The 44836-nt window shown below is 59.7% G+C and carries 34 protein-coding genes and 4 pseudogenes; 19 read left to right on the top strand and 19 right to left on the bottom strand.

Annotated elements, in window-relative coordinates; genetic code table 11:
• A pseudogene (locus CUN63_RS01460) lies at positions 1-360 on the top strand (AAA family ATPase); the annotation flags it as partial.
• A gap of 304 nt (positions 361-664) precedes the next feature.
• Here the strand turns inward: CUN63_RS01460 and CUN63_RS01465 are convergent.
• The 4 genes and pseudogenes from CUN63_RS01465 to CUN63_RS01485 form a co-directional block, all read right to left on the bottom strand.
• Positions 665-889: pseudogene (locus tag CUN63_RS01465) on the bottom strand (TetR/AcrR family transcriptional regulator); the annotation flags it as partial.
• A gap of 704 nt (positions 890-1593) precedes the next feature.
• On the bottom strand, positions 1594-2289 hold the full coding sequence (locus CUN63_RS01475) for a tRNA (adenine(22)-N(1))-methyltransferase TrmK (RefSeq protein ID WP_306108958.1): 696 nt from the start codon (positions 2287-2289) through the stop codon (positions 1594-1596).
• A gap of 806 nt (positions 2290-3095) precedes the next feature.
• Positions 3096-3896, bottom strand: a complete 801-nt coding sequence (locus CUN63_RS01480) for a glycosyltransferase family 39 protein (RefSeq protein ID WP_256657652.1) — start codon at positions 3894-3896, stop codon at positions 3096-3098.
• A 345-nt stretch (positions 3897-4241) separates the two neighbouring features.
• Positions 4242-15281 carry a peroxidase family protein gene (locus tag CUN63_RS01485; protein WP_129436875.1) on the bottom strand — a complete coding sequence of 3680 codons (11040 nt, stop codon included), beginning with the start codon at positions 15279-15281 and terminating at the stop codon, positions 4242-4244.
• Positions 15282-15962: 681 nt separating this feature from the next.
• Here CUN63_RS01485 and CUN63_RS01490 point away from each other — a divergent pair.
• From CUN63_RS01490 to CUN63_RS01500, 3 genes are read left to right on the top strand one after another with little or no spacing between them, the layout of a single operon-like run.
• Entirely contained in the window at positions 15963-17699 is a 1737-nt protein-coding gene (locus CUN63_RS01490) for a type I secretion system permease/ATPase (RefSeq protein WP_129436876.1), read from the top strand.
• Positions 17700-17705: 6 nt separating this feature from the next.
• The gene (locus CUN63_RS01495) at positions 17706-19046 is read left to right on the top strand and encodes an HlyD family type I secretion periplasmic adaptor subunit (RefSeq protein ID WP_129436877.1); all 1341 of its coding nucleotides are present in this window, start codon (positions 17706-17708) and stop codon (positions 19044-19046) included.
• Position 19047: 1 nt separating this feature from the next.
• The gene (locus CUN63_RS01500) at positions 19048-20376 is read left to right on the top strand and encodes a TolC family outer membrane protein (RefSeq protein ID WP_129436878.1); all 1329 of its coding nucleotides are present in this window, start codon (positions 19048-19050) and stop codon (positions 20374-20376) included.
• Positions 20377-20450: 74 nt separating this feature from the next.
• Here CUN63_RS01500 and CUN63_RS32605 read toward each other — a convergent pair.
• The 3 genes and pseudogenes from CUN63_RS32605 to ggt form a co-directional block, all read right to left on the bottom strand.
• Positions 20451-20641, bottom strand: a pseudogene (locus CUN63_RS32605) (cytochrome c family protein); the annotation flags it as partial.
• A 72-nt stretch (positions 20642-20713) separates the two neighbouring features.
• Positions 20714-21247, bottom strand: coding sequence for a cysteine hydrolase family protein (locus CUN63_RS01510; RefSeq protein WP_129436879.1), 534 nt, complete (start codon positions 21245-21247; stop codon positions 20714-20716).
• Positions 21248-21501: 254 nt separating this feature from the next.
• Positions 21502-23229 carry a gamma-glutamyltransferase gene (gene ggt / locus CUN63_RS01515; protein ID WP_129436880.1) on the bottom strand — a complete coding sequence of 576 codons (1728 nt, stop codon included), beginning with the start codon at positions 23227-23229 and terminating at the stop codon, positions 21502-21504.
• Positions 23230-23379: 150 nt separating this feature from the next.
• Here ggt and CUN63_RS01520 point away from each other — a divergent pair, with 150 nt between their 5' ends.
• Complete coding sequence (locus CUN63_RS01520) at positions 23380-23895, top strand: methylated-DNA--[protein]-cysteine S-methyltransferase (RefSeq protein ID WP_129436881.1); 516 nt, start codon at positions 23380-23382, stop codon at positions 23893-23895.
• Positions 23896-23908: 13 nt separating this feature from the next.
• Here the strand turns inward: CUN63_RS01520 and CUN63_RS01525 are convergent, their stop codons facing one another.
• The 4 genes from CUN63_RS01525 to CUN63_RS01540 form a co-directional block, all read right to left on the bottom strand.
• The gene (locus tag CUN63_RS01525) at positions 23909-24727 is read right to left on the bottom strand and encodes a helix-turn-helix transcriptional regulator (protein ID WP_129445049.1); all 819 of its coding nucleotides are present in this window, start codon (positions 24725-24727) and stop codon (positions 23909-23911) included.
• Between the two features lie 5 nt (positions 24728-24732).
• On the bottom strand, positions 24733-25272 hold the full coding sequence (locus CUN63_RS01530) for a YbhB/YbcL family Raf kinase inhibitor-like protein (RefSeq protein ID WP_129436882.1): 540 nt from the start codon (positions 25270-25272) through the stop codon (positions 24733-24735).
• Positions 25273-25396: 124 nt separating this feature from the next.
• On the bottom strand, positions 25397-25990 hold the full coding sequence (locus CUN63_RS01535; protein WP_129436883.1) for an NUDIX domain-containing protein: 594 nt from the start codon (positions 25988-25990) through the stop codon (positions 25397-25399).
• 61 nt (positions 25991-26051) lie between these two features.
• Positions 26052-26489, bottom strand: coding sequence for a hemerythrin domain-containing protein (locus CUN63_RS01540; protein WP_129436884.1), 438 nt, complete (start codon positions 26487-26489; stop codon positions 26052-26054).
• Between the two features lie 153 nt (positions 26490-26642).
• On the opposite strand from CUN63_RS01540, the gene CUN63_RS01545 reads away from it, so the two are divergent.
• Positions 26643-27071 (top strand): GNAT family N-acetyltransferase, encoded by a 429-nt coding sequence (locus CUN63_RS01545; RefSeq protein WP_129436885.1) that lies wholly within the window; start codon positions 26643-26645, stop codon positions 27069-27071.
• 102 nt (positions 27072-27173) lie between these two features.
• Here the strand turns inward: CUN63_RS01545 and CUN63_RS01550 are convergent, their stop codons facing one another.
• Entirely contained in the window at positions 27174-27524 is a 351-nt protein-coding gene (locus CUN63_RS01550; RefSeq protein ID WP_129436886.1) for a hypothetical protein, read from the bottom strand.
• Positions 27525-27685: 161 nt separating this feature from the next.
• Here CUN63_RS01550 and CUN63_RS01560 point away from each other — a divergent pair, with 161 nt between their 5' ends.
• From CUN63_RS01560 to CUN63_RS01600, 9 genes are all read left to right on the top strand, one after another.
• Positions 27686-27934 carry a hypothetical protein gene (locus CUN63_RS01560; RefSeq protein ID WP_008154823.1) on the top strand — a complete coding sequence of 83 codons (249 nt, stop codon included), beginning with the start codon at positions 27686-27688 and terminating at the stop codon, positions 27932-27934.
• A 20-nt stretch (positions 27935-27954) separates the two neighbouring features.
• Complete coding sequence (locus CUN63_RS01565; RefSeq protein ID WP_129436888.1) at positions 27955-28284, top strand: DUF6388 family protein; 330 nt, start codon at positions 27955-27957, stop codon at positions 28282-28284.
• 35 nt (positions 28285-28319) lie between these two features.
• Positions 28320-29024: a YoaK family protein gene (locus CUN63_RS01570; protein WP_129436889.1), complete on the top strand. Its 705-nt coding sequence runs from the start codon at positions 28320-28322 to the stop codon at positions 29022-29024.
• A 228-nt stretch (positions 29025-29252) separates the two neighbouring features.
• Positions 29253-29645, top strand: a complete 393-nt coding sequence (gene tusD / locus CUN63_RS01575; RefSeq protein WP_129436890.1) for a sulfurtransferase complex subunit TusD — start codon at positions 29253-29255, stop codon at positions 29643-29645.
• A gap of 1 nt (position 29646) precedes the next feature.
• Positions 29647-30009, top strand: coding sequence for a sulfurtransferase complex subunit TusC (gene tusC, locus CUN63_RS01580; protein ID WP_129436891.1), 363 nt, complete (start codon positions 29647-29649; stop codon positions 30007-30009).
• A complete protein-coding gene (tusB, locus tag CUN63_RS01585; RefSeq protein WP_129436892.1) occupies positions 30009-30302 on the top strand; it encodes a sulfurtransferase complex subunit TusB in 294 nt (97 codons plus the stop codon). Before tusC ends, tusB begins: the two co-directional genes overlap by 1 nt.
• Entirely contained in the window at positions 30299-30634 is a 336-nt protein-coding gene (locus CUN63_RS01590) for a TusE/DsrC/DsvC family sulfur relay protein (protein WP_129436893.1), read from the top strand. Before tusB ends, CUN63_RS01590 begins: the two co-directional genes overlap by 4 nt.
• Entirely contained in the window at positions 30631-31632 is a 1002-nt protein-coding gene (locus CUN63_RS01595) for a glycosyl transferase family protein (protein WP_129436894.1), read from the top strand. Before CUN63_RS01590 ends, CUN63_RS01595 begins: the two co-directional genes overlap by 4 nt.
• Before the next feature lie 90 nt (positions 31633-31722).
• Complete coding sequence (locus CUN63_RS01600; protein ID WP_129436895.1) at positions 31723-32724, top strand: glutathione S-transferase family protein; 1002 nt, start codon at positions 31723-31725, stop codon at positions 32722-32724.
• A 100-nt stretch (positions 32725-32824) separates the two neighbouring features.
• On the opposite strand, the gene cysG is transcribed toward CUN63_RS01600, so the two are convergent.
• The 6 genes from cysG to CUN63_RS01635 all read right to left on the bottom strand — a co-directional run bounded on the left by cysG (position 32825) and on the right by CUN63_RS01635 (position 40475).
• A complete protein-coding gene (gene cysG, locus CUN63_RS01605) occupies positions 32825-34219 on the bottom strand; it encodes a siroheme synthase CysG (RefSeq protein WP_076027904.1) in 1395 nt (464 codons plus the stop codon).
• On the bottom strand, positions 34220-35500 hold the full coding sequence (serS, locus tag CUN63_RS01610; RefSeq protein ID WP_129436896.1) for a serine--tRNA ligase: 1281 nt from the start codon (positions 35498-35500) through the stop codon (positions 34220-34222).
• 15 nt (positions 35501-35515) lie between these two features.
• Positions 35516-35890: a fluoride efflux transporter CrcB gene (gene crcB, locus CUN63_RS01615; protein ID WP_008154847.1), complete on the bottom strand. Its 375-nt coding sequence runs from the start codon at positions 35888-35890 to the stop codon at positions 35516-35518.
• Positions 35890-37212 carry a replication-associated recombination protein A gene (locus tag CUN63_RS01620; RefSeq protein ID WP_129436897.1) on the bottom strand — a complete coding sequence of 441 codons (1323 nt, stop codon included), beginning with the start codon at positions 37210-37212 and terminating at the stop codon, positions 35890-35892. The genes crcB and CUN63_RS01620 overlap by 1 nt, the downstream gene beginning before the upstream one ends.
• A 171-nt stretch (positions 37213-37383) precedes the next feature.
• A complete protein-coding gene (lolA, locus tag CUN63_RS01630; RefSeq protein WP_129436898.1) occupies positions 37384-38007 on the bottom strand; it encodes an outer membrane lipoprotein chaperone LolA in 624 nt (207 codons plus the stop codon).
• Positions 38008-38072: 65 nt separating this feature from the next.
• Positions 38073-40475, bottom strand: a complete 2403-nt coding sequence (locus tag CUN63_RS01635) for a DNA translocase FtsK (protein WP_129436899.1) — start codon at positions 40473-40475, stop codon at positions 38073-38075.
• Between the two features lie 295 nt (positions 40476-40770).
• Here CUN63_RS01635 and trxB point away from each other — a divergent pair, with 295 nt between their 5' ends.
• The 4 genes from trxB (at position 40771) to infA (ending at position 43836) form a co-directional block, all read left to right on the top strand.
• Positions 40771-41730, top strand: coding sequence for a thioredoxin-disulfide reductase (trxB, locus tag CUN63_RS01640; RefSeq protein ID WP_129436900.1), 960 nt, complete (start codon positions 40771-40773; stop codon positions 41728-41730).
• Positions 41731-41794: 64 nt separating this feature from the next.
• Complete coding sequence (gene aat, locus CUN63_RS01645; protein WP_129436901.1) at positions 41795-42475, top strand: leucyl/phenylalanyl-tRNA--protein transferase; 681 nt, start codon at positions 41795-41797, stop codon at positions 42473-42475.
• 323 nt (positions 42476-42798) lie between these two features.
• Positions 42799-43506: an arginyltransferase gene (locus CUN63_RS01650; RefSeq protein ID WP_129436902.1), complete on the top strand. Its 708-nt coding sequence runs from the start codon at positions 42799-42801 to the stop codon at positions 43504-43506.
• 111 nt (positions 43507-43617) lie between these two features.
• Entirely contained in the window at positions 43618-43836 is a 219-nt protein-coding gene (gene infA / locus CUN63_RS01655) for a translation initiation factor IF-1 (RefSeq protein ID WP_002553999.1), read from the top strand.
• A gap of 769 nt (positions 43837-44605) precedes the next feature.
• Here infA and CUN63_RS32010 read toward each other — a convergent pair.
• Positions 44606-44836, bottom strand: a pseudogene (locus CUN63_RS32010) (group II intron reverse transcriptase/maturase); the annotation flags it as partial.

Here is a 44836-nt window from a genome sequence, read left to right on the forward strand (position 1 = left end):
GATGCCTGGATTTGTGAAGGCAATTATGCGCGGCGAACCTTCGACCTTCGCCTGCCCCGTACCGACCTGATCATCTGGCTCGATACTTCGCGGCTCACCTGTTTCACCCGGGTGATCATGCGCAGCGTCATGAACCGCCCTCGCCCTGACCTTGCAGCAGGCTGTACAGAGAAACTCGACCGGGCGTTCCTGACCTTTCTGAACTTCGTGTGAAATTTCGATCGAGGCTATCGCCCAGGAATCGAGGCAGTGCGCCTGGCCATCGGCTCGCACATTCCTGTGGTGCACTTGCGCAGTACCCGGCAGATTGCCGCCTTTCTCGATAACTTGGCCGCAACGCCTGGAATCTGTTTTGAATAGGGGGAGGGTCACGGTCCCGGCAGTCGATCCACGCAAGCCCAGCAAGGTTTATGAGAGAAAACCCTCGGCGACGAACGACTGGCTGTTACCGGCCCAGGCCGTGTAAAAACGCATTCGTCACTTTGAAGTCAGCGTTACTACGTGAAATCTGGCGTCGACCGTTTGGTAAGTAGACCTGAAATTTGCGTAGGGACGCGATTTTTGGGCTGTTTTCGTCTACCTCCGCAGATCGAAAACGTTTTTACACAGCCTCGGCCAAAAGGAGCCATTCACAACGGCCTGAAGAAACGTGAGCTATTCGGTGTTATGGAGGAGAAGACCGCGAGTTCGTCTGCAAAGTGTCGCGCTTTCGTCGCGCTTGTTCTTCCTCCGTCAGTGCCTGACGAACGAGCGCCCGAGCCGCCCAGGCGGCAGTGTCGAGTGATTTTTCGATGCTCGCGCGACTGATATCGCGCACGGCGATCAAAGCCTCGGTGCCCATGACGATGGACAGGGCCTGCTTCAGTCGTTTGCGCGACCGAGGTGAGATCTGCTTCGGATCGATTGCTGCCCTTCGCAACCGGTTGCTATCGGCCAGAAGGGACATCGAGACAGCAAACCTCAAAGGGAGCCGAACACTGAGGCCGTTGGCTATTCTAGCCGTTCAGGCTCCTGTCCAGGCCGCCGGCAACCCTTGGCCGACCTTGGCCAGTCTGGCCGGCAAGCAGCCAGGGCCGTTGCTTGCCCATGACGACCGATACTGGCATGACGGCCGTTGGCACGACCGTAGAGACGATTGGCGTATAGATAAGTGGCGTAGAGAGCAAGCCCGCCGAGAAGCTGAACGCCATCGTGATTGGGAGCGCCAACAAGATCGGGCCATGCGGCACCGCTACGAGGACGATCACCGCTACTATCGTCGCTAGTGCGAAGCCACGGGATCAATCCACCTGCAACACTCCTTCTGCTTACACAGAATTTAGTTGCGTTGCATCGACCGGTTGAATCCACAATCAAAAGCTGTCATTCAGCTGGGTCTGCGAATTTGAGGACGATTCAAATGGGCCCTCGCTTCGGCTTGGGCTTTGTACGAAAAGTGCCTACGCCTCGATCATGCTGCGTTGAAAACAGGCTCGTGCACGAGTCCGATCGGAATACTCATTTACAACCAGTAAAGTCGGGCGCGACCCCGGCCGTTCCTCGCCTGTTTTCGGCTTGCCTGATCACCGCTCGGCGATTTTTTCGTACAAGTGCTCAAGCCAGCAACTCGGTGATCCACCGGGCCTGCCGGGCGATGTCTTGCACCTTCTCCTCGGGCACGGCCTGCCGCGCACGGGCGAAGTGGGTCAGGGTCTTCTGCTTCTCGCGCAGCATGCGCTGCCACTTGATCAGGAACGCCGGGCTGCGTGCCTGCATCTGCAGCGGGCCGAAGTAAAGCTCCTCGGCGGTGTACATCACCGGCCCGACGCGCTCGGCGACGATGATTTCGTAGTCGAAGCGATTTTCCCGCAGCAGCTCCTCGCAGAGGATGCAGTAGCCATTTTCCATCAGCCATTGGCGCAGTGGCTGCTCGCCGCCGTTGGGCTGCAGAATCAGGCGCTCCTGGCCGCTCAGGCGCGCCTTGCCGCTGTCGAGAATGTCGCGGATCGTCTCGCCGCCCATGCCGCAGATGCTGATCGCCGTGATCCCGTCTCCCGGCTCGATCGCCGCCAGGCCATTGGCCAGGCGCACGGTGATCCGCTGGTCCAGGCCGTTCTCGCGCACGGTGCGTTCGGCCGAGCGGAACGGCGTCAATGCCACCTCGCCGGCCACCGCCGCCGCGATGGCGCCACGACGCATCAACGCCACCGGCAGGTAGCCGTGATCCGAGCCGATATCGGCCAGGCGCGCACCTGCTGGCACATGCGCCGCCACGCGCTCCAGGCGCATGGACAATGTCTGTTCGTTCAACCGCAGTTCCTTTTTCAGTGTCCGCATCAGGTCGATATCAGCAGGTCGCGAATGGCTCAAGCACCTGTGGTATTGCCGTACCCACATTGAGAGAAATCCCCCATAAATGGGCTGTATTACCCGCATCCTGTTTCAACTTTTTTGATGGAGAACTGGCCACAGAATCAGGCAGCCCCGCTGGCGGGGAATTATAAGCTGTTAAATTTTTAGGCATAGAGAATGCTGTGAGTTCACTAGCGCATTAATTGAGAGTTTGAAGCTGTTACCACTGGAAAAACAGTTTTTCTGGGGCACTCCCTATACAGGCAACCGTTGCCTTGAAAAACACCTGCGCCGCAGATCAGGCGCGCATTGCTAGCCCTTCTAAGGAGTCACTTTCATGCGCATCGAGCCGCTAATCCTCACGCTGGTACTCATTCTCTTCATTTTTGCGATAGGGGCAGCCTGGAGTCTTATCAGCTTGTTCAGCAGTTAAGAGTCAGTGGGAAGCATTCATCATGTTTGGGTTACGGGTGGTGCAAGGTGATCTTGTTCGCAGGCAGTGCTATTGAGTTGCGCGACAGTCATTCGCTAATAATCCATCGAAGACCGCATTTGGCCAATTTGGATCGCTGCCTGCTGCTCTAGATCCGTAAGCGTCCGGCAAACACGTCTAGGCAAAGCAAAACTGGCCGCAAGCGTACTTTGTGTCTGGCGAGACTGGTGCATGGATGGACAGGCGGGGGACAGAAACGACAAGCCCCGCAATTTGCAGGGCCTGTCTGGGCACAAGATCACGCCGGGCCAACATCCAGTCATGCAGAGCTTCAATGACGCAGTTTCAAGGCTTGATCTGGCCCTGATTGGCGCACAAAGAGCCCAGCCCGAGCAGCAGGGCCGAACGCTTGGGTTTCAGGTACGAATCGATCCGCGTGAGGGAGCACTGCAAGCATCCAACCCCAGCTGTCACACAGAAAAGCTCGGGCCAGACGATCGCGGCTGATCAAGGCATAGACCAGTATCGGTGCGGTCACCCACAACAGGCAGACCGACCCCTTGGTCAACAAGGCACAGCCGAGCAGCCCGTAACTGAGCCAGACCCAGCTGCGACCGCCTTGCGCGAACAGAAAGCGCCATGCACAAAACAGCGCCAGCAGACACAGGCCGGTCAAAGGCATTTCAATTTCTGCCCGGCGGGCAAACAGGCTGAACCCGGCATTCGCCGCCAGGAACACCACAGCCAGCAGCGCCACTTGTCGCCCGGCGAATGCACATGCCTGGCGATACAAGGTCAGACAACACAGCGTCGCAAACAGCGCCGAAGGCAGGCGCACGCTCCATTCGGAGAGGCTGCCCAGCAGTGACGTGCTGACCAGGGCCAGCCAATAGAACAGCGGCGGTTTGGACAAGTACAGCTCGCCGTTCATGTACGGCAACAGCCATTGGCCAGCCTCGTGCATTTCCCGTGTCGTAACGGCGCGCCGGGCTTCATTGACGCTCAGGAATGGCAAACTCCCCAGTCCCCAGTAAAACAACAACAGGAGCAACACCGCCACGCCCAGGGTTGGCCAGTCCAGCGCGCGCCGCGCGGTTTGCATCGGTAGGAATGCCTCGCCTTCTTTACTCATACACGCCTTACTCCTTCCCCAAGATGCACGAGAATGCGTGAGTCTGCCCAACGGGTCAGCTCATCGTATTTTCGTGAACTAATAACAACGTATTGCGCCTTCACGTAAGTTCCCGCTGGTTTCCAACGGAACACGAAGTGTAGCCAAGGCTGTAAAAAAGTTAGCGTGCGCTAATCACACTTTTCAGCCCGGGAATATCAATTCTCCTTGTTCTACCCGGCTATGGCTGAGCGCGATGCTGGCAATCGAAGTAAAAAACAGCCGGTTTTTTTAAAGAAAAAAAGGGAGGGCATCCATGCCCTCCCCTCCTCTTTTCACGCGTCTGCGACAGTACTGATCAGGACCTCAAGTGGCGAGAATGAAGTCTGCGGCAGTGATGGTTGTTGCATCGGCCACACCGACCAGGCGGATGGAGTCAGCTATTCCTGCGGAGCTGATCAAGGTATCCGCACCGACATCGGTGATGATGACGCTGCCGGCAAAGGTCGCAGCAGTGACGCCGAACGCGGAAATATCGAGCAGGTCCTGGCCGCCCACTGCGTTAGCATCGAAGCCGATGATCTGATCGGTCCCGAAGCCCGCTGCGAACATGAAGATATCGTTGCCACTGCTGGCAACCATTATGTCGTTGCCAGCACCGCCAGTGACCGTATCGTCGCCGGCACCGCCATCGATAAAGTCATTGCCGCTACCACCCAACAATGTGTCGTTACCGTCACCACCGAGCAGCGTGTCGTTGCCTGTTCCACCATTCAAGACATCCGCCCCATCACCGCCGTCGAGGCTGTCATCGCCAGTGCCGCCGTTGAGGGTATCCGTACCAATGCCACCGAACAGTTGGTCGTTACCGGCGTCGCCATTCAGTGTGTCGTTGCCGCCGTTGCCGGTGAGGATGTCGTTGCCGCCGCCACCATTGAGGGTGTCATTACCCACCCCGCCGGTGATGACGTTACTCAACCCATTACCGTTGCCGACGAAGTTGCCGACTCCGGTGTAGGTCAGATTCTCGACATCAATGCCCAGCGTGTAGCTGGCCAGCGAGGTCTGCACGGTGTCCGTACCGCCACCCACCACCTCGACCACCACGTCCAAGGCTGCATCGACGACGTAGGTATCGTTGCCGGCTCCCCCCAACATCCGGTCAGCACCTGCACCGCCATTGAGGAAGTCGTTACCCACCCCGCCGGTGATGGTGTTGGCCAGTGCATTACCGGTACCGGTGAAGTTACCGGCTCCCGTATAGGTCAGGTTCTCGACGTTGGCACCGAGCAGGTAGTTCGTCAGGCTGGTTTGCACCAGATCGGTACCACCACCCAGCGCCTCGGTGACAACGTCACCGACGTTGTCGACCACAAACGTGTCGTTGCCGGCACCGCCGTTCATCGCATCTGCGCCGAGCCCACCATTGAGGGTGTCGTTGCCGTCCTCGCCATTGAGGACGTCGTTGTCGTCTCCGCCGTTGAGGATGTCGTTGCCAGTGCCGCCAAACAACTGGTCCATACCGGCGAGGCCATTCAACGTATCGTTCCCGCCCAGGCCAAACAGCACATCGTTACCTGCGGTGCCGGTGAGGGTGTTCGCCAAAGCATTGCCCTGCAGTACCACGCCCTGTACCACAACCGCCGCCGTCGCCGCAGAGGTCACCGACTCCAGCGTGCCGAAGCCATCGATGTAGCGCACGATCACTCGCAGTTGCAGATTGACCTGCGCCGCACCAGGGGTGAAGGTCGCAGCAGTCGCGCCGTTGATGTCGGTGAAGGAAGTGCCGACACCTTGCTGCCATTGGAAGCTGAATGTGCCCAGCCCATCCAGATCGGCAATCCCACCCGTCAGCGCGGTCAGCACCTGCCCTTGATCCGGTGTGGTATCGCTGATCAGCAACGCGCCTGTCGGTGCATCGTTGACGTTGGCCACCGGCCCCAGGATGTTGGACGAAGCGCTTTCGGCCGCACCGAAGTCATCCACGTAGCCGATTACCACGCGCACTTCCTGGCCGACCTGAGCCTGGCCAAGCGCGAACGTGCTACCGGTAGCACCGTCGATGTTGACGAAGCCAGGCCCGTTGCTCGCCTGCCATTGGTAGGTGAACTGCGGATTGCTGAGGCCATCAATGTCGATGATGCTCGACGGGTCAGCGGTCAACACTTGGTTCTGCACTGCAAGCCCGGTTACGGTCGGCCCTGCAGTCGGTGCATCGTTGACGTTGTCCACCGGCCCCAGGATGTTGGACGAAGCGCTTTCGGCCACACCGAAGTCATCCACGTAACCGATCACCACGCGCATTTCCTGGCCGACCTGAGCCTGGCCAAGCGCGAACGTGCTACCGGTAGCGCCGGCGATGTTGACGAAGCCAAGCCCGTCGTTCGCCTGCCACTGGTAGGTGAACTGCGGATTGCTCAGGCCATCGAGGTCGATGATGCTCGACGGGGCAGCGGTCAACACCTGGTTCTGCACTGCAAGCCCGGTGACGGTCGGCCCTTCGGTCGGTGTACTGTTCCCCGACGAGTCGACGATCTCCAGCGTGCCCTTGGCATCCTGATACACCGCACGGACGCGGATGTTCAGGCCCGCCACATCGTCCGCCACCCGGTAGGTGGTGCCGATCGCCCGCGATACCTCGCCAGCGGCGATAAAGGTGATGTCTTCAAAGACGCCCGACCCGGCAATGTTTTCGACCTGCCAGTAGTAAGCCACCCCACCGGTCACAGCTCCGGTCGGGTTGGCCACACTCTGGTTGTCCGCGTCGTGTACCGCCCGATCGCTGACGCGCAGCAACTGGCCGGCGACAGGCGTTTCATCACGCACACCGGTGGCAGCATCGAGGATTGCCAGATGACCCGATGGGCCGTTGTTTTGGGCGGTGCCCACTCCGGACGACTGCGCGACGTCAGCGAACTGCAGACGCTCGATGCCCGTCAAGCGATCGACGCCATCACGCCCCGCTACCGAGTCGGTCACAACGACAGTGTTGCCATCGATCTCGACGCTGTACTCCGCCGCATTACCGGAGAACAGCGCGGTGTCGAAGCTGTCATTGCCGGTCAGAATCTCCCGCACGATGACCAACTGGCCTGGGTTGTAAGTACCGTTCAGCATCAGCTGCACCATCGGCGCCATGCTGTCGAACGTGGCGATTTCCGGGCCAGTGCCGTCAGCGTTCGCCCGAACACTGATGCGTACGTTCAGCCACTTGTCACCATCGATGATGTCGTCACCACCGCGACCTTCGATCAGGTCGCTACCACTACCGCCGAGGATGATGTTGCCGCCGTCGAAGAACGTCGCTCCGGCTGGCAGCAAATCAGCCAGGCCGTTGATCAGGTTGATGTTGGTCAGCACACTACCGGTTGCCCCCGCAGTGGGCAGCGATGTGGCATCTTCGTTATCACCGCGCAGGAAGTCACCGTGCGATGAACCCGACAGACCTTCCACGATGTCGAAACGCACCAGCGCCGAAGCACCCGAACCCGGCACGGGTGGAACATCGAAAAAGCGGTCGCTGTAATCGATGGTCACGCCCTGGGCGAGGTCCTTGAAGGTTGCCCAGTCATAGCCGGAGCCGCCGATATAGCGGTCCCCCATGCCGAGACTGCCGACCATGATGTCGTCGCCGCCTTCGGCATTGAACTTATCGTTCTCGTTACCGCCGATGAACACATCGTTGCCGATCACCAGGTCATTGCCAGCCGGGTCGAAGTTGTCGCCAGGTGCACCGTCCGAAGTGCCCTTCTCGATCCAGTCGTCGCCTTCGTTACCCATGTCCTGTTCGTTGGCTTTGCTGCCCAGGATGAAGTCGTTGCCCTGGCCACCAATGGCCTCGGAAGCGTCCTCACCAGTCACGATGAAGTCATTGCCGAACCCGCCAATGATCAGGTTGATGCCGTTGCCTCCGTGCAGCACGTCGTTGCCGTCGCCACCCTGGATGTTATCGTCGCCACCGAGGTCGGTGATGATGTCGTCGCCGGCGCCACCGCGCAGTTGATCGTTGCCGTTACCGCCTTCGATGCGATCGTTGCCGGCATCACCCCAGACCGTGTCATCGCCACCACCCGAGACGAGGATGTCTGCGCCGTTGGTGCCGCCCAGCACGATATGCTCGTCACCCGAGTACCGGATGTAGTTGGCGTCCGGCCCCGCCGTCAGCGGGTTGTCGCGGAATACCACCTGCTCGTTGTTGTCGGAAAGCGGATCGGCGTTGCCCAGGCCATCGTTGTACTGCTTGCTCTGGTCCCTTTCCAGATAGTACGCAGGGTCCGAGAACACCAGGCCTGGCAAGTGCGTGGCCGAGGTGTTGGCCATGATCAGTTTGGCGAACGAGTTGCTTTCCAGTTCGGCGTTCATCGACAGGCCAGCGGTACGCTCCAGGTAGTAGAAGCGGTCACCGTCCTGCAGTTTTTCCAGCTGGTTCTCGAACACGAAGTTGAAGGTCGTGCCGAGCATGCCGCCGAACGGGGTTTTCTCTTCAGCCAGGCCGCCGATCCAGAGGTCGATGGCATCGACCCCCGTGACCGTCACACCCCTCAGATCGTCGGCAGTCCCCAGCACCCCATCCTTGCCGGCCAGTGTTACGTTGGCCCAGGCACCGCTGCCATTGAGGAAGGCCAAGCGGTCAGACGGCGCATCAACACCACCAAATACCAGCGCCATCGCTGCAGCGCGTTTGTCTGCCAGCGTGGTCGCCTCCGTGATCGTGTCATGCGTGCCATAGGCCGCGATGAAGTTGATCAACGACTCTGGATGTTTCAGGTGCTGCACCAGGTCAACCCAGCTGCTGTACGGCTTGAGTTGGGTATCACCGGTTTGGCTGAAGATGTCGCGGCGGATCGCATTGAGCGAGGGAATCCCCACGTCGCGACCACGGGCAATGTTGATCGCCGGCAGGTCAAGCGGCAGACCGAGCAGGTTATTGCGCAGCGCCTCGGTGACGAACTCGTCGATTTCGTTACCGGCTTGCCGAGTCACCCCACGTATGATCGCACTGGTCGCATCCTCTGGCGTCACACCACTGGCGGCGTACGCCAACGGGTTGAGGAACGCCGCGATCAAGCCGATTTGCTGATTCGGATCACCGTTGTTCGGATCGCCAACCACGTTGAAATTGACGTCGAAACGATCGACGGTCTCGGTCAGCATCGAGTGGCCAAACCGGTACACGGTGTGGGCGAACTCGGCGACGATCGAGGCATCGAGGTCGACGTCATAGACTTGGGTCGGTGCGAAGAACAAGTCGACCCTGGGCTGGATGGTCCGCGCAAACTCCTCGAACACCAGGTGCTGATACTGCATCTCGGTGCCGAACTTGGCAGCCTGGAACAAGCGCTCGCCATTCCACACCAGCGCATCGATCTCAGCCTGGTTGGCTGGCAACGCGTTCACCGGATTGAGCAGCCACTCGTTGAGGAAGGCCACGTCACCCGAATCGAGCACGGTGTCCTTGGTCTGTGCGACCAACCGATTATGCTCGGAGTGGAAGATCGCATGCACCGCGGTCAGGCCGATGTTCTCGTTGACCCGGCCATCGCCAGCGATGTAGTGCGCGTCGAGCAGCTCGTTGTCATAGGTCAGGTTGTTGCCGCCTGGGCCAGCTGGCTGCGCATTGCCGACATCAGTGTCAGCATCCGCCTGCAGAACCCCGCCGACGATTACCGGCGCTGCATTGTTATTAATGTCGATGAGGAACTGGTGACCGGTGCGCACAGCATTGGTCAGGCTAATGGGGGAAAGCGGATTGCCTTCGACAAGGACGTCATCAGCCGTGCCACCCAGACCGTCAGCCCCCTTCATCACGACCATAGGGAAGCCGTTCGGCCCCTTGATGAAATTGCCGTAAGCGTCAGTCGCCAACAACGGGGCGTTACCGACGTCGGCATCGGTAAGGTGGATACCGAGGATGTCGTTGGCCTGCGCCTTGACCACCTTCCAGGTCGCCATACCACCGATTTCGCTGTCGTCCGCGGAACCATACTTGCCATCCGCTCCCAGGTCACGGTTAGTGATCAGCCTGCCGGTCGCGATGGGGCCGTTGTCGGTCAGCTCATAACCGCGCAGGAAAACCTGGTGCGACGGGTGCGAGCTGTAGGTCTGGTTTTGGTCCACGAACGGCGAGGTGGTGTTGGTGTGCTCATGGATGTCGTCGGCCGTGCCGAGAACGCCATCCGCCCCTGGCAGGTTGGTCGCGCGGGTCAGCACCATGAAGTTGGCGTTGCCGCCTGGCACATACAGCGGATCATCCGCTTGCAGCGGGATGAAAATGGTGCCCGAACCGCCTTTGGTCACCAGGTCCAGACCGTGATCGAAGAACTGCCCGAAGAAGGTCATCCAGGCGTTGAACGGCGCGGACAACCCCGCATCCGCCGCGGTGTTCTCGAACAGGTACACATCGTGGTCGTCGGCAGTACCGAACTGACCATCCATGCCGGGGCTGGCGACTATCCGTACGCCATCCTTGAGTACGTCGTCGTTACCCACCGTGCCGAAGTTGAGCTCACCGTCCGCACCCGGGTCGTAAGCCGTGGCATAGGCCGCCGGGTTGTTCGAGGTCTGGTCGACGATCAGATTACTGATGATGCGCGGCTGCGAGTCAAACACATAGCCGCTGTTCTGCTGGTACGACGATCCCGGGATGGCCGGCGAGCCGGGGCCAAAGAACCCGGCAGGTGCACCTTCCGCCGGATTGAAGACCGGATCGGTCAAGCGCGGAAAGGTGTTATCCGCGGCACCAAACTCGGTGTTATTAATGCCGTTGAGGTTCATCAGGTTGTTGTTCGAGCCATCGACCGCACGCAGGCCCAATGGTGCGCGGATATTCGGGATCAGCGAGAGGATGTCCTGACCGGCCGCGTCTGCCTCGGCAATCTTGATTTGATCAAGAATGAAGTTGAGGTCGGAGCGGACCATGTGAAGGCCCGCGCCACCCGCAGTGGCATCGACGACAGGTGTCGGCGCCGTCGGCACAACCGGCGCGCCGGGAACCACCACGGCCGTCGGCTGCGAGAACACTATTTCAGTCGTGCCATGACCATCCTGGTAGATCGCCTTGACCCGCAGTGACAGCCCGGCAAGATCCGGGGAGACCTTGAACGCGGTGCCGTCGGCACTTTGGAACGCAAGGTCGCCGGCCGGCAACAGGATGATGTCCTCGAATACGCCGGTGCCTGGATTTGCCTCGAACTGCCAATAGTAGGAAACCGAGGTGTTGTTGACAGTACCCTGCAGATTACCCACCGCGATGTTGTTGGCATCGCGCACACCGGCCATGCTCACGGTCAGTGTGTCGCCCACTGTTATCGCGCCGCCGTTTCCGTCCGTGACAGTCGGCCTGCCCACCGGTTGTGCATTCAGCCCCGTCACCAGCACTTGCTGGGTATCGGCGAACTGCAGGCGTTCGATATGCAGCAAGGTATCGGTGCCGTCGCGACCCGCTACGGTATCTGCCACCGTCCACACATCGTCCGCCACATTGTCCGTGCCGCGGGTGTCATGCGTCACCACATACTCGGACTGGAGCCCGGAGAAAATGGCGGTGTCAAAGGCCGCCCCGCCCGTCGAGGTGCCGGACATGATTTCCCGCACCGCCTTGAGCTGACCTGGGTTATAGGTGCGGTCCAGCATGAGCGGGATCATATCGACCATGCTGTCGAAGGAGGCGATCTCGGGACCGGTATGGTTGACGTCGTCGGCGGCATACACCGCAATTCTGACGTTGATCCATTTGTCGCCATCGATCAGATCATCGCCCCCGCGGCCCTCGATCAGGTCACTGCCATTGCCACCGAGGATGATGTTGCCAGTGGCAAAGCCAGTGGTCGGCAAACCGGCATCGGCCAGAAACTGCTCCAGTCCACGGATCAACGCCACATTGGTCAATGCACCGCCCGTGGCACCACCGTGGTTGACGAGAGTGACCGCATCAACATCATCGCCTTTGAGCACATCGCCGAATTTCGAACCGGACAAGCCTTCGACCTCGGCAAAACGGTCGAGAATCGAGGCCGGCGAGGCGCCGACCGGATTGAACACCCCGGCGTTCTGGTTTGGCGCGTTGCCGTGTGGCTGCGCTAGCGCGGCCAAGGACAGGTCAACGGTCACGCCGACCCTGTCATTTTTGTAGGTCACCCAGTCGAAACCGGACATGCCGTCCATCTTGTCCTGGGCATCGCTGCCGACAAAGATGTCATCGCCACCCTCGCCGATCATTTCGTCGAAGCCACCACCACCGACAAAGATATCGTTGCCGACCACATCGTCATTGAGCAACGGCGAGAAGTTATCGCCAGGCGCACCGTCCTGCATGCCGTTCTCGATCCAGTCATCACCTTCGTTGCCGGTAGGTGGCAGGTTGGTCTTGGCGCCGAGGATGAAATCGTCACCCTGACCGCCGAAGGTGGTGGTGATGTCTTCAGTGGTGACGATGAAGTCCTGGCCATCGCCTCCAAGGATCAGGTTGCCTAAAGCAAGCATGCTACCGGCCACGATCACATCGTTACCGGCATTGCCTTCCAGACGGTTGTCGCCGAACGAGTCGGTGATGATGTCATCGCCCGCGCCACCGAGTACCGCATCGTTCCCGGCGCCGCCTTCGAGGCGGTCGTTGCCTGCATCGCCGTAAACAGTGTCATCGCCGTCACCGGAGATGATGATGTCATTGCCGGCGGTGCCGCCCAGGACGACATGGTCTTCACCGGTATATTGCAGATAATTACTGTCCGCACCCACGGTGTCGGGGTTGTCGCGGATCACCAGCGGCACGATTTCCACGCCGTTGATCATGAGGCCGCCCGTTGGATCGGCTTTGCCGTCCGCGCCAAGGTTAGTGAACTGATTGGCCTGATTCACTTCGAGGCTGAACGTCGGCGTCAGGAACACGGTGTTCGACAGGTGGGTGACATCGCTGTTGAGCATGATCAGCTTGGCAAAGGAGTTGTTCTCCAACTCGGTGCCGAAGTTCAGGCCTGCGGTACGCGACAGGTAGTAGAAGCGGTCGCCGTTCTGCAACGCCTCCAGCTGGGTTTCAAACACGAAGTTGAACGTCGAGCCGAGCATGCCGCCGAACGGCATTTTCTTCTCGGCGAGTCCACCGACCCAGAAGTCGATGTCGTCGAGGCCGGTGATCGTCACACCCGTCACGTCGTCGGCAGTACCCAGCAGCCCATCCTTGCCGGCCAGCGTTACGTTGGCATAAGCACCGGTGCTGTTGAGGAAGTCCAGGCGGTCAGCCGGTGAACCAGAACCGCCGAATACCAGCGCCAAGGCTGCAGCGCGTTTGTCTGCCAATGTGGTCGCCGCCGTAATCGTGTCATGCGTGCCATAGGCAGCGATGAAGTTGACCAACGACTCGGGGTGCTTGAGGTGGTCCGCAAAATCAGCCCAACTGATGTACGGCTTGAGTTGGCTGTCGCCGGTTGATGTGTACATCTCACGGCGCGCTTCATTCAACGTGGGGATGCCAGTGTCGCGACCACGCGCCAGGTTCAGGGCCGGCAAATCGAGCGGTAGACCGAGCAGATTGTTGCGCAACGCTTCGGTGACGAACTCGTCGATCTCGTTGCCGAGCTGGCGGGTCACACCGCGAATGATCGCCCCTGCCGCTTCGTCCGCAGTCGCCCCGCTGCCGGCAAACGCCAGCGGGTTGAGGAAGGCCGCGATTAGACCCATTTGCGAGTCAGGGTTGTTCGGGTCAGTGAGGAGCGGATTGAACTCGGGGTCAAAGCGATCGACAGTCTCGGTCAACATCGAGTGACCGAAGCGGTACACCACGTGGGCGAACTCGGCGAGGATTGCCGGGTTGATCGAGGTGTCATACCCGTTGGGTGCAAGGAATCCGTCGATCTGCGGCTGAACGGTCCGCGCGAACTCCTCGAACACCAGGTGCTGGTACTGCATCTCGGTGCCGAACTTGGCGGCCTGGAACAGGCGTTCGCCGTCCCACACCAATGCCGCGATTTCAGCGGGTGTAGTCGGTATGGCGGCCACGTCGTCCACCAGCCACTCATTGAGGAAGGCCAGATCGCCGGCGGCAAGGAGGGTGTCCTTGGTTTGCTGGACCAGGCGGTTGTGCTCGGAGTGGAACACATGGTGCACCGTGGTCAGGCCGATGTTCTCGTTCACCCGGCCGTCGCCGGCAATGTAGTGAGCGTCGAGCAGTTCGTTGTCGTAGGTCAGGTTGTTGCCGCCCGCACCAACCGGTTGAGCATTGCCGATATCAGTGTCAGCATCCGCCTGCAGAACCCCGCCGACGACTACCGGCGCGGCATTGTGGGCGATGTCGTCGAGGAAGCCATGCCCGGCGCTCACGGCGCTGGCCAGGCTGATCGGAGCATCCCGGTTGCCTTCGACCAGTTGAGTGACGTCATCCGCTGTCCCGGCGATCCCGTCAGCACCGTTGCTGACGCGCATCACCACCTGCGGCATGCCGCTCGCCCCCCGGATGAAGTTGCCATACGCATCGGTTGCCAGCAGCGGCACGCTGTGCACATCGGCGTCGGTCAGGTTGATACCGAGAATGTCACGGGCCTGGGCCTTGACCACCGCCCAGGTCGCCATGCCGCCATTTGTGCCGTCACCATCATCGGCAGTGCCGAACTTGCCATCGGCGCCGAGATCGCGGTTGGTAATCAAGCGCCCCGTTGCAACAGGGTCACCTGCCGCGTTGAGGACATACTCGCGCAGGAACACCTGATGCGAGGGGTGCGAGCTGTAAGTTTGGCTTTGGTCCACGAACGGCGAGGTGGTGTTGGGCTGGCCATCATCGGCAGTGCCGAGTATTCCGTCCGCGCCGGGGGTATGCACTGCACGTGGCAGCACCATGAAGTTGGTCGGGCTGCCCGGTACGAACAACGGATCGTCCGGCTGCAACGGAACAAAAACGAAGTCGGTACTGCTCTTGGTGACCAGGTCGAGGCCGTGGTCGAAGAACTGGCCGAAGAAGGTCATCCACGAGTTGAAGCCGGCGGTCAGACCGGCGTCCGCCGACACGTTGGGGATGAAGAACACTTCCTTGTCGTCGGCCGTGCCGAACACGCCATCCAGACCGGGGCTGATCACCGGGTCTGCACCGCCGTTCGCCGCTACTGCGGCCGGGTTGTTGGCGGTCTGGTCGACAATCAGGTTACTGATAATCCGTGGCTGCGGGTCGACCACCGTCCCTGACGCGGCATAGGCCGCTCGATACTGGGCATCAAGCAGGCGCAGGAAGGAATTGTCCGCGGCGCCAAACTCGCTTTGCCCGGCGACCAGATTGTTGTAGCTGCCATCGACGGTACGCAGGCCGAATGGCACTTGGCTGTTGGGTAGCAAATCACTGAGGCTGGCGCCGTCGGCATGCGCTTCTGCGATGAAGATTTGCTTGAGGATGAACTCCAGGTCCGACTTGTTGAAATTGGCCATTTTAATTGCCCTCGATCTCTTTGGGGAAAGGACACGGGACGATAAGAATCCTCCCGCGCCCAGTCCGGTGCTGGCTTGCGCAGTGTGTTGGTTCTTTTTTTTTGGCGATCGCTGGCGCGGGATGGCAAAGCCGTTACACGGCCCCCCGGGATGCGCGCCTGGAATTCGCGAAAGAATGGCTCGCTCGGCGATTAGGCAGAGCGAACCCGAGCCTTGGGTGGGCCATGGAAACTTGAAGTAACGGCGAACTTCCTGAACAGCCCCTTCACTCCGCAGTAGAACGAAATCATCGACATGGTGTGCTCCATCGGGAAAATCATCACACCTTGCGTTGCCAAAAAGTTGACAGGCTTCAGGCGAGCGGCTCCCTCAATGACTGAGACTAAAGTTGCATAGCGAAAAATTGTCAATTTTACGACACGCAAAACAGACGACCGGTGATTGACCTCCTAACTAGCTGTTTTTATGAGATTTATAGGAATTCATTCGCGGCATTAGAGCGAAATGTTATTTCAGATTGTTTCGACGACACCTACGCTGCTGCCATGAGAGCGACGCAGTGATTTGCAGGTGATGCGCCCCTAGAGCGACCAACCTGTGTATCGACAAACTGCCTGTGGACTACATCTGTTAGCTGTTGCGCCGCAAGGGCTAACGGCTTTTCGAAGAGGGGTCACCCAAATGCACAAACAATCGAGCACTCGATCAGAACTGGCTGACGCACTTTTTCGACTTCGCCGCAGTTTTTACTCGCTGGCAGGGTTCAGCGGCGTCATCAACGTCATGATGTTGACGCCAGCTATATATATGCTGCAGGTCTATGATCGGGCATTGGTCAGTCGCAACGTCACAACGTTGACGATGTTGACCATTCTGGTGATAGGCCTGTTCTTGCTGATGGCCACGCTGGAAATGTTCCGCACCCGCGTGCTGATCCGGGTCGGCAACTGCCTCGATATGGACCTCAATCGACGCATTTTCACTGCAGCATTCGAGCGCAACCTGAGCCGCGCCGGTGGGAATCCGGCCCAGGCCCTGCAGGATCTCGCGCAGGTGCGACAGTTCCTCACCGGCAATGGCCTGTTCGCTTTCTTTGATGCGCCATGGACGCCGATCTACCTGCTGGTCGCCTATCTGATCCACCCGCTGCTCGGACTGGTCACGCTGATCGGCTCGCTGATTCTGGTGGGCCTGGCTTATCTCACCGAGAAGGCGACGCAAAAGCCGCTGGCCGAAGCCAATCAGGCCGCCCTCTCCTCCGCCAGCTACGCCAACAATAACCTGCGCAACGCCGAGGTCATCGAGGCCATGGGCATGCTGCCGTCGATCGGCAAGCGCTGGTACCAAAGCCATTTGCGCATACTGGAAATGCAGACCCTGGCCTCCGACCGTGCCGCCCTGATCAGCAGCACCGGGCGCTTCGTGCGTATCACTTTGCAGTCGCTGATCCTCGGTGCCGGCGCGCTGCTGGCGATCGAAGGCAAGATCACCCCCGGGATGATGATTGCTTGCTCGATCCTCACCGGCCGCGCGCTGGGCCCGGTGGAACAAGTCATCGCATCGTGGAAGCAGCTGCTTGGCTGCCGTTCGGCTTGGGGCCGGCTGAACGAGATGCTGAACGACTATCCGCGCCGGCCACCGAGCATGTCACTGCAGCGGCCGCTGGGCATGCTGGCGGTGGAGAATGTGTTTGCTGGCGCCCCCGGCACCGGCAACACGATTCTGCGCGGGGTGAGCTTCAATCTTTCCCCCGGCGAAAGCCTTGGCATTATCGGTCCATCCGCCTCGGGCAAATCCACCCTCGCCCGCCTGTTGGTCGGCGTCTGGCCGGCACAGGCCGGCAAGGTGCGCCTGGACGGCGCGGACATATTCACCTGGAACAAGGGCGAACTTGGACCCTGGCTCGGTTACCTGCCACAGGACGTGGAGCTGTTCGAGGGCACCATCGCCGACAACATTGCGCGCTTTGGCGAAGTGGACAGCGACGCGGTCATCCGCGCCGCCAGGACTACTGGAGTGCACGAGATGATCCTGCGTCTTGCGCAGGGTTATGAGACCCGTCTGGGCACCGATGGCAGCCCGCTTTCCGGTGGCCAGAAGCAACGCATCGCCTTGGCCCGCGCGCTGTATGGAGAACCCAATCTGATTGTGCTGGACGAGCCGAACGCCAACCTCGACGACATCGGTGAAAAGGCCTTGGTCGATGCGCTGGCCCAACTCAAAAACCGCGGTGCCACCGTCATTCTGATTTCCCACCGTCCCAATGTGCTTTGCGCCGTCGATAAGGTGTTGATGCTGCGAGACGGCGGCGTGCAGATGCTCGGCACTCGCGACGAAGTATTCGCAGCGCTGCGCAAGGCCAGTGTGATGCCTGCAGGCGCGTCAACTCCGCTGGCCTCCGTCAAAGCACGGGAGTAACCGATCATGCAAATGAGCCAACACACCGACATGATTCACACCGACCCCAGGAACGTGGTGGATCTGGACGTCGGTAAACCCGTGCGCTGGGGCATGTTGCTGATGGTCGCTGGCTTCGGCGGCTTCCTCCTGTGGTCCTGGCTGGCGCCGCTGGATGCCGGCGTGGTCGCGACAGGCACGGTAAAAATCACCAGCAATCGCAAAGCCGTGCAGCATCTGAGCGGCGGCACCGTGGAGGCCATTCTTGTTCGCGAAGGCGATACAGTGAAAAAAGGCCAGGAGGTGGTCCGCCTCGACTCGCTGCGTGCCGCTGCCGAACAGGGTGCGGTCAGCGCCCAGTACATCGTCAGCAAGACTGTGGAAAACCGCCTGGAAGCGGAACGTGACGGCCGCGATGTGGTGAACTACGATCCCGAATTGATCAAGCGCTTCGGGAATGACTACCGCCTGGTGGCCGCCATGGATCTGCAACAACGCCTGCTGGACACCCGGCGTGCTGGCCTCGCTGGCGAAATCAGCATCCTGCAGGAAAACCTCGCGGCGTCGGCGGTGCAGCTCAAGGGTCTGCAGCAGGTCTATGGCGCCCGCACCTCGCAGATCAACTTCCTCAGCCAGGAACTAACAGGCACCCGCGCGCTGGCGGCCGAAGGCTATGTCCCGCGCAACCGTCTGCTTGAGCTGGAACGCAGCAATGCCGACCTCTCCGCCGGCCAGGCCGAGAACCTCAACAACATCGCTCGGGTGCGTAGCCAGACCACCGAAATCAAGCTGCGCATCCTGCAGCGCCAGCACGATTACCTGAAGGAAGTCGAATCGCAGCTCACCGACACCGCCAAGGAAAATACCACCCTGGCCGACCGCTTGCGTGCGCTGGACTATGAAGTGACCCACACGGTGATTCGATCGCCCATCGATGGCATGGTCCAGTCCCTGAGCATCGCTACCGTCGGCGGGATCATTCAGCCCGGCTTCAAGATCATGGAAATCGTTCCAGACAACGAACCGCTGCAGGTCGACGCGATGATTCCCGTGCAGGCCATCGACAAGATGGTCCCCGGCCTGGCCGTGGACATCGCCTTCCCGGCCTTCAACCATGCCCGCACGCCCAACATACCCGGCCGCGTGAAGACCGTCTCCGCCGACCGCCTGCTCGACGAGGAAAGCAAGCAACCGTTCTATCTGGCTCAGGTAGAAGTCACGCCCGATGGCATGAGCCTTCTTGGCAGCAATCACATTCGTCCCGGTATGCCCGCCAGCGTCACCATCAAGACTGGCGAGCGCAACATGATGAGCTATCTTCTCAAACCAATGCTTGAGCGTGTTGACAGCTCCTTCAAGGAACAATGAAATGGACCGTCATTGCCTGTTCTTCAGCCTGTTGGCGCTGTCCCTCCCGACCAGCGCCATGGACCTCAAACAAGCCTGGGATCTGTTGCAGTACCAAGGCCCCGTCTATCGCGCCGCCGTGCATGAAAAAGAGGCCGGTGCGCAAAACCGCGACATCGGCTTGGCCGGCCTGCTACCGCAGATCAATGCCTCGGCCTACGACAACAAGGTCAATGGCACCCAACGCCAGAGCGGCGTCGAAAGAGATCTCGACTACACCTCCAAGGGCGCTAACGTGCGCTTGCGCCAGCCGCTGTTCAACAAACAGAAAATGGCCGAATACCGCCAGGGCAAGCAGCGTGCCGACTACAGCGTCGCGGTGTTCGATGCCAAGAGTCAGGACGCCGCAGTGCGCCTGGCTCAAAGCTATTTCGACGTGCTCCTCGCCAGCGAAACCATCACCCTTGCCAAGTCCAAACTGAACGCCTTCGACGAGCAACTCGCTTCGGCGAAACGGCGCATGGAGTTGGGGGCCGGTACCGTCACCGACATCGACGAGTCGGCCGCTCGCCGCGACCTCGCCGTGGTTGAGCTGATCGAAGCGCAGGACAACCTGGTCAACGCGCGCCGCAAGCTTGAGGAATTTATCGGTGAAACCCCCGAATCGCTGACCACCTTGCGTCCGAGCTTCGATACACCACCGCTGCTACCTAGCAACCTGCAAGACTGGTTGGTCAAAGCCCAGACCGACAGCCCGCTGATCCATGCGCGCCGTCATAGCAGCGACCTCGCCGAAGAAGAAGTGAAGCGCGCCAAGGCCGGCCACTGGCCAACACTGGATTTCGTGGCCGGCTACACCGCGGGTCAGAGCCAATCAATCTCCGAGCTGAATCAACGCAACCGCTACGCCTCAATCGGGCTGGAAGTAAACTTCCCGTTGTACAGCGGTGGCGGCACCAGCGCGTTGACACGCCAGGCCAGTGCCAATAGCTATAAGGCCCTGGACGAACTCGACGCCACGCGCCAGGAAGTCATCACCGGTACCACCCGTGAGTATCGCGGCGTAGAGAGCGGCGCCCAACGTATTCGCGCGCTGGAGAAGGCAGTGGAGTCCAACGAACGCTCACTGAATTCGACACGCAAGGGCTTCAAAGAGGGGGGCACCAGCACCAATGCGGACGTCCTCAATGCCGAAGAGCTGCTCTTCGTTGCGCGCCACGATCTGTTCGAGGCCAAGCTGCGCTACTTGATGTCGCGCCTGCGTCTGGCCTCTTCGGTGGGCAGTCTGGGCGACGACGATATCGACCACATCAACGACTACCTCGGCCCGGAACTGTTGGTCACCAACTGACTTTCACCTGTGCGGCACTTCTACAAGGTGGTCGGCAAAACCCGGGCACAATCTCCCGTGCATGAAAGGTGGAGAGTCGAGGAGCCGCGCATGATGGCTGCCGGCAGTTGCTGGAACGTTATTTCCCCCGCGCGCGCGAGCATATCGCGCCCGCTTCCTGACCGAGATGGTTGAGCATCATCGCGTTGGCTCCGCTGAACCAATGCGAGGCGACTTGCTCGCGGTCTGGCCCCATGATCGCGGCCGTCCCCGCGAAACCCGGCATGCTTTTTTGACTGAATTGATCGACATTTTCGAGGCCGTGTAAGCGTCAACGGGAGCAAGCCCCTCACCCGTTTCAGATGCGGATTTCGCTGGTCGGGATAACGTCGATCCGCGCCACGGGCCCCGTCAAGTGCGCCAGGTCTGCGTTGTGCTCGGTGATGATGTCTTCGGCGGCGAGGTTGCCGTTGTCGACGGTGGAATGCGCATCGGCGGCGAGCACTACGTCATAGCCCAGGTTCAGGGCCTGGCGGACAGTGGCGTTGACGCAATAGTCGGTTTGCAGCCCGCAGATGATCAGTCGATCAGTTCCCTGGTCTTGCAGCAATGATTGCAAGTGGGTCTGGTAGAACGAGTCTCGATTGGTTTTTCGCACGCGAAGGTCTTGCGGCGAAGTCTTCAGGCTTTCGGCCAGTTGCCAGCCTTCGGAACCGTGTTGCAGCAGGTCGCCCTTTTCTTCGTGCTGGATGAGGATGACCGGGATGCCTGCTTCGCGAGCCTTGGCACTGAGGTCGTTGATGTTCTCGATAACACGCTTGATCTCAAAACATGCGTACTCGCCAGTGCACAGGGTGCGCTGGACGTCGATGATCAGCAGTGCGGTAGCCATGAGTTCCCGTCCTTGATGGGTCGGTGAATCGGCAACGGATTTAGAATCCGCTCCCCTTTTAACGTGTAGCAGCTGCCGAGCCTGCGAGGCTGCGTTCGACTGCGAAGCGGTCGTAATCCAGCGAATGTGCTCTACCTGAATGAACACGGTCAACCGATTTACGACTGCTACGCAGTCGAACGCAGCCTCGCAGGCTCGACAGCTGCTACGGGATCGGGGGCCACCCTCAAGGATCGGGATGGCCTCGATCTGCCTCAATAACCGAGCGACAACCCGGTATTACGACGTGGATCGTTCGCCCCATAGAAGCGGTTTTTGCCCACTGGTTTGCCTTCCAGCGAAGGCGCGCCAACCAGTATCGCCGCCACATGATTGGCGTCCTGCGGCCCGGCAAACTTGTGCCCCCAACTTTCGAGCATCTTCACCGTATCAGGGCTGGTGGTGAAGGTCTCCAGGTTGGTCTCTTCCGGCAACCACTGCTGGTGGAAACGCGGTGCATCGACCGCTTCCTGGATGTTCATGCCGTAGTCGATCACGTTGAGCATGGTCAGCAAGGTCGCGGTGATGATGCGGCTGCCTCCGGGGGTGCCGACCACCATTACCACTTTGCCGTCCTTGGTGACGATGGTCGGGCTCATGGACGACAGCGGCGCCTTGCCGGGTGCGATGGCATTGGCCTCCCCTTGCACCAGGCCGTACATGTTTGGCACGCCGATTTTCGAGGTGAAGTCATCCATTTCGTCGTTGAGAATGACCCCGGTTTTGCTGGCCATGACGCCGGCGCCGAACCAGTCGTTCAAGGTGTAGGTCACCGAGACCGCGTTGCCCCATTTATCGACGATGGAGTAATGGGTGGTGTTGCTGCCTTCATGGGGCGCTACGCCGGGTTTGAGCTCGCGGGACACACCGGCCTTTTGCGGATCGATGGCGGTGCGGATTTTGGTGGCGTAATTTTTATCCAGCAGATGGTCGATTGGGTTCTTCACGAAATCCGGGTCGCCCAGGTAGCTGTTGCGATCCACATAAGCGTGGCGCATCGCTTCGATCTGGTAGTGCATGCTCTGGGCCGAGTGATAGCCCAGGTCTTTCATCGGATAGCCTTCGAGAATGTTCATGATCTCGCAAATCACCACGCCGCCGGAACTTGGCGGTGGCGCTGAAACCACGTGATAGCCGCGGTAATCGCATTCGATCGGGGCCAGTTCGCGGGTCTTGTATTTGTCGAGGTCGGCCTGGGTGATGATGCCTTTGTTGGCCTGGCTGGCGGTGACGATGGCATCGGCCACCCAGCCTTTATAGAAGCCGTCGGCGCCCTTCTCGGAGATTTCCTGCAGGGTCTTGCCGAGGTCTTTTTGCACCAGTTTCTGACCGACTTGCATCGGCTCGCCGTTGCTCAGGAATATCGAGCCGGAATCCTTGATGTCCTTCTTGAACACGTCGGTGGCATATTCCAGCAACTCGACATCGCCCTGCTCCAGCACAAAACCGTCTTCGGCGAGCTTGATAGCCGGGGCGATCACTTCCTTGCGCGGTTTGGTGCCGTATTTCTTCAGCGCCAGTTCCATGCCCGACACGGTACCCGGCACGCCAACGGCCAGATGGCCACGGGTGCTCAGGTCAGGGACGACGTTGCCCTCCTTATCGAGGTACATGTCGGCGGTGGCGGCCAGCGGTGCTTTTTCACGGAAGTCGAGGAAGGTCTTGCGCCCGTCCGCCAACTGAATGGTCATGAAACCGCCGCCGCCCAGATTACCCGCCGCGGGATAAACCACCGCCAGCGCATAACCGACCGCTACCGCGGCATCGACGGCGTTGCCGCCGTTCTTGAGCACATCGACGCCCACGTGACTGGCCAGATGCTGGGCGGTGACGACCATGCCGTTTTCGGCCGCAACCGGCGCCACGGAGGCCGCGTAAGCACTGAGGCAGCTGAGCGCCAATGAGGTCGCAATCAGCGATTTGGCAAAAGGTTCGAACTTCATGAGTCGGTCTCTTTTTGTTTTTAGGTTCTGTAAAAAAACAGAGGGAAGGCTTCAAGAGCAGAAGCAAGTATGGCTGGGATTGCGTATTGCGCCTCCCCGTCGAGGCAGTATGCTTGGCCTCTGCTCAGCACTTTTACGGAGTCCACCGGCATGAGTTACACCTTCATCACCCTCGCATCCCCGGTGGGCGAGTTGAAGCTGGTCGCGAACGGCTCACGACTGGCAGCTATCCTCTGGGAAAACGACAAACCCGAGCGGGTGCCGCTTGGGCCGATGCGCGAGGCGCCGGATCATCCGATCCTGATGCGCACCGCTCAGCAACTGCGGGAATACTTTGCGGGCACGCGCAGTCGTTTCGACCTGGAACTGGATTTTGCCGGGACGGAATTTCAGAAGAAGGTCTGGGCGGCGTTGCTGACCATTCCGTTTGGCGAGACTCGCAGCTATAGCGAGATTGCCCAACAGATCGGCAATCCCAGTGCAGTGAGGGCGGTGGGTGCGGCGAATGGCAAGAACCCGATTTCGATCATTGCGCCGTGCCATCGGGTGATTGGCGCTTCGGGGAAACTCACCGGGTTTGCCGGTGGGCTTGAGGCGAAGGAGCGGCTGCTGACACTAGAGAGCTGCGAGTGGTCAGGGGCCAGCAGGATGGATGATTCGTTTTGATGTAACGGAACACCTATATCGTCGCCCGCAATTCCCGTGGCGACAGGCCATAGTGTGAGCGAAAGCGCACGGCAAAACGTGAGGCCGAGGCGTAACCGCTGGCACCGGCAATTTCACCGATGGGGCGAGACGTGGTTTGCAACCATTGCAGCGCCGTTGCCAGCCGAACGCTTTCCAGAATATTCCTGAAACTGTCCCCCTCATTGGCCAGTTGGCGACGCAACGTCGATTCCCCCAGGTTCAGGTGTTGTGCGACGTCCGCAACCGTCCAGTCTCTCTGCGGGCTGCCCATGACCAGCTGCTGCACACGTTCGCACAGTGGATCGTTGCGATCCATCAGCAGAGGTCCGGCCTGGCCGCCAAGGCACAGGCTCAGAAGAACCGCTTCCCCGTAATGTGTGCGTAATGCCTGCGGAGCGTCCCCATTGATGGAGGCCAACAATTGATCCCATGCCTGGGTTGTGTGCCTGTCCAGAGGGACGCATAGATCGGTCTTCAGTGCACCGCGACGACTCATGATCTGCTGGCTATATCGGGTGCTGAAGTGACGCAATGTCGAAACGGGAAAGGTCACCGCATCGGCGATGTAGTGACCGTGAAGGCCGGGGAAGTTTGAAATGCCAAGCTCGCGCCCGGCCGGCATCAGAATCAGGTGTTGCGGCCCTGCACGCATCTCCCGGTCATCCCATTGCAGCAGTTTTTCCCCCTGCCTGACTCGACACAAGGTGGTCACGAATACCGGCACCCGTTGCAATGTATGGGGCTGTCGCGCCCGTATGACACACGCATCGATAATGTTTTCCCGGTGCTGTATGCCGTCACAAGGGCGCATCATTCTTAACGTCCGTAAGTTGAAGTGATGGTCGCTTTAGCCAAGGCGTTGGCATTGAGCATATAACCCACCAAAGCGCCGCTGGCCTGGTTGTCGAGGGGTAGCTTATCGACTTTCAACGCCCATACGGTGAATTGATAGCGATGGGGCTTATTCCCTACAGGCGGGCAAGCCCCGCCAAATTCCGGCTGGCCATAATCGGTTCGACCTTGTACTGCACCGGCAGGCAAGTTCGAGCCTACCCCTCTTGGCACACTGCGGGTTGAAGCGGGCAAGTTGACCACCGTCCAATGCCACCAGCCGCTGCCGGTCGGCGCATCAGGATCGTAGACCGTGATCGCGTAACTTTTAGTACCCGCCGGAGCGTTGGCCCAGGTCAGTTCGGGAGAAGTATTACCCCCTTCGCAACCGAAACCCTGGAACACCTCGCGACTGGTCAGCGGGCGGTTTTCAGCAATATCCTGGCTCGTCAGCGAGAAGTCGGCAGCGTGTCCCGTGAGGACGCCTCCCATGGACAATGCGGATAGGATTGTTCTGATGTTCATCGTGACCTCATCTGAATCTTGGCGTGAAGCACGAGTCTAGAGAGCGCACAGGTTGATTACTGTGCCGAAATGCTCGACCAGTGTGCCGAAACGCTCTCTCGATTCAGATGCCCATTCAGCCTGCTCAAACCGATCCGAAGATGCCCTTCATCGCCGCATACTGCAGCAACATGATGGTCTTCGCATCGCAGATCTCCCCGCGATAAAACGCCTCGAGCGCGTCATCGAACTTCCACTCCAGCACTTCCAGCTCCTCGGTCTCCTCCTCCAGTCCGCCGCCATCACTGACCTTGGAAGCGGCATCGTATTCGGCGATGAAGAAATGCAGTTTTTCAGTCACCGAACCGGGGCTCATGTAGGCCTCGAACACCTTGTGCACATGGTGCACGCGATAACCGGTTTCTTCCTCGGCTTCTTCGCGGATGCGCTCTTCAGGCGCCGCACCTTCGAGCAGCCCCGCCGCCACTTCGATCAGCAGACCATTGTGGCCATTGACGAACACCGGCAACCTGAATTGCCGGGTCAACACCACGGTTTTCTTTTCGCGGTTGAACAGCAGAATCGCCGCGCCGTTGCCACGGTCATAGACCTCGCGGGTCTGGCGTTGCCATTCGCCGTTGTTGCGCAGGTAATCGAAGGTGATTTTCTTGAGCAGGTACCAGTCGTGGGACAACACCTGAGACTCGATGAGGTTGACCCGCTCGGCTGTGTTCGACATGACAATGCATCCCTTTTTTCGTCAGAAGGCGCACATCTTAGGCGAAAACGAAAGCATGGCGCTAAGACAGTTGAGCCTTGTATTCCTTCTCATACTGACCCGCCAGCATCTCTTTCTGTTTGTCGTCGAGTAGCTTGCCGGCCATCTGGAAGAACTTCTGCTCTTCCTCTTCCAGGTGGTGATTGACCTTCTCGGCGAGCTTCTTCGCGACCGCCAGCCAGGCCGGGCTGGACATCTCGGTCTCGTCCAGTTCCTCCATCATTTCGTCCATCTCGTGATGTTCCGAAATGGCATGACGGCTGAGGTCGACGCCGTTATCGAACTCCATTAGCGGGATGTAGAAATGCCGCTCTTCAGCGGTTTCGTGGGCCTGAAGTTCGGACTTGAGCTGCTTGTAAGCCTCGACCCGCTCGGGGGTGTCACCGCTGGTCTGGATCAGCGCATCGGCGTACGTGCGTTGGCGGTCGTGGCTTTCGCGTAAGGCTTCGAAAATATTCACGGAATTGTCCTCATAGGCCGCGTAACGGAATGACGCTGTTTAGGCTAGACATCCGGGCGCGAGCAAGGGTTCCACTCAAGGGGCTGGAACAACCGCCAGCGCACACGTTAGGCTTACGGGTGTTGTCCCCTCATAGCCATAAGGATTTAGCTGATGGAACTGCGAATCGAACAGTCGCAAAACCCCACCGAAGACGAGGAGCAGGCGATCGTCCTGCCGTTGCGTGCCTATAACGCCTCAAAGGCCGGTGTCTCGACGCAGGAGCCCATTGCCTTGCTGATCCGCGACGAACAGGACGAGATTCTCGGCGGCCTGTATGGTCGGTTTTTTTATCAATGGTTGTACATCGAGTTGCTGTCGGTGCCAGAACAGGCCCGGGGACAGGGCATGGGCTCGAAATTGATGCAGATGGCCGAAGAGCTGGCGCGGGAGAAGGAATGCATCGGAATCTGGCTCGACACCTTCGACTTCCAGGCGCCAGAGTTCTACAAGAAGCTCGGCTACAGCGAGTTAGGCCAGATCGCTGACTACCCGCCAGGCCACAAGCGCTTCTTTTTTCAGAAGCGCCTGACAAACGTTTGATCGCTGGTACCGCCAAAAGATCGCAGCCTGCGGCAGCTCCTACAATGGGCCGGCGTACACACCCTGTAGGAGCTGCCGCAGGCTGCGATCTTTTGATCTTGCTTACAGGCAGGTCGCCAACGCCGCCAATCGGCGCTTGGCGACAAAGTCGTCATGCTGCGCGTAATAACTCAACACCGTACCGGATGCGTCAGTCTTCACGTCCACAAAAGACTCCGCCGAGCGCGTGTAAACGGTAGTGCCGCCCTTCTCGCCAGGCTGCAAATACGCGCCCGCATCGACACCGAACACCGCCTCGTCCTGCCAGGAAAACTGCACACACTGGGCGACGACTTTTTCCGGTTTGTCCGACGTCAGGGTTTTGTACGGGGTTCCAGTGCGGGCGTCGTTCATCACCGAACCCGCGCAACCGGCCAGCAACGTCACGGCCAGCGCCACCATCAGAATTCGCATTGCGTTCGCTCATCAAGAAAAAGCGGACTGTATCACCGCGGCACGGCGTATCGTTCTGCTTTACTTCATTTATACCGCGACACCGAGTGACGATTCGCGCACCCTGTCGCGCCATTAACACCGCATCGCCCGTTTTTCCGGGCTTATTTTCTGGAAAGGTCATGACACCCAACGCCGAATATTACAAACCGACCGCTGAATATGCCGACAAGCTGATCAGCCAGATCGGTCAGACACCGTCCTGGATTGCCAAGCGAATTGGCGTCACCGACAAGCGGATTCGTTACATCCTCGACGGCGAAAGAACCGTCAAAGGTGAAACCACACCGATTCAAATGACCTACCCCGAGCAGTTTGCCCTCGAGTGCCTGGCAGCAGCGGCCAAGGCCAGCAAGAAGCAGTCTTCGTAGTCCAGCCTCAAGGAGCGACCATGGCGGCAACCGAACAGCAACACGAGCAAGCGCTGAAGAAGTTTCTCGATGAGCGCCCTGAACTGCGCGTCGAACTCGACAACCTCAACCCACTGTTGGCTCAGGCCAAGGGCGAGACCGCGGCGCAGTACCGCGACGAGCGCTTACATGAAGCCTTCGAAGCCGAGGCCGAGCGCCTGGGATTGTTTGCCTGGGAGCTGACGCTGCAACTGACTGCGGCGACGTCCGAGGACTATCAGGCACAGCGCCTGGAAGTGCACAAGGAAGTCGCCGAGATGGCCGGCATGGACTGGCTGGAGTATTGCGAGTTATATGGATTGAGTAAGTGACCATTTCGGTCGCTGCCTGAGGACGACCTTCGCTGATGTTGCCATCCCTCTCCACTGACCGCGCCAGTCCAGGCCATCTGCATACCCGCAAATGGCGCGGACGCATCGGCATGTCGCTGGTGGCCAGCCTCTCGGTGCTCGCGGGCATGACCGACGCCATCGGCTTCATGGCCAGCGGCGATTTCGTCTCGTTCATGAGCGGCAACACCACCCGCCTCGCCGTCGCCATCAGCGACGGCGACCTGGGCCTGACCCTGCGCTTGGTGATCCTCGTCGGCACCTTCATCGTCGGCAACGCCTTGGGTATTGTCGTCAGTCGCCTGGGCGGTCGCCGGGCGCTGCCCTTGCTGCTGTGCATCGCCACGCTGCTCTGCGGCGCTGCCGCCTGGCCCTACGACGAACAATTGCCAGCGCTGTTGGCGGCGATCATCGCCATGGGCATGCTCAATGCCGCCGTGGAAGAAGTGAACGGCCTGCCGGTCGGCCTGACTTACGTCACTGGTGCCTTGTCGCGCTTTGGCCGTGGGCTGGGACGCTGGATGCTTGGCGAACGGCGCAACGGTTGGCGCGTGCAACTGATCCCCTGGACGGGAATGTTTGCCGGCGCGGTACTCGGCGCCGTGCTGGAACATCATCTGGGGCTCAGGGCGTTGTTTGTCAGCGGTCTGTTGGCCGGCGCGGTCGGGCTGCTGTCGCTGAAAATTCCGCGGCGCTGGCAGTTGGGTTATATGCCACGTTAGATCCAACATTTACGTTGCCCGGTAGTCCGCTTTCGCGAGCAAGCCCGCTCCCACAGGGAATCTGCGGCGGATCGCAATTTTATGATCGACACAAATCTAGTGTGGGAGCGGCGGTGAGACGATTCGACTTGCTCGCGAAGGGGGCGACTCGGTCCCAAGGGAAAACCCATTTAGCCGCCCCGGCGATAAAGCTTTATCATGGCCGCAGTTTTACTCATCGAGTCCGTCATGAAGTTCGCCATCGCGCTGTTTTCCGCCGCCCATGCGCCCTCCTCGCGCCGCGCCTTATTGTTTGCTCAGGCTGCGCTGGCCGGCGGGCATGAGATTGTCCGGCTGTTTTTCTATCAGGACGGCGTCTACAACGCCTCCGCAAGCGTGGTCACGCCGCAGGATGAGCAGGACTTGCCCAAGCAATGGCGCAATTTCGTCACCGAGCATCAACTGGACGGCGTCGTGTGTATCGCGGCCGCCCTGCGTCGTGGCGTGCTGAATGAAGAAGAAGCCGGGCGCTATCAGCGTGAAGCCGTGGCGGTGGGTTCGCCGTGGGAATTATCTGGTCTGGGCCAGTTGCATGACGCGGTGCAGGACGCTGACCGCCTGATCTGTTTCGGAGGCGCGTGAGATGCCTAAATCCTTGCTGATTATCAGCCGTCAGGCGCCCTGGTCAGGGCCGAGCGCGCGGGAAGCGCTGGACATCGTGCTGGCCGGCGGTGCCTTTGATCTGCCGATCGGCCTGCTGTTTCTCGATGACGGGGTGTTCCAGCTCGCCGCGAAACAGGATGCCAAGGCCCTCCAGCAGAAGGACCTGAGCGCCAACCTGCAAGCCTTGCCGATGTTCGGTGTCGACGAGTTGTTTGTCTGTGGCGACAGCGTTGCGGAACGGGGCCTGGACCCGGCCGGCTTGTCGCTGGAAGAAGCTCAAGTGCTGGCCGCCCACGAAATCACCGCACTTATTGACCGTTACGACCAAGTGATCACCCTCTGATGTCGACTTTGCATGTGTTGTCTCATTCCCCGTTCGGCGACGATCGCCTGACCAGTTGCCTGCGCTTGATGGGCGCTGACGATGCGCTGCTGCTGACTGGCGACGCGGCCTATGCGCTGCAACCAGGCACCGCGCCTTTCAATGCGCTGAACGCCCGCAATCTGAAACTGTTCGTATTGGCCGAAGACGCCCAGGCTCGCGCGCTGGAGATTCCTGACACGGCCAAGGCCATCGATTACCCGGCCTTTGTCGAGCTGTCGATTCATTACGACAAGGTCAACAGTTGGCTATGAACTCCCTTACGGTCGGCGCACGCGCCATCGAGTTGGACAAGGACGGTTTCCTGGTCGAACTGAGCGACTGGTCCTCCGACGTGGCCAGCGCACTGGCAGCCGCCGAAGACATCGAGCTGAGCCCCGAACACTGGGAAATCCTCGAACTGCTGCGCAGTTTCTATGCCGAATTCCAGTTGTCGCCGGCCACTCGTCCGCTGATCAAATACACCGCGCTGAAGCTGGGCCCGGACAAGGGCAACAGCCTGCACCTGAACCGACTGTTCAAAGGCACCCCTGCCAAACTCGCCGCGAAACTGGCGGGCCTGCCCAAACCGACGAATTGCTTATGACCGACTACCCAGCGCTGACCCTCGAAACACCCGCCGAACACCCGTTCGCCCAGTTCGTGCGCATCCTCGGCAAAGGCAAACGCGGCGCCCGCGACTTGACCCGCGAGGAAGCCCGTGAAGCCATGGGCATGGTGCTCGACCACAAGGTCGAAGACACCCAGCTCGGCGCATTCCTGATGTTGTTGCGGCACAAGGAAGAAAGCGCTGAGGAGATGGCGGGTTTTACCGAAGCTTTGCGCGAACGTCTGAATCGGCCGGCACTGGCCGTCGATCTGGACTGGCCGACGTATGCCGGCAAGAAGCGTCACCTGCCGTGGTATCTGCTGGCGGCCAAGTGCCTGGCGCAGAACGGCGTGCGGATCTTCATGCACGGCGGTGGTGCACACACGTCCGGTCGGCTGTACAGCGAGCAATTGCTGGACGAGTTGAAGATTCCGTTGTGCCGCGACTGGCAGCAGGTCGGCGAGGCGCTCGATAACGGCGGTCTGGCCTTCATGCCGCTGGTGGATTGGGCGCCCCAGCTTCAGCGCATGATCGAGCTGCGCAATACATTGGGCCTGCGTTCGCCAATCCATTCCCTGACGCGGATTCTCAACCCGTTGGGTGCTCGCTGTGGCCTGCAAAGCATTTTCCACCCCGGTTACCAGGCGGTGCATCGCGATGCCAGCGGTTTGCTCGGCGATACCGCGATCGTGGTGAAAGGCGACGGCGGCGAAATCGAGATCAACCCGGACGCCGACAGTCACCTGTATGGCACCACGGGTGGTGAAAGCTGGGACGAGGAATGGCCGCAGCTTTCGGCACAACGCCACGTCAAACCGGCCACCCTCGATCCCGAGCATTTGAAAGCCGTGTGGCGTGGCGACGTAGTCGACAGCTATCCGCAAATGGCACTGATCTCGACCATGGCCCTGGCCTTGCGCGGCCTCGGCCAAACCCGCGAACACGCCTTCGAAACCGCCCAGCAGTATTGGGACGCTCGGGACAAATCGATTTAACCGATCATAAGCGCCCAACCTTTGCGCTTTTTTATCGAACCTATGCGAATAGACTCCTCTCCAACGCTTATTGGCTGAGGAGTCTTGAACATGGGTTTGTTAGTTGAAGGTCGCTGGCATGACCAGTGGTACGAAAGCGGCAAGGACGGCGCGTTCCAGCGTGAACAGGCGCAGCGTCGTAACTGGCTGACCGCCGACGGCAAACCCGGCCCGACAGGTGTCGGAGGCTTTGCGGCCGAGGCCGGTCGTTATCACCTCTACGTGTCCCTCGCCTGTCCATGGGCTCACCGCACGCTGATCCTGCGTAAACTCAAAGGCCTCGAAAGCCTCATCGACGTCTCGGTGGTCAGTTGGTTGATGCTGGAAAACGGCTGGACCTTCGACCAGAACCTCGGATCGACCGGGGACAAGCTCGATCATTTCAATTTCATGCACCAGCGCTACACCGCCGATACCGCCGACTACACCGGCCGCGTCACGGTGCCGGTGCTCTGGGACAAACAGCACAATCGCATCGTCAACAATGAATCGGCGGAGATCATCCGCATGTTCAATGGCGCCTTCGATGATTTGACGGGTAATGACCTGGATTTCTACCCGGCGCCGCTTCGGGGCGAGATCGACGCGCTGAACGAACGGATTTATCCGGCGGTGAACAATGGCGTGTATCGCGCAGGGTTTGCCACGTCGCAGCAGGCGTATGAAGAGGCGTTCGACGGATTGTTCGAGGAGCTTGATCGACTGGAACAGTTGTTGGCCGCCAATCGTTATCTGACCGGTGAGTCCCTGACTGAAGCTGATATTCGGCTGTTCACCACGTTGATTCGCTTTGATGCCGTGTATCACGGGCACTTCAAGTGCAACCTGCGGCGGATCGCCGATTATCCGAACCTGTCGAACTGGCTGCGGGAGATTTATCAGTGGCCGGGGATTGCCGAGACGGTGGATTTTGAGCACATCAAGAATCACTACTATGGCAGCCACAAGACCATCAATCCGACCGGGATCGTGCCTAAAGGGCCGGCGCAGGATTTCACAGCACCGCATGATCGCGAGCGGTTGAGCGGGAAAGGGGTTTGGCAGAAGCATTAAGATCAAAAGATCGCAGCCTTCGGCAGCTCCTACAGGATTACGCGACCCCCTGTAGGAGCTGCCGAAGGCTGCGATCTTTTTCCAACAAGCAACGCAGAACTCAGACCTGCGCCTGAGCCCCTTCAAACCACGCCAGTTTCTCGCGCAACTGCACCACTTCCCCAACGATCACCAGCGTCGGCGCATGCACTTCATGCTCCGCCACCAGGCTTGGCAAATCGGCCAACGTGCCAGTAAACACCCGCTGATTGACCGTGGTGCCCTGCTGGATCAACGCCGCCGGCGTATCCGCCGCGCGCCCATGCTTGATCAATTGCTCGCAGATGATCGGCAAGCCCACCAGCCCCATGTAAAACACCAGGGTTTGCGCCGGCGCGACCAGGTCGGCCCACGGCAAATCGGTGGAACCGTCCTTCAGGTGCCCGGTGACAAAACGCACCGACTGCGCGTAATCACGGTGAGTCAGCGGAATCCCGGCATACGCCGCGCAACCGCTGGCCGCGGTGATACCCGGCACCACCTGGAACGGGATGCCATGGGCCGCCAGTTCTTCGATCTCTTCACCGCCGCGACCGAAGATGAACGGATCACCGCCCTTCAACCGCACAACCCGCTTGCCTTGCTTGGCCAAATCCACCAATTGCTGGTTGATCTGATCCTGCGGCACGGCGTGATCGGCGCGACGCTTGCCGACGTAAATCCGCTCGGCATCGCGACGGCACAAATCCAGAATCGCCGGCGCCACCAAGCGGTCATACAGCACCACATCGGCTTGCTGCATCAGACGCAAGGCACGGAAGGTCAGCAGGTCGGGATCACCCGGGCCGGCGCCCACCAAGTAGACTTCGCCCGTTGCATTCGGCGCTTCACCGGCAATTTTCGCCAGCATCAAGCGCTCGGCTTCGGCGCCCTGCCCGGCCAGTTGCCGGTCGGCAATCGGGCCCTGGAACACATCCTCCCAAAACGCCCGACGCTGCTGCACATCCGGGAACAGGTGTTTGACCTGGCTGCGAAAACGCGCTGCCAGGCCGGCCAGTTGACCGTAGGTGGAAGGAATCCAGGTTTCCAGTTTGGCGCGGATCAACCGCGCCAGCACCGGCGCATCGCCGCCGCTGGAGACCGCTACGATCAAAGGAGAACGGTCGACGATCGCCGGGAAGATCACGCTGCACAAGGCTGGCGCGTCCACCACGTTGACCGGCACGCAACGCCGATGGGCATCAGCGGAGACTTGCGCGTTCAGCGGTTCGTCGTCGGTGGCGGCGATGATCAGCCCGCAACCGTCCAGGTCCGACTCAACGTAGCCTCGCACCAGACACTCACCACCACTGCCGGCAACCAGTTCGCGCAATTGCGGTTCGATTTCAGGTGCGACCACCCGCAGCAGCGCACCGGCTTCGGCCAGCAGGCGGGATTTGCGCAACGCAATCTCCCCCCCGCCGACGACCAAGACACGACTGCCGCGAAGGTTATGGAACAGCGGCAGATAGTCCATTTAGCCGATGACCTCAAGACCACCCATGTACGGTTTCAGCACGTCTGGCACACGGATCGAACCGTCGGCTTGCTGGTAGTTTTCCAGCACCGCCACCAGCGTACGACCGACCGCCAGGCCGGAACCGTTCAAGGTGTGAACCAGTTCAGGCTTGCCGGTTTCCGGGTTGCGGAAACGCGCTTGCATGCGACGGGCCTGGAAGTCGCCGCAGTTGGAGCACGACGAAATCTCGCGGTATTTGTCCTGGCTCGGGATCCACACTTCCAGGTCGTAGGTCTTGACCGCGCTGAAGCCCATGTCGCCAGTGCACAGCGCAATGGTGCGATAGGGCAGCTCGAGCAATTGCAGGACTTTTTCAGCGTTGGCAGTCAAGCCTTCCAGTGCTTCCATCGAGGTCGACGGCTCAACGATCTGGACCATTTCAACCTTGTCGAACTGGTGCTGACGGATCATGCCGCGTGTATCGCGACCCGAAGCACCAGCCTCACTGCGGAAGCAAGGGGTGTGGGCGACGAACTTGATCGGCAGCAGTTTCGAATCGACGATCTCGCCAGCGACGATGTTGGTCAGCGACACTTCAGCGGTCGGAATCAGGTACAGATCGGCTTCGCCTTCGCGAGTGATCTTGAACAGGTCTTCTTCGAACTTCGGCAGCTGACCCGTGCCTTGCAGCGCCGGCGCTTGAACCAGATAAGGCGTGTAGGCCTCTTCGTAGCCGTGTTCGCTGGTGTGCAGGTTGATCATGAACTGCGCCAGGGCGCGGTGCATACGAGCAATCGGACCACGCAACAGGGCGAAACGGGCGCCGGACAGCTTGGCGGCGGTTTCGAAGTCCAGCCAGCCGAATTTCTCGCCCAGGGCGACGTGGTCCTGAATCGGGAAGTCGAACGCGGTCGGGGTGCCCCAGCGGCGCACTTCGACGTTGCCGTCTTCGTCATCACCGATCGGCACGGATTCGTGCGGCAGGTTCGGGATGCCGAGCAGGATCGAATCCAGATCGGTCTGAATCCCGTCCAGCTCGACTTTACCGTCACTCAACTCATTCGCCATGCGCTCGACGTCGGCCATCAGTGGTGCGATGTCTTCGCCGCGCTGCTTGGCCTGGCCGATGGATTTGGAGCGCGCATTACGGTCTGCCTGCAGTGCTTCGGTGCGGGTCTGGACGGTCTTGCGCTGTTCTTCCAGCGCTTCGATGCGCGCAACATCCAGCGTGTAGCCACGGGATGCCAGGCGGTCCGCTACGTCCTGAAGGTTGCTACGTAACAGTTTGGAATCGAGCATGTCGGTCTCTCGTTATCAAAGTTTGGTCAAGGACAGGCCAGCCCAGGTAGCGAGCAGCCCGCCGAATACGCTGATGGCAGCATAGACAAAAGCCAGCGGTATTTGCCCGGTTTCCAGCAGACGCACCGTATCCAGTGAAAAAGATGAAAAAGTCGTCAGCCCCCCGAGGAAGCCGACCATCAACCCGGCGCGCACCTCGATCGGCACCTCCGGGCGTACTAAAAACAGACCGTATAGAACGCCGATCAGCAAACAGCCGACGATATTAACGGCCAGCGTCGCGGTATAGAAGTGCCGCGGCCAATTAGCGTTGATCCAGTTCCCCGTGGCAAAGCGTAAAAGCGTTCCGGCGATACCGCCCACGGAAACGGCAACGATCAAAGGGATCACTATTTTCTCCGCTGCCGAGGGCTGAGACGGTCAAGTTGCGCGAGATGATTGAGCTTCTCGCCGATCTTCAGCTCCAGGCCACGCGGCACCGGCTGATAGAACGGTTGTGGCTCGAGCTCCTCCGGAAAATAGTCTTCGCCAGCGGCGTAAGCGTCCGGCTCATCGTGGGCGTAACGGTATTCGTCGCCATAACCCAGTTGCTTCATCAATTTGGTCGGCGCGTTGCGCAGGTGCAGCGGCACTTCCAGCGAACCGTGTTCGGTGGCGCTGCGCATCGCGGCTTTGAAACCCATGTACACCGCGTTGCTTTTCGGCGCGCAGGCCAGATAGGTAATGGCCTGGGCCACCGCCAATTCGCCTTCCGGGCTGCCGAGGCGCTCCTGCACTTCCCACGCCGCCAGGCACAAGCTCAAAGCGCGGGGATCGGCGTTGCCGATGTCTTCGCTGGCCATGCGCACCACGCGCCGGGCCAGGTACAGCGGATCGCAACCGCCGTCGATCATCCGCGCAAACCAATACAGCGCACCATCGGGGTTGGAGCCGCGCACGGATTTATGCAGCGCAGAGATCTGGTCGTAAAACGCTTCACCGCCCTTGTCGAAACGCCGGCGGGTGTCACCGAGCAGGCTTTGCAGCAGGTCGACGCCGATCTCGCTGTTGTCTTCAGCCAGGTCCGAGGCGTTTTCCAGCAGGTTGAGCAGACGCCGGCCATCGCCATCGGCGGCCGACAGCAGCATCTGGAAACCTTCATCACTGAGGCTCAGTTGCCGCTTACCCAAGCCACGCTCTTCGGTCAGCGCGCGATGCACCAACTTGCGCAGGGCCGCGTCATCGAGGCTTTTGAGCACGTAGACGCGGGCCCGGGAGAGCAAAGCGTTGTTGAGTTCAAACGAAGGGTTTTCAGTGGTTGCACCGATGAAAATCAGCGTACCGTCTTCGACGTATGGCAGGAACGCATCCTGCTGGGACTTGTTGAAGCGATGCACTTCATCGACGAAGAGGATGGTCCGCTTGCCGTACTGACCGGCCTGCTGCTTGGCGATTTCCACCGCCTGACGGATTTCCTTCACGCCGGCCAGTACCGCCGACACCGTTTCGAAGTGCGCATCCGAGACTTCCGCCAGCAGCCGCGCCAGGGTGGTTTTTCCCACACCCGGCGGGCCCCAGAAAATCATCGAGTGCAGGGCACCCTGCTCCAGGGCTTCGCGCAAAGGCTTGCCGCGAGCGAGCACGTGTTCCTGACCAACGTACTCGTCCAGATTGGCGGCACGCAGGCGTGCTGCCAAGGGCTGAGCAATCGGGGCACTGCGAAACAGGTCCATCACTACTTATGAAACCTCACTGGGTCCTGATGCCGGTCATTCAAATTACTAAACATCACATTCCCTGTGGGAGCGGGCTTGCTCGCGAAGAGGCCGTGTCAGTCGACATCATTGTTGTCTGATACTCCGCTTTCGCGAGCAAGCCCGCTCCCACAGGTTTTGTGTCTGCATTTATTCCTGGATCACATCGGCACCCTTGGGGATGTCGAACTTGAACTTGGACGCCGGAATCGGTTCGTTGGCTTTCACGCCGGTGAACAGGATGTTGGTGCGCTGACCGACGCTGTCGATCATCTGCATGTCATTGACCAGACCGTTACGAAACGACAGACGCAGGCTGTCGAACAGGGTGTCCTTGGTTTTCGGCTTCAAGGTGAAGTCGATCACGCCACCGGCTTCCTTGGCGCTGATGGTGAAGCTCTGGCTGATCTTGGATACGTCACCGGACAGCAGCAATGCCGGAGTCTGGCTCAGACGCAGATCGAGCGTCTTGATGGTGGCCTGTTCCAGGTCCGGGTCCCACAACGTCACCTTCTTGCCGTCGGAGACCACGGTTTGCTCAGCCGGCGCATTGGTGTGCCAGTAAAACAAGCCAGGACGCTGCAAGGACATTTCACCCGCGGTTTCCTGCAACTGGGTGCCGCTGCCGTCGAGGGTCAGCTGAGAGAAATGCGCGGACAGGGTCTGGGATTTTTCCAGCAATTGGGTCAGACGCGCCACGTCCTTGTCATCGGCGTGGGCCGAGAGCGTGGTCAAAGCCAAAACCGGCAGCAACAGCATGCGGATAAGACGCATGGGAGTCCTCATAACATTCGTGGGGGTGCGATGGCGCGTCATTGCGCCATCGCGTTTCAATCAATTCAGTCGCGTACCGGGCCCGGGGCCAGGACCTCACGCGAACCGTTGGTATTCATGGACGTCACGACCCCGGCCATTTCCATGGCTTCGATCATGCGTGCGGCGCGGTTGTAGCCGATTTTCAGCTTGCGCTGAACCGCAGAGATGGACGCACGACGACTTTCCAGTACGAACTGCACCGCTTCGTCGTAGAGCGCATCGGATTCACTGTCTTCATCGCCACCGCTGCCGCCTTCAAAACCGCTACCCGGCTCTTCGACACCGGCGAGAATCTCGTCGTTGTATTCCGGCGCGCCGCGCAGTTTCCAGGCTTCGACCACCCGGTGAACTTCATCATCGGACACAAAGGCGCCGTGGACGCGAATCGGCAGACTGGTGCCCGGCGGCATGTAGAGCATGTCACCGTGGCCCAGCAGTTGTTCGGCGCCGCCCTGATCGATGATGGTCCGGGAGTCGATCTTGCTCGACACCTGGAACGCCATACGCGTCGGAATGTTGGCCTTGATCAGACCGGTGATCACATCAACCGACGGCCGCTGGGTCGCGAGGATCAAGTGGATACCGGCTGCACGGGCCTTCTGGGCGATACGGGCGATCAGTTCTTCAACCTTCTTGCCGACGATCATCATCATGTCGGCGAATTCGTCCACCACCACGACAATCGTCGGCAGCTTGGTCAGCAGCGGCGCTTCGTCGTGAATGCTTTCGCGCTTGTACAACGGATCAGTCAACGGCGTACCGGCGTCCTGGGCTTCCTTGACCTTGGCATTGAAGCCCGACAGGTTACGCACGCCCATTTTCGCCATCAGTTTGTAGCGACGCTCCATCTCCGCCACGCTCCAGCGCAGGGCGTTGGCGGCGTCCTTCATGTCGGTCACGACCGGGCACAACAGGTGCGGAATGCCTTCGTAGATCGACAGCTCAAGCATTTTCGGGTCGATCATGATCAGCTTGGCGTCTTCCGGGCCGGACTTGAACAGGATCGACAGGATCATCGCGTTCACGCCCACCGATTTACCGGAACCGGTCGTACCGGCTACCAGCAAGTGAGGCATTTTCGCCAGGTCGGTGATGACCGGCTTGCCACCAATGTCGTGACCCAGGGCCAATGTAACCGGCGACTTGAAGTTGTCGTACTCGGGGGTCGACAGCACTTCGGAGAAGCGCACGATCTGGCGGTCTTCGTTAGGAATCTCGATACCGACGGTGGTCTTGCCCGGAATCACTTCCACCACACGCACGCTGGTCACGGCCAGGGAACGTGCCAGGTCTTTCGCCAGGTTGGAGATGCGGCTGACCTTGACGCCGGCCGCCGGCTGGATTTCGTAACGGGTAATCACCGGGCCCGGGTGAATCGAATCCACCGAGACTTCGACGCCGAATTCCTTGAGCTTGATCTCCAGCAAGTGGCCAACCGCCGCCAGGGATTCAGGCGAATAATTGAGTTGTTTCTTTTCTGCCGGGTCGAGAATCGAGATCGGCGGCAAGGTGCCTTCGACAGCACTGTCGACGAACAACGGCGCCTGTTTCTCTTTTTCCACGCGCTTGCTGGGCGCCGCTGGCTTGGGCGGCGCTGGGGCAATCACCGGCGGCACCTGCTTCTCGCGGTCCGACATGTGTTTGCTCAGGGCTTGTTCACGCTCGATCAGGCGCTCCTTGACCTTGGCTTGCTCGCGCTTGTCGGTGACGGTCGGCGCGACCAAGTCATGCACGCGATCATCGACTTCACGCAACTGCGCAACCAATTGTTTGCGCTCGACTCGGGCGGCCCACCAGCGATTGGCCGCGCCTTGGAACAGTTCGAACAAGTCGAGGGTGATTTTGCCGGTGAGGTCCATCACCTTGAACCACGACAGGTCGGTGAACACCGTCAGGCCAAACAGGAACAACGCGATGAACAACAGCGTACTGCCCTGGATATTCAGGGCGTTCCGGGCCAGATCACCGAGGCTTTCGCCCAAAGCGCCACCAGCGCCGGCCGGCAGACCGGTCGCGGCGTGGAAATGAATATGGGCCAGGGCCGCGCCCGAGAGCACCAGAAATACCAGGCCGATCAGGCGCCAGGAGAACAGCCAGCCGCTCCACTCCCACTGCTCGTGGCGTTGACGGAAGATTTGATATGCCTTGATCGCCAGCAACAGCGGGAAGATGTAGGCGAAGTAACCCAACACCATGAACAGGATATCGGCGCTGTAGGAGCCGACCGGTCCGCCGAAGTTCTGAACATCGTCGATCTTGCTGTTATGGCTCCAGCCCGGATCGTCCTTGCCATAGGTCAACAAGGCCATCATCAGGAACAGGCACAAGCCGCCGATGGCGATCAATGCACCTTCCTTGAGCCGGTAGTGCAATTGCTGGCGCCAGAGCGGAACGACTGTTTTTGGTGCTGCGGTGGATTTCTTCAAAACGCTTCTTTTCCTGCGCCTGTGGCGCGTCCATCTGTTGAATGACTATAAAAAACTGCCCAACCCAGGCAGGTAAAAAAGTTGACAGGCGTAACTGGGACTACTTTTAACACTACGCTCCGGTTTTTATAAACACGGCGCGCCGCGAATATTCTGTAACAAGTAGGCATTGTACGGGTTTGTTCGTCCGATGCCATGCTTGAAACCCAAGGTGTAGCATAGCCAACAGCACATTACGCGCGGTTCAATTTGAGCATGCATTCTCTTTTGTGACAAAGGCTTATGAGGTATTTTTATGAGCGAAGCGAAGCATTCCCGCCTGATCATTCTGGGTTCCGGCCCCGCCGGTTACAGCGCTGCCGTTTATGCCGCCCGCGCCAACCTCAAACCCGTTGTCATTACCGGAATACAGGCAGGTGGCCAGCTCACCACCACCGTCGAAGTCGACAACTGGCCCGGTGATGTCGAAGGTCTCACCGGACCGGTGCTGATGGAACGCATGCAAAAACACGCCGAGCGCTTTCATACAGAGATCGTCTACGACCACATCCACACCGCCAAGTTGCAACAGCGCCCGTTCGAACTTATCGGCGACGGCGGCACTTACACCTGTGACGCGCTGATTATCGCCACCGGCGCCTCGGCGCAATACCTGGGGCTGCCATCGGAAGAGACATTTGCCGGCAGAGGGGTTTCGGCTTGCGCGACGTGCGACGGTTTCTTCTACCGCAATCAGGTGGTCGCGGTCGTGGGCGGCGGCAATACGGCGGTTGAAGAAGCGCTGTACCTGTCGAACATCGCCAAGGAAGTTCACCTGATTCACCGGCGCGACAAGTTGCGCTCGGAGAAGATTCTTCAGGACAAGCTCTTCGAAAAAGCCGCCAACGGCAATATCCGCCTGCACTGGAACCAGAATCTGGATGAAGTGCTGGGTGATGCCAGCGGCGTGACCGGCGCCCGCCTGCGGGACAGCCATAGCGGCGAAACCAGAGAGTTGCCGCTGGCCGGTGTGTTTATCGCCATCGGCCATAAACCCAACACCGACCTGTTCGAAGGCCAGCTGAAAATGCGTGACGGCTATCTGCTGGTCAAGGGCGGCAGCGAAGGCGATGCTACCAGCACCGATATCCCGGGCGTGTTTGCCGCCGGTGACGTGGCCGATCACGTTTACCGCCAGGCCGTCACATCTGCCGGGGCCGGCTGCATGGCCGCGCTGGACGCCGAGAAGTATCTCGACGACATTCCAGTCGTTTGACGGCACACTTCACGGTGGGCCCACCCGCCCACAACTGCCCTCCCCTTCTGCAAGCCCGGATGCCATGCTGACTTGGTTACAACGCAACACCCTGACCTTCCCGCCCTTGGAAAAAGCCATGCGCGATCCCAACGGGCTGTTGGCCGCGGGCGGGGATCTGTCCGCCGATCGTCTGATTCAGGCCTATCGCCACGGCTGTTTTCCGTGGTTCTCGGAAGGCCAGCCGATTCTCTGGTGGTCGCCGGATCCACGCACCGTACTGTTTCCCGACGAACTGCATGTCTCGCGCAGCCTGAACAAACTGTCGCGCCAACAACGCTATCAAGTGACCTTTGATCAGGATTTTGCCGCGGTCATCCGCGCCTGCGCCGCGCCACGGGATTACGCCGACGGGACCTGGATCACAGAAGCCATGCAAAACGCCTACCTCGAGCTGCACAGGCGTGGCTACGCCCATTCGGTGGAAGTCTGGGACCAGGGCGAACTGGTCGGCGGGCTCTATGGCCTGGCGATGGGTCAGCTGTTTTTCGGCGAATCCATGTTCAGCCGCGCTGACAACGCCTCGAAATATGGCTTTGCCACACTGGTCCGACATCTGAAAGACTCAGGCTTCGTGCTGATCGACTGCCAGATGCCTACCGACCATCTGCACAGCCTCGGCGCCCGAGCGATTCCTCGCAGCGAGTTTGCCGACTACCTTGCGCAGCATCTGGACCAGCCCAGCCGCGCAACTTGGGTTTGCTGAGCGACTTTTGCCCGTGTGGCTTACACTTAGGGGGCGTTCTCAATGAGTTTCGCCGCCGCGCCGGGTCTGCTGTTGCGCAGGGCAAGACGCGAGAAGCGTAGTTTGGTCATTCCAAATAAGCTTCGAGCAACGCAGCCCTGCGCAACAGCAGGCCCGGCCCTTCGGGTTGTGCCTTAAAACGGGCCAGGCTGCGTTGCAGGCCCTGGAAAGGGAACACCATTCCCAGCGGCCTGCGCCTTGCCTGGCCCGTTTTAAGGCGACAACGCGGCGGTGAAACTCATTGAGAACGCCCCCAAATCAAAGCTTATTCCCGAGGGTTGATCATGACCGAGTTGGCGCGTTTGAAGTTCTATGCCACTCAGCCCCACTCTTGCAGCTATCTGCCCGAGGAGCAGGCCACGACCTTGTTCCTCGACCCTAGTCAGCCCATGGATGTGCATGTCTATGCAGACCTGTCTGAAATGGGTTTCCGTCGTAGCGGCGATCATCTTTACCGGCCTCATTGCCAGAATTGCAATGCGTGCGTACCGGCGCGCATCCCTGTGGCGCAATTTTCGCCCAACCGCCAGCAGAAACGCATCTTCAAACGCAACGTCGACCTGCAGGTGCGGCCTGGCAGGCCGCAATTCAGCGAAGAGTATTTCGACCTTTATCAGCGGTATATCGAACAGCGTCACGCCGATGGCGATATGTACCCGCCGAGTCGCGATCAGTTTGCGACGTTCCTGGTACGTGACCTGCCGTTTTCCCGATTCTACGAATTCCGTCTCGAAGGACGACTGGTGGCGGTGGCCGTCACCGACTTGCTGCCGAACGGACTGTCGGCGGTCTACACCTTCTACGAGCCCGCTGAAGAACGCCGCAGCCTGGGGCGTTATGCGATTCTCTGGCAAATCGCCGAGGCTCAGCGTCTGGGGCTGGAAGCCGTCTATCTGGGCTATTGGATCAAAAACTGCAAAAAGATGAGTTACAAGACTCAATATCGCCCTATCGAACTGCTGATTAATCAGCGCTGGGTCATCCTGAACTAGAGCAAGCCGTAAACCCCTTGGCTTAAACCCCATTTTTCGGGCACAATGCACGCCGCTTTTGCCTGGCGCAGTTGCACCGGGCCATTCATTGGACACCGAGGGCTTTACTGCATGTCGAAAGAAGACAGCTTCGAAATGGAAGGCACTGTCGTCGACACCCTGCCCAACACCATGTTTCGTGTGGAGTTGGAAAATGGGCACGTCGTAACCGCGCATATCTCCGGCAAGATGCGCAAGAACTACATCCGTATTCTTACCGGTGACAAAGTGCGCGTCGAGCTGACGCCCTATGACTTGAGCAAAGGGCGCATCACTTACCGCGCTCGCTAATCAAGTCAATACAAAACGCCCGGTTTATGCCGGGCGTTTTTGTTTGTCTGCGATTTGGTGGGGCTCTTTAGTTTATGTTGTATATCCGTTGCTGCGGTTAGGGCTTCTGGCGGTTTCGCTCTTACAGCGACTCACTTTTCCAGACGCCGGAGTGCCGGCCCAGCGAAAAGTAAGCAAAAGGCTTCGCCCCGGCGTACGGCGCCTCGCTAAAGCTCCGCGTTCCCTCGCTACGGTATCCATCAGGGGGCATCGCCTCCGGTCTGCTTCGCGACGACCTCCTCTCGATGTGTTCGGCTTCGCCGAACGGCGCTAAGCGCCTAATCCCCTGATGAACACCTACGCTCGGCCTGCCGAAGGGGCGAGAGATCAAAAGCAGAATCAAGATCTAAAGCCACAGCAAGATCAAAAGATCGCAGCCTCGTTTCACTCGACAGCTCCTACAGGGGATGGGTGTACACCCGCCCTCCACCACTCAACACGCCGAGCGTTAGCTCGCCTGCAGCTCTTGATCTTGCTTTGCCCGCCCTATATCGGGAGGCTGAGTGGAGGTATTCATCTGGGGGGCAGGCGCGCAGCGCCGTTCGACGCAGTCGAACACATCGAGAGGAGGTTGAAGCGAAGCCAACCGGAGGCGATGCCCCCAGGGCGAAACCCTAAGTAGCCGTTACCGCAGCAACGGATATACACCTAAATCTCAAATCGAGTAGGAGGCGGCTTTACAGCCGCCGTCCTCTCACACCACCGTACGTACGGATCCGTATACGGCGGTTCAAGCTATGCGGCTAAGCCGGTTTATCGTATCCAGTACCGAAACTAACCCAAGCTGACCCCATAGTTTCTTCGGCAGCGCCTGATTCATATGAGATGCGCCTGAGCTCCACCATGGGCCTCGGCCATTGAAGGCTGATTTGCAGGCGCGAGCTTCGCTAAGCCCCAGGCGCATCAAGTTACGTGCCCTCGTTGAGGGCCGCTTCCATTGTCGCCAGACGACGCAGCCAGC

The organism is Pseudomonas sp. ACM7, assembly GCF_004136015.1.
Classification (GTDB): Bacteria; Pseudomonadota; Gammaproteobacteria; order Pseudomonadales; family Pseudomonadaceae; genus Aquipseudomonas; species Aquipseudomonas frigoris.

Coding starts and splice junctions, on each gene's coding strand:
- CUN63_RS01620 (WP_129436897.1), bottom strand. CDS start 37,212: ATGGACCTGTTTCGCAGTGCCCCGATTGCTCAGCCCTTGGCAGCACGC.
- CUN63_RS01650 (WP_129436902.1), top strand. CDS start 42,799: ATGACCGAGTTGGCGCGTTTGAAGTTCTATGCCACTCAGCCCCACTCT.
- tusD (WP_129436890.1), top strand. CDS start 29,253: ATGAAGTTCGCCATCGCGCTGTTTTCCGCCGCCCATGCGCCCTCCTCG.
- CUN63_RS01595 (WP_129436894.1), top strand. CDS start 30,631: ATGACCGACTACCCAGCGCTGACCCTCGAAACACCCGCCGAACACCCG.
- CUN63_RS01525 (WP_129445049.1), bottom strand. CDS start 24,727: ATGCGCCCTTGTGACGGCATACAGCACCGGGAAAACATTATCGATGCG.
- cysG (WP_076027904.1), bottom strand. CDS start 34,219: ATGGACTATCTGCCGCTGTTCCATAACCTTCGCGGCAGTCGTGTCTTG.
- CUN63_RS01530 (WP_129436882.1), bottom strand. CDS start 25,272: ATGAACATCAGAACAATCCTATCCGCATTGTCCATGGGAGGCGTCCTC.
- CUN63_RS01560 (WP_008154823.1), top strand. CDS start 27,686: ATGACACCCAACGCCGAATATTACAAACCGACCGCTGAATATGCCGAC.
- CUN63_RS01590 (WP_129436893.1), top strand. CDS start 30,299: ATGAACTCCCTTACGGTCGGCGCACGCGCCATCGAGTTGGACAAGGAC.
- tusB (WP_129436892.1), top strand. CDS start 30,009: ATGTCGACTTTGCATGTGTTGTCTCATTCCCCGTTCGGCGACGATCGC.
- CUN63_RS01550 (WP_129436886.1), bottom strand. CDS start 27,524: ATGCGAATTCTGATGGTGGCGCTGGCCGTGACGTTGCTGGCCGGTTGC.
- CUN63_RS01535 (WP_129436883.1), bottom strand. CDS start 25,990: ATGTCGAACACAGCCGAGCGGGTCAACCTCATCGAGTCTCAGGTGTTG.
- tusC (WP_129436891.1), top strand. CDS start 29,647: ATGCCTAAATCCTTGCTGATTATCAGCCGTCAGGCGCCCTGGTCAGGG.
- CUN63_RS01600 (WP_129436895.1), top strand. CDS start 31,723: ATGGGTTTGTTAGTTGAAGGTCGCTGGCATGACCAGTGGTACGAAAGC.
- CUN63_RS01485 (WP_129436875.1), bottom strand. CDS start 15,281: ATGGCCAATTTCAACAAGTCGGACCTGGAGTTCATCCTCAAGCAAATC.
- CUN63_RS01490 (WP_129436876.1), top strand. CDS start 15,963: ATGCACAAACAATCGAGCACTCGATCAGAACTGGCTGACGCACTTTTT.
- lolA (WP_129436898.1), bottom strand. CDS start 38,007: ATGCGTCTTATCCGCATGCTGTTGCTGCCGGTTTTGGCTTTGACCACG.
- CUN63_RS01570 (WP_129436889.1), top strand. CDS start 28,320: ATGTTGCCATCCCTCTCCACTGACCGCGCCAGTCCAGGCCATCTGCAT.
- trxB (WP_129436900.1), top strand. CDS start 40,771: ATGAGCGAAGCGAAGCATTCCCGCCTGATCATTCTGGGTTCCGGCCCC.
- CUN63_RS01480 (WP_256657652.1), bottom strand. CDS start 3,896: ATGAGTAAAGAAGGCGAGGCATTCCTACCGATGCAAACCGCGCGGCGC.
- ggt (WP_129436880.1), bottom strand. CDS start 23,229: ATGAAGTTCGAACCTTTTGCCAAATCGCTGATTGCGACCTCATTGGCG.
- CUN63_RS01495 (WP_129436877.1), top strand. CDS start 17,706: ATGCAAATGAGCCAACACACCGACATGATTCACACCGACCCCAGGAAC.
- CUN63_RS01545 (WP_129436885.1), top strand. CDS start 26,643: ATGGAACTGCGAATCGAACAGTCGCAAAACCCCACCGAAGACGAGGAG.
- CUN63_RS01565 (WP_129436888.1), top strand. CDS start 27,955: ATGGCGGCAACCGAACAGCAACACGAGCAAGCGCTGAAGAAGTTTCTC.
- serS (WP_129436896.1), bottom strand. CDS start 35,500: ATGCTCGATTCCAAACTGTTACGTAGCAACCTTCAGGACGTAGCGGAC.
- infA (WP_002553999.1), top strand. CDS start 43,618: ATGTCGAAAGAAGACAGCTTCGAAATGGAAGGCACTGTCGTCGACACC.
- aat (WP_129436901.1), top strand. CDS start 41,795: ATGCTGACTTGGTTACAACGCAACACCCTGACCTTCCCGCCCTTGGAA.
- CUN63_RS01500 (WP_129436878.1), top strand. CDS start 19,048: ATGGACCGTCATTGCCTGTTCTTCAGCCTGTTGGCGCTGTCCCTCCCG.
- CUN63_RS01520 (WP_129436881.1), top strand. CDS start 23,380: ATGAGTTACACCTTCATCACCCTCGCATCCCCGGTGGGCGAGTTGAAG.
- CUN63_RS01510 (WP_129436879.1), bottom strand. CDS start 21,247: ATGGCTACCGCACTGCTGATCATCGACGTCCAGCGCACCCTGTGCACT.